This window comes from Microbacterium sp. 69-10 (assembly GCF_001897945.1).
Classification (GTDB): Bacteria; Actinomycetota; Actinomycetes; order Actinomycetales; family Microbacteriaceae; genus Microbacterium.
Genome location: NZ_MKRT01000019.1, coordinates 87,770 through 134,949, shown reverse-complemented (window position 1 = coordinate 134,949; position 47,180 = coordinate 87,770). Strand labels below are relative to the sequence as shown.

58 protein-coding genes and 1 pseudogene are annotated in these 47,180 nt (G+C 69.3%); 35 read left to right on the top strand and 24 right to left on the bottom strand.

What is annotated here, in order from left to right:
- Positions 1–81: 81 nt before the first annotated feature.
- Positions 82–345, top strand: coding sequence for a type II toxin-antitoxin system VapB family antitoxin (locus tag BGN97_RS08160; protein ID WP_292699914.1), 264 nt, complete (start codon positions 82–84; stop codon positions 343–345).
- Positions 342–740 carry a type II toxin-antitoxin system VapC family toxin gene (locus BGN97_RS08155; RefSeq protein ID WP_292699913.1) on the top strand — a complete coding sequence of 133 codons (399 nt, stop codon included), beginning with the start codon at positions 342–344 and terminating at the stop codon, positions 738–740. Before BGN97_RS08160 ends, BGN97_RS08155 begins: the two co-directional genes overlap by 4 nt.
- Positions 741–786: 46 nt before the next feature.
- On the opposite strand, the gene BGN97_RS08150 is transcribed toward BGN97_RS08155, so the two are convergent.
- Positions 787–1,650, bottom strand: coding sequence for a phosphoribosylaminoimidazolesuccinocarboxamide synthase (locus BGN97_RS08150; RefSeq protein ID WP_292699911.1), 864 nt, complete (start codon positions 1,648–1,650; stop codon positions 787–789).
- Positions 1,651–1,671: 21 nt separating this feature from the next.
- Here BGN97_RS08150 and BGN97_RS08145 point away from each other — a divergent pair, with 21 nt between their 5' ends.
- From BGN97_RS08145 to BGN97_RS08135, 3 genes are all read left to right on the top strand, one after another.
- Positions 1,672–2,274 (top strand): GNAT family N-acetyltransferase, encoded by a 603-nt coding sequence (locus BGN97_RS08145; protein WP_292699908.1) that lies wholly within the window; start codon positions 1,672–1,674, stop codon positions 2,272–2,274.
- 63 nt (positions 2,275–2,337) lie between these two features.
- Entirely contained in the window at positions 2,338–2,955 is a 618-nt protein-coding gene (locus BGN97_RS08140; RefSeq protein WP_292699906.1) for a PadR family transcriptional regulator, read from the top strand.
- Positions 2,956–3,022: 67 nt separating this feature from the next.
- Positions 3,023–4,561, top strand: a complete 1,539-nt coding sequence (locus tag BGN97_RS08135; RefSeq protein WP_292699904.1) for a DHA2 family efflux MFS transporter permease subunit — start codon at positions 3,023–3,025, stop codon at positions 4,559–4,561.
- A gap of 62 nt (positions 4,562–4,623) precedes the next feature.
- Here the strand turns inward: BGN97_RS08135 and BGN97_RS08130 are convergent, their stop codons facing one another.
- A complete protein-coding gene (locus BGN97_RS08130) occupies positions 4,624–5,109 on the bottom strand; it encodes a hypothetical protein (RefSeq protein WP_292699902.1) in 486 nt (161 codons plus the stop codon).
- A 113-nt stretch (positions 5,110–5,222) separates the two neighbouring features.
- On the opposite strand from BGN97_RS08130, the gene BGN97_RS08125 reads away from it, so the two are divergent.
- From BGN97_RS08125 to BGN97_RS08105, 5 genes are all read left to right on the top strand, one after another.
- The gene (locus BGN97_RS08125) at positions 5,223–5,417 is read left to right on the top strand and encodes a helix-turn-helix transcriptional regulator (RefSeq protein WP_292699901.1); all 195 of its coding nucleotides are present in this window, start codon (positions 5,223–5,225) and stop codon (positions 5,415–5,417) included.
- On the top strand, positions 5,404–5,844 hold the full coding sequence (locus BGN97_RS08120; protein ID WP_292699899.1) for a hypothetical protein: 441 nt from the start codon (positions 5,404–5,406) through the stop codon (positions 5,842–5,844). Before BGN97_RS08125 ends, BGN97_RS08120 begins: the two co-directional genes overlap by 14 nt.
- Before the next feature lie 43 nt (positions 5,845–5,887).
- A complete protein-coding gene (locus BGN97_RS08115) occupies positions 5,888–6,430 on the top strand; it encodes a GNAT family N-acetyltransferase (RefSeq protein ID WP_292699897.1) in 543 nt (180 codons plus the stop codon).
- Positions 6,431–6,549: 119 nt separating this feature from the next.
- Positions 6,550–6,786, top strand: a complete 237-nt coding sequence (locus BGN97_RS08110) for a DUF4160 domain-containing protein (protein ID WP_292699895.1) — start codon at positions 6,550–6,552, stop codon at positions 6,784–6,786.
- Positions 6,767–7,003: a DUF2442 domain-containing protein gene (locus BGN97_RS08105; RefSeq protein ID WP_292699893.1), complete on the top strand. Its 237-nt coding sequence runs from the start codon at positions 6,767–6,769 to the stop codon at positions 7,001–7,003. Before BGN97_RS08110 ends, BGN97_RS08105 begins: the two co-directional genes overlap by 20 nt.
- Positions 7,004–7,118: 115 nt before the next feature.
- Here the strand turns inward: BGN97_RS08105 and purD are convergent, their stop codons facing one another.
- Together purD and BGN97_RS08095 are read right to left on the bottom strand one after the other, a co-directional pair.
- Positions 7,119–8,396, bottom strand: coding sequence for a phosphoribosylamine--glycine ligase (gene purD, locus BGN97_RS08100; RefSeq protein ID WP_292699891.1), 1,278 nt, complete (start codon positions 8,394–8,396; stop codon positions 7,119–7,121).
- Positions 8,397–8,627: 231 nt separating this feature from the next.
- Entirely contained in the window at positions 8,628–9,317 is a 690-nt protein-coding gene (locus BGN97_RS08095; protein WP_292699889.1) for a CoA pyrophosphatase, read from the bottom strand.
- A 140-nt stretch (positions 9,318–9,457) separates the two neighbouring features.
- On the opposite strand from BGN97_RS08095, the gene BGN97_RS08090 reads away from it, so the two are divergent.
- Together BGN97_RS08090 and BGN97_RS08085 are read left to right on the top strand one after the other, a co-directional pair.
- Positions 9,458–9,814, top strand: coding sequence for a sterol carrier family protein (locus BGN97_RS08090; protein WP_292699888.1), 357 nt, complete (start codon positions 9,458–9,460; stop codon positions 9,812–9,814).
- An 81-nt stretch (positions 9,815–9,895) separates the two neighbouring features.
- Positions 9,896–10,213: a potassium transporter Trk gene (locus BGN97_RS08085; RefSeq protein WP_292699886.1), complete on the top strand. Its 318-nt coding sequence runs from the start codon at positions 9,896–9,898 to the stop codon at positions 10,211–10,213.
- Positions 10,214–10,235: 22 nt separating this feature from the next.
- Here BGN97_RS08085 and BGN97_RS08080 read toward each other — a convergent pair whose 3' ends face one another.
- The 3 genes from BGN97_RS08080 to BGN97_RS08070 form a co-directional block, all read right to left on the bottom strand.
- Positions 10,236–10,934: a YceI family protein gene (locus BGN97_RS08080; protein WP_292699884.1), complete on the bottom strand. Its 699-nt coding sequence runs from the start codon at positions 10,932–10,934 to the stop codon at positions 10,236–10,238.
- A 113-nt stretch (positions 10,935–11,047) separates the two neighbouring features.
- Entirely contained in the window at positions 11,048–11,647 is a 600-nt protein-coding gene (locus BGN97_RS08075; RefSeq protein WP_292699882.1) for a zinc-binding alcohol dehydrogenase, read from the bottom strand.
- 129 nt (positions 11,648–11,776) lie between these two features.
- On the bottom strand, positions 11,777–12,136 hold the full coding sequence (locus tag BGN97_RS08070) for a hypothetical protein (RefSeq protein WP_292699880.1): 360 nt from the start codon (positions 12,134–12,136) through the stop codon (positions 11,777–11,779).
- Positions 12,137–12,379: 243 nt separating this feature from the next.
- On the opposite strand from BGN97_RS08070, the gene purM reads away from it, so the two are divergent.
- The 3 genes from purM to BGN97_RS08055 are packed head-to-tail and all read left to right on the top strand — an operon-like array spanning position 12,380 to position 16,290.
- Positions 12,380–13,498 (top strand): phosphoribosylformylglycinamidine cyclo-ligase, encoded by a 1,119-nt coding sequence (gene purM / locus BGN97_RS08065; RefSeq protein ID WP_285629818.1) that lies wholly within the window; start codon positions 12,380–12,382, stop codon positions 13,496–13,498.
- 6 nt (positions 13,499–13,504) lie between these two features.
- Complete coding sequence (gene purF / locus BGN97_RS08060) at positions 13,505–14,971, top strand: amidophosphoribosyltransferase (RefSeq protein WP_292699877.1); 1,467 nt, start codon at positions 13,505–13,507, stop codon at positions 14,969–14,971.
- Positions 14,968–16,290: an MFS transporter gene (locus BGN97_RS08055; protein WP_292699875.1), complete on the top strand. Its 1,323-nt coding sequence runs from the start codon at positions 14,968–14,970 to the stop codon at positions 16,288–16,290. Before purF ends, BGN97_RS08055 begins: the two co-directional genes overlap by 4 nt.
- A gap of 61 nt (positions 16,291–16,351) precedes the next feature.
- On the opposite strand, the gene BGN97_RS08050 is transcribed toward BGN97_RS08055, so the two are convergent.
- Both BGN97_RS08050 and BGN97_RS08045 read right to left on the bottom strand, forming a co-directional pair.
- A complete protein-coding gene (locus BGN97_RS08050) occupies positions 16,352–16,840 on the bottom strand; it encodes a hypothetical protein (RefSeq protein WP_292699873.1) in 489 nt (162 codons plus the stop codon).
- Between the two features lie 137 nt (positions 16,841–16,977).
- Positions 16,978–17,427: a sigma-70 family RNA polymerase sigma factor gene (locus tag BGN97_RS08045; protein ID WP_292699871.1), complete on the bottom strand. Its 450-nt coding sequence runs from the start codon at positions 17,425–17,427 to the stop codon at positions 16,978–16,980.
- Positions 17,428–17,589: 162 nt separating this feature from the next.
- Between BGN97_RS08045 and BGN97_RS08040 the strand changes: the two genes are divergently transcribed.
- The 7 genes from BGN97_RS08040 (at position 17,590) to BGN97_RS08010 (ending at position 22,900) form a co-directional block, all read left to right on the top strand.
- Complete coding sequence (locus BGN97_RS08040; RefSeq protein WP_292699869.1) at positions 17,590–17,892, top strand: hypothetical protein; 303 nt, start codon at positions 17,590–17,592, stop codon at positions 17,890–17,892.
- A 4-nt stretch (positions 17,893–17,896) separates the two neighbouring features.
- Complete coding sequence (locus BGN97_RS08035) at positions 17,897–18,796, top strand: hypothetical protein (protein ID WP_292699867.1); 900 nt, start codon at positions 17,897–17,899, stop codon at positions 18,794–18,796.
- Positions 18,797–18,818: 22 nt separating this feature from the next.
- Positions 18,819–19,979: a peptidoglycan-binding domain-containing protein gene (locus tag BGN97_RS08030; protein ID WP_292699864.1), complete on the top strand. Its 1,161-nt coding sequence runs from the start codon at positions 18,819–18,821 to the stop codon at positions 19,977–19,979.
- Positions 19,976–21,880 carry an ATP-binding cassette domain-containing protein gene (locus tag BGN97_RS08025; protein WP_292699862.1) on the top strand — a complete coding sequence of 635 codons (1,905 nt, stop codon included), beginning with the start codon at positions 19,976–19,978 and terminating at the stop codon, positions 21,878–21,880. Before BGN97_RS08030 ends, BGN97_RS08025 begins: the two co-directional genes overlap by 4 nt.
- Before the next feature lie 10 nt (positions 21,881–21,890).
- On the top strand, positions 21,891–22,016 hold the full coding sequence (locus BGN97_RS08020; RefSeq protein WP_292699860.1) for a hypothetical protein: 126 nt from the start codon (positions 21,891–21,893) through the stop codon (positions 22,014–22,016).
- A gap of 69 nt (positions 22,017–22,085) precedes the next feature.
- Positions 22,086–22,553, top strand: coding sequence for an XRE family transcriptional regulator (locus tag BGN97_RS08015; RefSeq protein ID WP_292699857.1), 468 nt, complete (start codon positions 22,086–22,088; stop codon positions 22,551–22,553).
- Entirely contained in the window at positions 22,550–22,900 is a 351-nt protein-coding gene (locus BGN97_RS08010) for an antitoxin (protein ID WP_292699855.1), read from the top strand. The genes BGN97_RS08015 and BGN97_RS08010 overlap by 4 nt, the downstream gene beginning before the upstream one ends.
- 1 nt (position 22,901) lies before the next feature.
- Here the strand turns inward: BGN97_RS08010 and BGN97_RS08005 are convergent, their stop codons facing one another.
- Both BGN97_RS08005 and BGN97_RS08000 read right to left on the bottom strand, forming a co-directional pair.
- Complete coding sequence (locus BGN97_RS08005; protein WP_292699852.1) at positions 22,902–23,726, bottom strand: MOSC domain-containing protein; 825 nt, start codon at positions 23,724–23,726, stop codon at positions 22,902–22,904.
- Positions 23,727–23,821: 95 nt separating this feature from the next.
- Positions 23,822–24,010 carry a DUF3073 domain-containing protein gene (locus BGN97_RS08000; protein WP_285629825.1) on the bottom strand — a complete coding sequence of 63 codons (189 nt, stop codon included), beginning with the start codon at positions 24,008–24,010 and terminating at the stop codon, positions 23,822–23,824.
- Positions 24,011–24,162: 152 nt separating this feature from the next.
- Here BGN97_RS08000 and BGN97_RS07995 point away from each other — a divergent pair, with 152 nt between their 5' ends.
- Positions 24,163–24,705, top strand: coding sequence for a universal stress protein (locus BGN97_RS07995; protein ID WP_292699847.1), 543 nt, complete (start codon positions 24,163–24,165; stop codon positions 24,703–24,705).
- Between the two features lie 6 nt (positions 24,706–24,711).
- On the opposite strand, the gene BGN97_RS07990 is transcribed toward BGN97_RS07995, so the two are convergent.
- The 4 genes and pseudogenes from BGN97_RS07990 to BGN97_RS07975 form a co-directional block, all read right to left on the bottom strand.
- Positions 24,712–25,191, bottom strand: coding sequence for an FCD domain-containing protein (locus tag BGN97_RS07990; RefSeq protein ID WP_292699938.1), 480 nt, complete (start codon positions 25,189–25,191; stop codon positions 24,712–24,714).
- Positions 25,168–25,290 (bottom strand): annotated as a pseudogene (locus tag BGN97_RS07985) (GntR family transcriptional regulator); the annotation flags it as partial. The gene BGN97_RS07990 and the pseudogene BGN97_RS07985, both read right to left, overlap by 24 nt.
- A 425-nt stretch (positions 25,291–25,715) precedes the next feature.
- Complete coding sequence (locus BGN97_RS07980; protein ID WP_292699844.1) at positions 25,716–26,345, bottom strand: PadR family transcriptional regulator; 630 nt, start codon at positions 26,343–26,345, stop codon at positions 25,716–25,718.
- Complete coding sequence (locus tag BGN97_RS07975) at positions 26,345–27,184, bottom strand: DUF4097 family beta strand repeat-containing protein (RefSeq protein ID WP_292699841.1); 840 nt, start codon at positions 27,182–27,184, stop codon at positions 26,345–26,347. Before BGN97_RS07975 ends, BGN97_RS07980 begins: the two co-directional genes overlap by 1 nt.
- 175 nt (positions 27,185–27,359) lie before the next feature.
- On the opposite strand from BGN97_RS07975, the gene BGN97_RS07970 reads away from it, so the two are divergent.
- The gene (locus tag BGN97_RS07970; protein ID WP_292699838.1) at positions 27,360–28,148 is read left to right on the top strand and encodes a MerR family transcriptional regulator; all 789 of its coding nucleotides are present in this window, start codon (positions 27,360–27,362) and stop codon (positions 28,146–28,148) included.
- A gap of 123 nt (positions 28,149–28,271) precedes the next feature.
- Here the strand turns inward: BGN97_RS07970 and BGN97_RS07965 are convergent, their stop codons facing one another.
- Positions 28,272–28,478 (bottom strand): hypothetical protein, encoded by a 207-nt coding sequence (locus tag BGN97_RS07965; RefSeq protein ID WP_292699835.1) that lies wholly within the window; start codon positions 28,476–28,478, stop codon positions 28,272–28,274.
- A gap of 240 nt (positions 28,479–28,718) precedes the next feature.
- On the opposite strand from BGN97_RS07965, the gene BGN97_RS07960 reads away from it, so the two are divergent.
- Positions 28,719–30,101 (top strand): FAD-dependent oxidoreductase, encoded by a 1,383-nt coding sequence (locus BGN97_RS07960; protein ID WP_292699832.1) that lies wholly within the window; start codon positions 28,719–28,721, stop codon positions 30,099–30,101.
- On the opposite strand, the gene BGN97_RS07955 is transcribed toward BGN97_RS07960, so the two are convergent.
- Positions 30,025–30,741, bottom strand: a complete 717-nt coding sequence (locus BGN97_RS07955; RefSeq protein WP_292699829.1) for a Pr6Pr family membrane protein — start codon at positions 30,739–30,741, stop codon at positions 30,025–30,027. The genes BGN97_RS07960 and BGN97_RS07955 overlap by 77 nt on opposite strands.
- Positions 30,742–30,856: 115 nt before the next feature.
- Between BGN97_RS07955 and BGN97_RS07950 the strand changes: the two genes are divergently transcribed.
- From BGN97_RS07950 to BGN97_RS07935, 4 genes are all read left to right on the top strand, one after another.
- Positions 30,857–31,237, top strand: coding sequence for a CrcB family protein (locus tag BGN97_RS07950; protein WP_292699826.1), 381 nt, complete (start codon positions 30,857–30,859; stop codon positions 31,235–31,237).
- Positions 31,234–31,593: a CrcB family protein gene (locus BGN97_RS07945; protein WP_292699824.1), complete on the top strand. Its 360-nt coding sequence runs from the start codon at positions 31,234–31,236 to the stop codon at positions 31,591–31,593. The genes BGN97_RS07950 and BGN97_RS07945 overlap by 4 nt, the downstream gene beginning before the upstream one ends.
- Before the next feature lie 81 nt (positions 31,594–31,674).
- The gene (locus BGN97_RS07940) at positions 31,675–32,256 is read left to right on the top strand and encodes a TetR family transcriptional regulator (protein ID WP_292699822.1); all 582 of its coding nucleotides are present in this window, start codon (positions 31,675–31,677) and stop codon (positions 32,254–32,256) included.
- Between the two features lie 10 nt (positions 32,257–32,266).
- The gene (locus tag BGN97_RS07935) at positions 32,267–35,881 is read left to right on the top strand and encodes an efflux RND transporter permease subunit (protein WP_292699819.1); all 3,615 of its coding nucleotides are present in this window, start codon (positions 32,267–32,269) and stop codon (positions 35,879–35,881) included.
- 178 nt (positions 35,882–36,059) lie between these two features.
- Here the strand turns inward: BGN97_RS07935 and BGN97_RS07930 are convergent, their stop codons facing one another.
- Positions 36,060–36,980 (bottom strand): aldose 1-epimerase family protein, encoded by a 921-nt coding sequence (locus BGN97_RS07930; protein ID WP_292699816.1) that lies wholly within the window; start codon positions 36,978–36,980, stop codon positions 36,060–36,062.
- A gap of 35 nt (positions 36,981–37,015) precedes the next feature.
- Between BGN97_RS07930 and BGN97_RS07925 the strand changes: the two genes are divergently transcribed.
- The 4 genes from BGN97_RS07925 (at position 37,016) to BGN97_RS07910 (ending at position 40,932) form a co-directional block, all read left to right on the top strand.
- Positions 37,016–37,330, top strand: a complete 315-nt coding sequence (locus tag BGN97_RS07925) for a hypothetical protein (protein ID WP_292699814.1) — start codon at positions 37,016–37,018, stop codon at positions 37,328–37,330.
- Between the two features lie 244 nt (positions 37,331–37,574).
- Positions 37,575–39,935: a DEAD/DEAH box helicase gene (locus tag BGN97_RS07920; protein WP_292699812.1), complete on the top strand. Its 2,361-nt coding sequence runs from the start codon at positions 37,575–37,577 to the stop codon at positions 39,933–39,935.
- Positions 39,936–40,060: 125 nt separating this feature from the next.
- Entirely contained in the window at positions 40,061–40,723 is a 663-nt protein-coding gene (locus BGN97_RS07915) for a hypothetical protein (RefSeq protein WP_292699809.1), read from the top strand.
- A 23-nt stretch (positions 40,724–40,746) separates the two neighbouring features.
- Positions 40,747–40,932: a hypothetical protein gene (locus tag BGN97_RS07910; protein WP_292699807.1), complete on the top strand. Its 186-nt coding sequence runs from the start codon at positions 40,747–40,749 to the stop codon at positions 40,930–40,932.
- Between the two features lie 6 nt (positions 40,933–40,938).
- On the opposite strand, the gene BGN97_RS07905 is transcribed toward BGN97_RS07910, so the two are convergent.
- Both BGN97_RS07905 and BGN97_RS07900 read right to left on the bottom strand, forming a co-directional pair.
- Complete coding sequence (locus tag BGN97_RS07905) at positions 40,939–41,994, bottom strand: Rv2578c family radical SAM protein (protein ID WP_292699804.1); 1,056 nt, start codon at positions 41,992–41,994, stop codon at positions 40,939–40,941.
- Positions 41,995–42,049: 55 nt separating this feature from the next.
- Positions 42,050–42,343 carry a hypothetical protein gene (locus tag BGN97_RS07900; protein ID WP_292699802.1) on the bottom strand — a complete coding sequence of 98 codons (294 nt, stop codon included), beginning with the start codon at positions 42,341–42,343 and terminating at the stop codon, positions 42,050–42,052.
- Positions 42,344–42,434: 91 nt separating this feature from the next.
- On the opposite strand from BGN97_RS07900, the gene BGN97_RS07895 reads away from it, so the two are divergent.
- Both BGN97_RS07895 and BGN97_RS07890 read left to right on the top strand, forming a co-directional pair.
- On the top strand, positions 42,435–43,364 hold the full coding sequence (locus BGN97_RS07895) for a M15 family metallopeptidase (protein ID WP_292699799.1): 930 nt from the start codon (positions 42,435–42,437) through the stop codon (positions 43,362–43,364).
- A 152-nt stretch (positions 43,365–43,516) separates the two neighbouring features.
- Positions 43,517–44,680, top strand: coding sequence for an acyl-CoA dehydrogenase family protein (locus BGN97_RS07890; RefSeq protein ID WP_292699796.1), 1,164 nt, complete (start codon positions 43,517–43,519; stop codon positions 44,678–44,680).
- 100 nt (positions 44,681–44,780) lie between these two features.
- On the opposite strand, the gene BGN97_RS07885 is transcribed toward BGN97_RS07890, so the two are convergent.
- From BGN97_RS07885 to BGN97_RS07870, 4 genes are read right to left on the bottom strand one after another with little or no spacing between them, the layout of a single operon-like run.
- Complete coding sequence (locus tag BGN97_RS07885) at positions 44,781–45,038, bottom strand: toxin (RefSeq protein WP_292699793.1); 258 nt, start codon at positions 45,036–45,038, stop codon at positions 44,781–44,783.
- Positions 45,028–45,297, bottom strand: a complete 270-nt coding sequence (locus tag BGN97_RS07880) for a ribbon-helix-helix domain-containing protein (protein WP_292699790.1) — start codon at positions 45,295–45,297, stop codon at positions 45,028–45,030. The genes BGN97_RS07885 and BGN97_RS07880 overlap by 11 nt, the downstream gene beginning before the upstream one ends.
- 42 nt (positions 45,298–45,339) lie before the next feature.
- On the bottom strand, positions 45,340–46,215 hold the full coding sequence (locus BGN97_RS07875) for a siderophore-interacting protein (RefSeq protein WP_292699787.1): 876 nt from the start codon (positions 46,213–46,215) through the stop codon (positions 45,340–45,342).
- A 10-nt stretch (positions 46,216–46,225) separates the two neighbouring features.
- Positions 46,226–46,996, bottom strand: coding sequence for an energy-coupling factor transporter transmembrane component T (locus tag BGN97_RS07870; protein ID WP_292699937.1), 771 nt, complete (start codon positions 46,994–46,996; stop codon positions 46,226–46,228).
- Between the last annotated feature and the right edge of the window lie 184 nt (positions 46,997–47,180).

The following is a 47,180-nucleotide window of genomic DNA, read 5'->3' as shown; positions in this document are numbered from 1 at the left end:
ATCGCGGGGTCGTTCTCGGCCGGGGATCGGATGTCGGATGCCCAGGGTAGAACGGATGCATGGAGGGTAGAATTCATGAGCATGAGCCTGAACATCAAGAACGAGAGAGTGCACGAGCTCGTTCGTCAGCTCGCGGAGCAGACCGGTCAGTCCATGACGAGTGCGATCGAGGATGCCGTGCGCCGGCGGCTCGACGAGGTGACCGGGGCCCGTGAGGCGGAGATCGCACGGCGTCGCGCGGCGATCGATGCGGCGGTCGAGAGTGCCCGGTTGATTCCGCGGACAGGCAAGTCCACGGAGGAGATCATGGACGAGATGTACGACGAGATGGGCTTGCCGCGATGATCGTCGACTCGTCCGTGCTCGTCGCCATGCTGCTTGATGAGCCTGAAGGCGGTGCACTGGCGGCAAGACTGGATGCGGATCCGATTGTCATCTCCGCGGCGACCCTGACGGAGGCATCGATCGTGCTCTGGGGCCGAGCAGGTGATCTGATGGTCCAGAAGCTTGACGAGCTACTGGAGGGGATCGGCGCGACCGTTGCCTCCGTCGATGAACAGCAGGCGAGGATCGCCAGGGACGCCTACCGCCGCTACGGCCGCGGCTCCGGCCACCCCGCCCGCCTGAACTACGGCGACTGCTTCAGCTACGCGCTTGCGATCGCCCGCGACGAGCCGCTGCTGTTCAAGGGCGACGACTTCGTGCACACCGACGTGCGCATCGCCACGGACGAAGCCTGAGTCCGTCGCAGGATGCTGGGCGCCTGAGCCTGTCGAAGGGGCGGGGTCAGGCGGTCAGCCGCTCGATGAGCTCGCGGTACCGGGCGGCGGTGCGTCCGACGATCTCCTCGGGCAGCGCGGGCGGCTCGCCCTGCTTGTCCCAGTTCGCGGCCAGCCAGTCGCGCACGATCTGCTTGTCGAAGCTGGCCATCCGCTCGTCCGGGGTCGCGCCGTTCTGCCACGATGAGGCGTCCCAGTAGCGGGAGGAGTCGCTGGTGAGCACCTCGTCGGCGAGGCGCAGGGTGCCGTCGGCATCCGTTCCGAACTCGAACTTGGTGTCGGCGAGGATCAGGCCCTTCTCCTCGGCGATCGCGGCGGCGCGCGTGTACAGCGCGATGGAGGTGTCGCGCAGCTCGGCTGCGCGCTCCGCACCCACGAGCTCGACGACCCTCTCGAAGGTGATGTTCTCGTCGTGCTCGCCCATCGGCGCCTTATAGGCGGGGGTGAACAGCGGCTCGGGCAGCCGGTCGCCGTTCTTCAGGCCGGCGGGCAGCGGGATGCCGCAGACGGTGCCGCTGTGCACGTACTCGGCCCATCCGGAGCCGGTGATGTACCCGCGCACGACGCACTCGATCGGCAGCATCTCGAGCGCCATCGCCAGCATGGCGCGGCCGGCCACGGCATCCGGGATCTCGCCCTCGGCGATGTGGTTCGGCACGTCCGCCAGCTGCTGGAACCACCAGGTGCTCAGCGACGTGAGCAGCTCGCCCTTCTTCGGGATGCCGGGGGAGAGCACGAAGTCGAAGGCGCTCACCCGGTCGGATGCCACGACCAGCAGCCGCGTGTCGGCCGGATCCTCAGAGGCGTACAGGTCGCGGACCTTGCCGGAGTAGATGTGCCGCCAGCCGGGGATGCTCAGTGCTTCGCTCACCCGTCCATTGTGGCATCCGCGATGTCGGAGACCGCGCGTACTGTCGAGACGCGCACCGACCGACTGACCCTGCGACCGCCGACGGATGCCGATGTCGACGCGATCCATCGGATCTACTCCGATCCGCGGGTCTGGCAGCACTATCCGAGCCTGCGTCACGCCGAGCGCTCGACGAGCGAGAGCATGGTCGAGCGATGGCGGGCGGGGTGGGATGCCGTGGGGCTGGCCTCCTGGATCGTGCGCCTGCACGACACCGACGAGGTCATCGGCAGCGGCGGGTGCTCGCTGATCGGCGCGAATGGCGCGACGGCAGGCTCAGCAATCCAGGCCGACGCCACGGTCTGGAACCTCGGCTACCGCATGTCCGCCGACCATCACGGCCGCGGCTACGTGACGGAGCTGTCGCGCGCAGCGCTGGACGCGGCACGCGCCCTGCGGCCGGAGACGCCGGTCATCGCGTACCTCGTCGAGCACAACCGCGCATCGGCGGCTGTCGCCGAGAAGGTCGGACTGGCGCTCGTGCACCGCGCGCCGGACGCCGGAAACCCGGACCCCGGAGTCCTTCGGTTGGTCTACGCGGATCGCGCGCTGACGGAGGCGCAGCTCGCGACCGCTCTGCACTGATCCGTCCTCGGATCGGGCGACGAGAAGTGATATAGTCCACATGGACTAGTCGGGGTGGGATAAATGTCGGATGCCGTGAAGCTGACGCCGCTGGGCGCGATCGTGCTCGCGCTGCTGAACGAGGGCGACATGCATCCGTACGAGATGATGCGACTCCTGCGCAAGCGGCGGGACGATCGCATGGTGCGCGTCAGCAACGGCACCTTCTATCACACGGTCTCCCGGCTCGAACGGGACGGGCTCATCGCCGAGGCGGGCGTCGATCGCGACGGCAACCGTCCGGAACGCACCACCTACACGCTCCAGCCCGCAGCGCTCCCCGTGCTCACCGACTGGGTGCGCAGGGGGCTCGGGAACGCCGACCGCGCCGCGGAGTTCCGCGTCGCGCTCGCCGAGGCCCACAACCTGCCGCGGACCGAGGTCGTCGAGCTCCTCAGTGCGCGGCATGAGGCGCTCCGCGAGGAGCACGATGAACTGCGCCAGAAGCTCGAGCTGGCCCGCACCCGTGGCGTCTCCGAGCAGTTCCTCATCGAGGTGGACCGGCACGTGGCGATGCTGAGCGGCGAGCTCAGCTGGAGCGCCGGTCTGCTCGAGCGCCTCGCCGACCCCGGGTTCGCCTGGGTGGGCGACCGCCTCGCGCGGGCGCCCGGCGTCGCGGCATCCGATCCCGACCCGGCATGACCCCCGGCATCCGAAACTCGCAGACATTCACCGCGGGCAGCACCGCACAGCGAAAGGCATCACGCCCATGACAGATCCCACGCCGTCTCCGGCATCCGCGACCAGCGGGCCGTCGACAGGCACCTACGCGCACGGCCACAAGCCGCGCAGCCCCTGGCCCGCCCTCTGGGCGCTGGTCATCGGCTTCTTCATGATCCTCGTCGACACGACGATCGTCTCGGTCGCGAACCCGGCCATCAAGGCCGCGCTCGACCCCGACACCAACAACCTCGACAACGTCGTGTGGGTCACCAGCGCCTACCTGCTGGCCTACGCGGTTCCACTGCTGATCACCGGACGCCTCGGCGACCGGTTCGGGCCGAAGAACATCTATCTGATCGGTCTGGTGCTCTTCACGCTCTCGTCGCTCGCGTGCGGGCTGTCGACCTCGCTCGGAATGCTGGTGGCGTTCCGTGCCGTGCAGGGACTCGGCGCCGCGTTCATGACGCCGCAGACCATGGCCGTGATCACCCGCACCTTCCCGCCGGAGCGCCGCGGCGCCGCGATGGGGCTGTGGGGCGCGACCGCGGGCGTCGCCACGCTGGTCGGGCCGCTGCTGGGCGGCCTGCTGGTGGACGCGTTCGGCTGGGAGTGGATCTTCTACATCAACGTGCCCGTCGGCATCATCGGCTTCGTGCTGGCCTGGGTGTTCGTGCCCAAGCTGCAGACGCATCCGCACCGCTTCGACTACATCGGCGTCGTGCTCAGCGCGGCGGCCCTGTTCCTGATCGTCTTCGGGCTGCAGGAGGGGCAGAAGTACGACTGGGGCGTCATCGCCGGGCCCATCACCGTGTGGGGGATGATCGCCGCCGGCGTCCTGCTGCTCATCGTGTTCGTGCTGCAGCAGTGGAAGACGAAGAGCGAGGCGCTCGTGCCGCTCGGGCTGTTCCGGGACCGCAACTTCTCGGCGTCCAACCTCGGCATCGCCGCGGTCGGATTCACCGTGACGAGCATGTCGCTGCCGTTCATGTTCTTCCTGCAGCTGGCGCGCGGCCTGACCCCGACCGAGGCCGCGCTGCTGATGATCCCGATGGCGGTCATCTCGGGTGCGCTCGCGCCGCTCGCCGGCTCGCTGCTCGACAAGGTCGACCCGCGCTTCATCCTGATCCCCGGCCTGCTGTGCGTGGCCGGCGGGGTGCTGTGGAACTCCTCGCTGATGAACATGGACACCCCGACCTGGATGTTCCTGCTGCCCTCCGCCCTGCTGGGCATCGGCAACGCGGGCATGTGGGGGCCGCTGGCCACCGAAGCGACCCGCAACCTGCCGCCGCGTCAGGCGGGCGCCGGTGCAGGCATCTACAACACCACCCGCACGATCGGGTCCGTGGTCGGTTCCTCGGCCATCGCCGCGTTCATGCAGGCGCGGCTCGAGGCGAACCTTCCCGGACTCGACCAGGCTCCTGCCGGGCTCGGCGGCGGTGGCAAGATGCCCGAGGCAGTGGCCGACGGCTTCGCAGCCGGCATGTCGCAGTCGATGCTGCTGCCGGTCAGCGTGATGGTCATCGCGCTCATCGCGGCCCTCTTCATTGGCCGCTACAAGGGGAAGAGCGCCGACGAACTGCGCTGATCCCGCACGAAACGAGGGCCGCCCTGCTTCATGCCAGGGCGGCCCTCGTCGTGCAGGGGGGCTCACCGGAACAGGGCCAGACCGCCCAGGCCGATCAGGGTGAAGATGATCGCCCACAGGATGATTGAGATGACCTGCCAGAAGATGACGGCGTTGCGGCTGGCTCCGAACGACACCATCATGCCCGAGGTGATCTGGCTGGGCAGAACGGCCTGGCCCAGCAGGCTGACGCCGGGGACGCCGAAGCGGTCGAACATGCGCTTGACTCTGGCGCGGCGAGGAGACGGCTCTGCGGGTTCGGCGCCGCCGCTGCGGCGGGCCAGCACCTTCGCCCTGGTGGCGGATGCCGCGAACACGAACGCGAGCATGGAGGCGACGTTGCCGATGACCGCGGCGAGGAGCGTGATCGGCAGCGGAACGCCGGCGACGATGCCGATCAGCGTGCCGAAATAGGACTCGATGAAGGGGATCGCCGCGGCCAGCATCACCCCGGCCCACTGCAGCCAGACGGGCAGCGACTGGGTGAATTCGGCGAGTGCTTCCTGCATGATGACGTCCTCCGGATGTGTAAAGCGTATTTGACATGACAAGCATGCTTTACATCTCTGTCTCGTGTCAAGCGAGCTTTACATCACGGGTGCGTGGCCCTACGGTGGAGGACGTGCGCAGCAGGGTCAAGGAGCTCAGGACGGAGCAGGGGATCTCCCAGCAGGCCCTCGCGACCGCGGTGGGCGTCTCGCGCCAGACGATCAACGCGATCGAGACCGGCCGCTACGACCCCTCGCTCACGCTCGCCGTGCACCTGGCGCGGCATTTCGGATCGACCGTGGAGGAGGTCTTCGATGTCGATGGATGACGCCGGCGAGAGCGCCGAGAGCGCGCGCCGCCCGAACTGGCCCATGTCGCCCGTCAACACGGTGCTGGTCGCAGTGATGACGGTCGGATCGCTCGTCTGCTTCGTGCTCGGGCAGTCGATCGCCGGAACGGCGCTGCTGCTCGGCGGCATCGGAGGCGGACTCGGTGCGATCTTCGCCCGGCGCGGCAGCTCGGGCGATCTCGAGCGCGTGAACGCCCTGGAGTACGCGGACGAGAGGGACCGCGCCGCGGCCGTGAAGGGGCTCGCCGCCGTCGGCGCGGTCGCAATGGTGCTCGGCGCCGGCCAGCTGATCCTGCACGTGATCATCCGCGCCGACCCGATCTCGCGCTGGTCGAGCATCGTGCTGTTCCTCGCGCTGACCGCCTGCTGGTTCGTGGCGAACTGGTACTACGTGCGGAAGGGCTGAGCGCCGGTCCTCCGAGGGCGCGATGCTGTGATGGGATGGACGGATGACGATCGCACTCGCCTCCCCGTCCCTGGACCTCTTCGACTCCTGGGCAGCGACCATCGCCGAGTTCGACGGCCCGCACATCGACGGTGCGGGTCTCGAGCCGGGCTTCGTCGCAGACCGCGCGGGCTGCGACGCTTTCGTCGCCAAGTCGCGTCTGTACGGGGACCTGGATGCCGAACTGCCGGCCGGCAAGGTGCACTGCGACTACTTCTGGATCACCGACGACGGCGAGGTGGTCGGTTTCATCGCGTTCCGTCGTGAGCTCAACGACTGGCTGAGCAGCTACGGCGGTCACATCGGCTACGCGGTGCGCCCGTCCCGGCGTCGCGAGGGCATCGCCCGCGCCGCGCTGAACCTCGTCCTCGACCGTGCCCGTGCCCAGGGCTACGACCGCGTGATGCTCACCTGCGACGACGACAACATCGGCTCCGCCCGCACGATCGAGGGTGCAGGGGGCGTGCTCACCGGCACGGTCGAGGACCCTGACGACATGGCCTCCGGGCCCATCACCCTATTGCGTCAGTACTGGATCGAGCTCTGACGCGCGACTGAAGAGCATTCGTCCTGCACACTCCGCTGGTCTGACGGGTTCTCCCCAGTGGTGGGAATCCGGTCGAGCACCCGCACCGCGCAACAGTTGACTCATGCGCGGGGGTGCGCATGCCGACAGTGTTCCGAGATCGTGGAGTCCGATACTTCTTCTACAGCGATGAAGGAGACGAGCCGCCGCATGTGCACGTCGAGCGAGCTGGATTCACCGCCAAATTCTGGCTGCGGCCCGTAGAATGCGCCGTGAACAGAGGATTCTCCGAACGCGATATCGGTCGCATCGCAAGAAGAGTCACAGCACATCTGACGCTGATCGAGGAGGCGTGGCATGAACATTTCGACGCATGAAGCCATCGCTGTCGACGTGCATGTCGATCAGGACCAGCTCCATGTGCGGCTTCAGGATGGGCGCACCATCAGCACCCCGCTTGACTGGTTTCCCCTCCTGGCAGCAGCGTCGGCCGAGCAGCGGGCAGCCTGGCGGATCATCGGCGCAGGCGAGGGCATCCACTGGCCCATGATCGATGAAGACATCTCGGTCGAGGGGCTTCTCGCCGGCCGCTGACTCCCTTGCAACCCCGGTACGGATGCAGGGACGTTCGCGCACCCGGCTGGAGACACGCGGACGATCGTGCCTGCAGGCGGGGAATCTCCCGGCATCCGTACCGGGGTGGCGGATGCTACTGCGCGACGCGCGCGGCGATGTCGTGGCGGTAGTGGGCGCCGTCGAGGCGGATGCGCCCGATCGCCTCGTACGCGCGCGCCCTGGCATCCGCGAAGTCGGTGCCGGTGGCGACGACGTTCAGCACACGACCACCGGTGGCGATGAGCGAGCCGCCGGGTGCGTCCGGCGCGCCCGTGGCGGCGTGCACGATCGACACGCCGTCGACGGATGCTGCCTCGGCGAGGCCCTCGATCATGCGGCCCGTCTGGGGCGCCTCGGGGTAGCCCTCGCTGGCGAGCACGACGGTGATGGCGACATCGTCGGAGAACTCGGGTCGCGGCTCGTCCTCGAGGGTGCCGGACGCCGACGCCAGCAGCAGCCGTGACAGGGGAGTGCGCAGCCGGGGCAGCACGACCTGGGTCTCGGGGTCGCCGAAGCGCGCGTTGAACTCGATCACGCGCACACCGGCGGGCGTGAGGATGAGGCCCGCGTAGAGCAGGCCGATGAACGGCGTGCCCTCGGAGTCGAGCTGACGGATCATGGGCAGTGCGACGGTCTCCGTGACCTCGTCGACGAACGCGTCGACGCTGCCGAACTGCTCTGCCAGCCACGGCAGCGGCGTGTACGCGCCCATGCCGCCGGTGTTCGGGCCGCCGTCGCCGTCCAGTGCGCGCTTGAAGTCCTGCGCGGGTGCCAGGGGGCGCACGGTGTCGCCGTCACTGAGGAAGAACAGCGAGACCTCGGGCCCGGTGAGGAACTCCTCGACCAGCACGGGGCCGGAGGGCAGATAGTGCTCGGCGTGCGCGAGTGCCTCGGCGCGGTCGGTCGTGACGATCACGCCCTTGCCCGCCGCGAGCCCGTCGGCCTTGACGACGTGAGGTTCGCCGAGCTCGTCGAACGCGGCCCCGACCTCGGCGACGGATGCCGCGCGCACCGCGCGTCCGGTCGGCACGCCCGCGGCATCCATGATCCGCTTCGCGAACGCCTTCGAACCCTCCAGCTGCGCGGCGGCCTTCCCAGGGCCGAACACCGGGATGCCGCGCTCCCGCACCACATCCGCGACGCCCGCGACCAGCGGGGCCTCCGGGCCGACGACCACCAGGTCGACGCCGCGCTCGTTCGCGAACGCGGCGACGGCGGCGCCGTCGAACATGTCGAGGTCGACGATCGTGGCATCCTGCGCGATTCCGGCATTGCCGGGCGCCGCGAAGATCTCGTGCTCGGTCTCCTCCGAGCGCAGGGAGAGGATGATCGCGTGCTCTCGCGCACCGGAACCGAGGACCAGGATCTTCATGCCCGCAAGCCTACCGGCGCGGTGTCGCCGGGTTACCGTCGATGCCTGCGCTCGCGCGCCGGCGGCTCCGGGTCGCGATTCGTCCCGGATCGACATCCTCCCGTCGCTCCAGGTCGCGACTCGTCCTGGAAAGATCGCGGGAAAGCGGGACGTACTGCGACCTGGACGGAGGCGGATGCCTGAAAGCGGGACGAACTGCGACCTGCGCGGCGGGCTCAGCGCGCGGAGGGTTCAGACGGTGACGGGCCGCTCGACGGCGGGGTCCCAGGGGAGCGCCCAGCCGGTCGCGTCGAACAGCGCGTTCAGGATGCCGGCGGTGAAGCCCCACACGATCGTGCCGTCGATGTCGAAGGCCGGACCCTTGTAGGTCATCCCGTCGCGGGTCAGCGTCGACGTGTACCGGTTCGCCGGATCGAGCAGCTGCGCCACCGGCACGCGGAACACCTCGACGGTCTCGGCGTGATCCACGGCCGCCACCCGCGACGGCTCGCGCCACCAGCCGAGCACGGGCGTCACGATGAAGTTGCTGACAGCGAGCGGGATCTCGGGCAGCGCGGCGAGCACCTCGACCCCATCCGGGTCGAGACCCGTCTCCTCGCGCGCCTCGCGCAGCGCGGTCGCCACGGCGTCCGCGTCCTCGGCGTCACGGCCGCCGCCCGGGAACGACACCTGACCGGGATGCGAGGACAGCGTCGCGGCCCGCCGCTGCAGCAGCACGTCGAGGTCGGCCGCGACGGTCAGGTCGTCGGCTCGGGCGGGGATGCTGTCCAGCCGCCCGAACAGGATGAGCACGGATGCCGGATGCGGCTCGCTCACGGTCATCGGGAAGCGCGGCGTCCATTCGGCCGCACGGTCCGCCGCCGTGAGCAGTTCCGCGCGCGCACCGCGCAGAGTCTCGGTGTTCTCGGCTGTCTCGCTCATCCCTATCGACCCTATGCCCGCGGTGCCGAGGAGGCGCCGGACACTACTCCGGAAAAACGCGTGCCGAACCTCCGGACCACGGGGTTCCGGCTCACGGACGCGCCGGATCTCCGGAGTTGTGGAGCGCGTAGCCTGGAGGCATGCCCGCCCGCAGGATCGAGATCGCCGACGGCCGCGCCGCGCTCGCCGCGGTCGAGGCCGGCGACACCGCGCGCCCGGTGACCGCGACGGCTGTGCGCTACCTCCTCCAGCTGCTCGACGAGAAGGCGCCGGGCAACAGCGTCGAGGTGCGCGTCCCGCCGTTCGGCGCCGTGCAGGTCGTGCAGGGCCCGCGGCACACCCGCGGAACCCCGCCGAACGTCGTGGAGATGGACGCCGCGACCTGGGTCGCCGTCGCCACGGGCGCGCAGACCTGGACGGATGCCGTGGCCGCAGGCCGCGTCTCGGCATCCGGCGTCCGTGCCGATCTCTCCGACCTGCTCCCGCTGCGCACCTGACGCGCTCGCGCGAGCCGAGCCGCGCTGCCGATGAACGGCGCCCGGAGGCCACGCATATGCGGAGCGTGGGACAATGGAGGCATGTCGCAGAGCGCAGAGCACGAGACGACCGAGGCCCGCATCCGCCCGGTCCCGCGCTTCGGCGTGTTCCTGGGCCTGGGCGCCGTTCTCGGCGTGATCGTCGCCGGCATCCTCACCGCCGTCGGCAGCTACGAGAAGTCCGAAGTGCTCGACATCGTCTACCCGCCAGGGCAGGTGTTCGGCTTCGCGCTGCTGTGGACCGTCCCGATCGGCATCGCCTTGGGCGGGCTCGTCGCGCTGATCCTGGAGCGGATGGCGCGCAAGCACGAGCGCATCGTGCGGGTCGAGCACGAGCGCATCACCGACCCCGAGAGCTGAGCCCGGCAGCAGGAGAAGCCGGTCAGCTCCGCACGAGCTGCAGCGAGAACTCCACCACGCCGGAGTCCTCGACCTTCACGAACCCGAGGTTCGGCGCCTCCACGCCGAAGTCGGAGAACGTGATGGGGATGCTGCCCGCCACCTGTCCGGTGGCCCCGTGCAGCACGGCATCCAGCTCCACCGTCACCGAGCGGGTCACTCCCGCGAGTGTCAGCTCGCCCTTCGCGCTCACCTTCTGAGCGACGCCCGGCTGGGGGATGCCGTCGGCGACCACGGGCTCGGTCAGCTCGAACGTCGCGGTGGGGAACTTCCCCACGCGCATCGCGGTGCTGCGGAAGTAGCTGTCACGGTTCCCGGAGTCGGTCGCGATCGACGCGACGTCGACCTCGATGCGCGCCGCTGTCAGCGAGGAGTCGGACACGGTCAGCGATCCGGTCACCTTCTCCGTGCGCCCCGTGACGGTGACGTCGGTGCCGTTCAGCACTTCGTCCACGCGGTAGCCGGCGAAGGAGCCCTCACCGACGGTCCACTCCCCCTGAAGGTCTTGCGGGTCGATGGTGGCGCCCGCTTCAGTGGGCGATGCGGGGGCGAGCGTGGGCGCCGATTCGGCGGGGGCGACGAGGTAGTCGCGGTAGATCAGCGGGCCGGCGAATGCGGCGGCGCCGATCGCGACGACCGCGATGCCGGCGGTGATCAGAGTGATGCGGGTGCGCTTCTTCATGGCAGTGTCCTGTCGTGGAGGAGTGTTCGCGACGATGAAACCGCCTCCACCGGGGAGATATGCCGGTATCCGGCGACTGCATAGGCTTCCGCCAGCCGAACCATAGGCGCCGCTCAGGCGAGTTCCGCGATCACGGGCCGCATGGCCGCGTCGAAGGCGACGACGTCGCGTCGCAGGCCGTCGGTCACGGCGACGCTCAGGGCGCCGATCCACCAGATCCCCCGCTGGCTGAACGGCAGCACCTGCACGTTCAGCTCGAAGGAATGCGCGCGCCGGCCGATCTCGCGCTCGAACTCGGCGATCGCGCTGGCGTACGCGCGGTAGGCGCCGCCCGAGGAGCTGACCGAGTCGACGTAGCGGTTGTGCGCGTCCTGTGCGTAGCGGAGAGCCGCCGCGGCGTGCGGCACGATCGCGTCGCGCAGATCCTCCGCACCGGTCGTGGGCAGCGCCACGAGGGTGTCGAAGCCGTCGACCAGCTCAAGGGGCACCTCGGAGCGGTGCGCGCGCGGTTCGACGGTCATGTCCCAGTACTCGCGCCACTGCGCCTCGAGCGCATCGTCGACATCGGTCGCGTCGGGCCGGCGCACCTCGAGTCCGCGCAGCGCGGGAAGATCCTCCGGCGCGCGGATGCCGAGCAGCTGGCGCAGCGCGAGGGCGACCAGCACCGAGGTGCCGGCGTCCTCGCGGATCAGCCACTGCGGCTTATTGCTCATGGCCCCATCGTATGGGGCCGGGCGCCGCCGCGCGCCGACTCTTCGAGGGTCTCCGCCTGTCGGGATCGTGCAGGGGCCGCATCCGTCAGACGGATGCGGCCCCTGCACGGCTCGGAGGGCGCGGGGCGCTCAGCGCCTGCGCTCGAGGATGCGGCGGCGCAGCCGCTCGCGACGACGGGATGGGGGACGCGTGGCGTCCACCAGGGCCTGACGGGCGGCGGCGAGGGTGGGGTAGCTGCCGATGCGGCGGCTGTGGCTGTCGTGCACTACGTGCACGTTCTGCTCGACGGTCACGAAGCCCGCGTACTCGCCGCGGTTGGTCGCGACGAAGACATCCTCGTCGGCCTGTCGCCAGGAGAGGTCGGTGATCTGCTCGGTCTGTGGCTCCTGAGCGCCCTTCGTCTCGTCGCTGCGCTCCTCGCTCAGGAGCCGCGGAGCGAGACGAAGGGCGGGCGCGTCGGAGCGCGCGGAAGTGTGGATACTGCTCATGATTCTTGATTCGTGTACGGGCGCCACGCTGCCGCCTCCGCAATGGCCGGGGAGGGGATCGCATCGGTGCGGTCCAGCCTTGAGGGTGCCCTGGCCGGGGCGTGCGCTGCGCCGGGTGAGAGTCGGCGAAAACTTGCGCAACCACATACTCTAGCACGTCCGGCGGGTCGGCATCCGTCGCGACGGCATCCGGCTGGCGCATCGGCGACCTTCGTGACGCGCCCGGCCCGGTAGGCTGTACGGGTGGCAGCCTCCCCCACCAATCCCTATGCTCAGGCCGGCGTCGACACTGCCGCCGGTGATCTCGCGGTCGAACTCATGAAGGCCTCCGTGCGCGCGACGCACGGGCCCGAGGTTCTCGGCGGAGTCGGCGGATTCGCCGGCATGTTCGACGCCAGCGCCCTGCTCGGCTACACGCGTCCGCTGCTGGCATCCAGCACCGACGGCGTGGGCACGAAGGTCGCCATCGCACAGGCGATCGACAAGCACGACACGATCGGGCAGGACCTGGTCGGCATGGTCGTGGACGACATCGTCGTGGTGGGCGCGAAGCCGCTGTTCATGACCGACTACATCGCGTGCGGCAAGGTCGTCCCCGAGCGCATCGCCGACATCGTGCGCGGCATCGCCGAGGCGTGCTCCGCCACGGGCACCGCGCTCGTGGGCGGCGAGACCGCCGAGCACCCCGGTCTGCTCGGCCCGCGCGACTACGACGTCGCGGGCGCGGCCACCGGTGTCGTCGAGGCGGATGCCGTGCTCGGCGCCGACCGCGTGCAGGACGGCGACGCGGTGATCGCGCTGGCATCCAGTGGCCTGCACTCCAACGGCTACTCGCTCGTGCGGCACATCGTCGCGAACGCGGGGATCGGCTACGGCGACAACGCCGCCGACCTCGGCACGACCTGGGGCGAGGCGCTGCTCGAGCCGACCCGCCTGTACACGACGCCGCTGCTGAAGCTCATCGAGGAGCTGCCCGCCGGCGCCATCCACTCGCTGAGCCACGTGACCGGCGGCGGCATCGCCGCCAACCTCGCCCGCGTGCTGCCCCAGGGCAGCTGGTCCGAGGTCGATCGGTCGACCTGGTCGCCGAGCCCGGTGTTCCGCGTGCTGGCCGACATCGCCGGCACCCCGATCACCGACACCGAGGGCACGTGGAACCTCGGCATCGGCTTCCTGGCCGTCGTCGCGGCGGAGCAGAAGGATGCTGCCATCGCCGCGATCGAGGCGCAGGGCATCCCCGCCTGGCAGGTCGCGACGGTGCACACCGGCGCGCGGCCGGCAGGCGAGTTCGAAGAGGGCGCCAAGGGCGTCGATGGTGGAGCTGTGCGCCTGGTCGGCGCCTACGCGAACGGAACGAAGTAACACCCCATGTGCGGCATCGTCGGAATGGTCGCAGGCGGCCCCGTCAATCAGGACATCTACGACGCGCTGCTGCTGCTGCAGCATCGCGGGCAGGATGCCACCGGCATCGCCACGGCCGAGCCGAACGGCGTCATGCACATGGCGAAGGCCGAGGGCATGGTGCGCGAGGCGTTCCGCACCCGCGACATGCGCTCGCTGCTCGGGAACATCGGCCTGGGTCACGTGCGCTACGCCACGAAGGGCACCGCCTCCAGCGAGGAGGAGATGCAGCCCTTCTACGTGAACGCCCCCTACGGCATCGTGCTGATCCACAACGGCAACCTCACGAACACGCGTGAGCTGACCGCCGACATGGCGCAGCGCGACCGCCGTCACCTGAACTCCTCGAGCGACACCGAGCTGCTGCTGAACGTGCTCGCGCACGAGCTGCAGACCACCACCTCCGCCGTCGACCTCGATCCGGAGCGCATCTTCGAGGCGGTCGCCCGCACGCACCAGCGCATCGAGGGCGCCTACGCCGTGATCTCGATCATCGCCGGGTACGGCCTGCTCGCCTTCCGCGATCCGTTCGGCATCCGTCCCCTGATCCTGGGCCGCCGGGCCGGCCGGGAAGGCGCGACCGAGGACGAGTGGGTCGTCGCCAGCGAGTCGCTCGTGCTCGAGAACGCCGACTACGAGGTGGTGCGCGAGGTCGAACCGGGCGAGGCCGTGTTCATCACCAACGAGGGCGAGCTGTTCACCCGGCAGTGCGCCGAGAACCCGCAGCTGACCCCGTGCGCGTTCGAGTACGTGTACCTCGCCCGCCCCGACTCGATCATGAACGGCGTCTCGGTGTACGAGTCGCGGCTGCGCATGGGCGAGAAGTTGGCCGACACCATCGCCAAGCACGTGCCGCTCGACGAGATCGACGTGGTCATGCCGATCCCGGACTCCTCGCGCCCCTCGGCCATGGAGGTCGCCCGCAAGCTCGGCAAGGAGTACCGCGAGGGCTTCTACAAGAACCGCTACGTGGGCCGCACGTTCATCATGCCCGGCCAGGCGGTGCGGAAGAAGAGCGTGCGGCAGAAGCTGAACGCGATGTCGGCGGAGTTCCAGGGCAAGAACGTGCTGCTGATCGACGACTCGATCGTGCGCGGCACCACCAGCAACCAGATCATCCAGATGGCGCGCGACGCGGGCGCCAAGTCGGTCATCTTCGCCTCGGCGGCCCCGCCCGTGCGCCACCCGCACGTGTACGGCATCAACATGCCCTCCCGCGCCGAGCTGGTCGCGCACGGCCGGACGATCCCCGAGATCGCGGAGGAGCTCGGCTGCGATCGCATCGTGTACCAGGAGGTCGAGGACCTCAAGTCCGCGATCATCGAGGGCACCGACCTGACCGATCTCGACATGAGCTGCTTCGACGGACGCTACGTCACCGGAACCGTGACCCCCGAGTACCTGGAGTGGGTCGAGAAGTCGCAGTCGTCGTGACCACGTCGGGCGCACGGCCGCTCTGGCAGGGGCGCGCGCTCGCGGTGCTCGGCATCCTGCTGTGCGCCTTCTCGCTGCGTTCGGCGGTGGCATCCCTGTCCCCCGTGATCCATGAGATCTCCGCGGACTTCCCGCTGTCCTCGGCGGTGCTCGGGCTCATCGGCACTCTGCCGCCGGTGTGCTTCGCGGTGTTCGGCCTGATCACACCGCTCCTCGAGCGGCGGCTCGGCATCGAACGACTCACGGTGATCGCGCTGTGCGCCATGACCGCGGGGCTGATCCTGCGCGGTCTGGTCGGGGAGTCGGTCGGTCTGGTCCTCGCGACGGCGGTGATCTTCGCGGGTGTCGGGATGGGAAACATCCTCATGCCGCCGCTGGTGAAGAAGTACTTCCTCGACCGCATCGGCCTGATGATGACGCTGTACACGACGGCGATGGCGTGCTCGACGTTCGTGCCGCCGCTGGTCGCCGTGCCGGTCGCGGATGCGGTGGGCTGGCGCTTCTCGCTGGCCATGTGGGCCGTGTTCGCCGCCGCGGGAGTGATCCCCTGGCTCATCATGCTGATGAGGGGGCGTGACGCTTCGACGGGCTCAGCGACCCAGGGAGGAACAGGGTCAGCGGCTCAGGCGGAGTGGGTCCCTGAGCCTGTCGAAGGGCCCGACTTCGCCGCGACCGGACCCATCGCGACCTCGCCCAGCAGTCGTCGCCTGTTCGCGCGGCTCGCGCGCATCCCGCTGGTGTGGGCGCTCGCGCTCACCTTCGGGACCTCGTCGATCATGGCGTACGTGGCCTTCGCCTGGCTCCCGGTGATCATGGTCGAGGTCGCGCACGTCAGCGCGTCGACGGCGGGGCTGCTGCTGTCGCTGTTCGCGTTCGTGGGCCTGCCCTCGTCACTGCTCATCCCCGTGCTCGTGGTGCGGTTCCACGCCACCAGGCCGCTGTTCCTCGTCGGCGCGATCGGCGGCATGATCGGCATCCTCGGTCTGCTGCTCGCGCCGCTGCCGGGACTGCTGTGGCTGTGGACGGTGCTGTTCGGGCTGGTCGGGCTGCTGTTCCCGCTGGCGCTGGTGCTGATCAGCATCCGCTCCCGCACGCCGGAGAGCGCCGTGCTGCTCTCGAGCTTCGTGCAGAGCGTCGGCTACGTGCTCGCCGCGATCTTCCCTGTCCTCGTCGGCGTGCTGCACGACGCGACCGGCGGCTGGACGATCCCGCTGCTGGTCGTCGGCGCCATGCTCGTCGCGAGCATCCCGGCCGGCATGATCGCCGGGCGCCGCCGCACGGTCGAGGACGAATGGGAGCGCAAGCACGGCGCCTGGTGACGCACGGACTGCAATGCAAATCCCCCAGCGGCCGGTGGAATCACATGCGCTCCCCGACTGCTCACGGGTCCTTGAGGTCGAGAGTTGTACAGGTGACCTCGTCGGTCACAGGGAACACTCCTAGGCGACCATCTCGGAGTATGCAGGTGAAGAGGTCGGGGATGGGGACGCGCGTCTCCTCTGATGACCCTTCCGATGTGAATCCACCGATCTGCCAAGCGGCTCCGCATTGCGCTTCTGCGAAGCGCACTCGGTCTGCCATCGTCTTGGCAGGTGCGACGGAACCGTCGGGCAAGGCGGTTCCGACCTCGATCGTCTCCGACTGGACCGATGCCGTTGCGTAGCAGAGCGATACGGACTTCTCTGCGTACGTGGCTTGGACGATCGCGATGGCGCCACCGGTCAGAGCGAGGCTTGCTACGGCGCCGATACCCGCGAACATCCACTGTCTCCGGCGGCGCTGACGCACCGACTTCGTCGCTATGCGTGTCTGGATCCGGGCGAATTGCGCGTCGAAGTAGTCCTGATCTGGATGCTGTTCGTCAGGCATCGGCGTCACCGATCTCCCATGATCTGCGAGAGCTCAGCCCGCAGAAGCCGGCGCGCCCGTGCAAGTCGGTTCCGGATGACACCCGTGCTGCGCGAGGTGGCCAACGCGGCTTCCTTGTACAGCATCCCCTGCTGCAGTCAGAGTTGGATGATTCTTCGATCAAGGGGTTCGAGCTTCTGGAGCGCAGCGACCAAGGCGCTTGATTCCTCCGCTTCGATCATGGCTTCAAAAGCGATATCGGGAGTCGCTTGATCGGCTTGAGTGAGCGGTGCTGGATGTGGTCGGTCGGATCTGCGATTCGCATTGGACACGAGGTTGCGGGCTGTGGTGAGAATCCATGGCAACGCGGATGGGCCGGGCATCTGCGACGCATCGAGTTTCGCCCACGTTGTCACGAATACCTCCTGGAAGACGTCGTCGATGTCATTCGCGTCGTGGAGTCCGGTGCGAATGAATTCGTGGACAGCGGCAGAATGCCGGTCGAACAACGTTTTCAGTGCATCTGAACCTGTGGCCCGGATCGACAGTGCGAGTTCCCGGTCTGTTGGCTCCAGCGCATCGCCACGCTCTCCGTCTCTGCCACCCACGGTGCCCATTATCGTCGATGATCAGGAGAAATCGACGTCTTATCGCGTATGCCCAATGTGTCTCAACCTCACCAATGTCCTTGCGGGTTTTCCAAGCTGCTGGCCAGGATCAGTCGTGTACTGAAGCCGAGGGGGCATCATGGGACGCAAGGTCAGACGAGGGTGGCCATCTGGGTGATGGTGGGGGCGACAATGCTCACCTCCGCCATCGCGGTGGCGTCTCCCGCATCGGCGCGTGTGTACATCCCGGACTATGCGCTGTGGGACTACGTCGGAACGAGCTATGACGCGAACAACTCTGCCACGTCAATCTACAACCACGGCGTCTCGGAGACTGCCTACATGTACGCGGGAGACCACCACTCCGGGCTGCTCTTCAGCATTCCTAAGGGGAACTACAACTGGTGGCTCCCCGCTGGGCAGAACGACAACATCGAGTCGGGCTACTACGCGTCGTACAACTGACCAGATGATCACCTCGAATCGACGTCTTCGGGACCGTTCCAGCAGCCTCGCCGCCGGAACGGTCCTCGTCACGCTCGTGCTCACTGGGTGCGGCACCACGCAGGAGAAGAAGATCACTCTGCCGCCCCAGAACATTGGCGCGTGGTCATTGCCGCTCGATGAGTTCACCTACACAGCATCACCTCTGCGTGATTATGCCGAGGCGCTGCTGGAGAAGCCGTGCTACGAGCAGCACGGCGTCGAGTGGCCCGTGCCCTGGCGTCCGGTCGACGTCGGGCTGGGAGCGTCCTACAGTGCAGGCCTGCAGCGGATCTTCAACGCCGATCTCGCCGCGAAGTTCGGATACCACGCAGCTCCCAACGACTATGAGGGCATCGCCGAATGGAAGTCCTTCGTGCGGAAGACCTCGGCCATCGCGGAGAAGACGCCGGGTTTCGACCAGATCATGGATGCGTGCCAGAGTGCGTCTCGGGAGGCGCTTCCGCTCCCCGCCGACGACGACATGGACTATGCGCTGTCGGCGGCGTCGGTGATCAACACCGAAGCACTCGCCTCGGCCCCAGTGATCTCGGCGGGACAGGCATGGGCGTCATGCATGGCTGGCCGCGGCTACGCGGGCCTGTCGCCCGAGCCGCAGGAGGCGCCCGGCGACGCTCTTCAGGAACAGTGGAAGGTGGGCTATCCCGGCACGATGCCTGGGCGGGATGAGATCGCCATGGCGACCGCGGACGCCGCCTGTCTCGAAGAAGGCGGATGGTCAGAGAAGCTCTACCGCGAGGTCTGGCGCCGGCAGGCGGATTTCGTCGAGAAGAACGCGGATCGCCTGGTCCGCATCCGCCAGGAGTTCGCAGACGACCGGGAGCGGCTGCTTGGCGCCGTGGCGCAGAACGCACCTGGTGAATGAGGCGCGGTTCAGGAGGCGAAGCGTGCGGCGCGCGCTCGTCTGCAGTGCCGTCGTGCTCGGTGCTGCGGTCCTCATCGGCGGCGGTTGGTTCGCGGCGACAATCTTCGTCTCGCCGGGCCAGGTCGAGGCCGCGGCGAACCCGCCTGAGCAAGCCCCGCTGATCGCCGAGGTCGAGCGGGGCGACCTGACGTCGTCCGACGTCTTTCCTGCGTCGGTCGAGTTCGCCGACAGGCAGGTACTCACCCTCTCTCCGGCAGCAGGGGATGCTCGTGCCGTCGTGACCAGCTCGCTCGTCGGCCCGGGCGAGGTGGTGAAGTCCGGTCAGATGGTCGCCACGGTGAACGGCTCGCCGGTGTTCCTGATCGAGAGCCCGTTCCCCTTCTATCGCGATGTCGGCGTCGGCGACTCCGGTCCCGACGTCGAAGCACTTCAGAATCAGCTTGTCGGCCTTGGGCTGCTCGACGGCGCCGACGGCGAGTTCGGATCGCGCACTGCGAGCGCCCTACGCCGGCTCTACGCAGGCCAGGGCGCCACGCCACCGTTGCGTGCGGCTCCCTCCGACACGGAGCCCGCGGCCGCCGAAGCGGCGGACGATGCGACGTCAGACCCTGCCGAGAAGCAGGTGTATCTGCCACTGACATCCATCCTGACGGCGCCTCATCTGCCGGCGACGGTCCGCTCCGTACCGGCGGTCGGTGAGATCGTCTCCGAGGCGACGGCCCTTACGTTGGACTCGGCCGCCGTCGTCGTGCGGATGCAGATTGGCGAGGCCACCGACGTCGCCGTCGGCGATTCCGTGCGAGTCGCGGTCGACGGGCTCGACGAGCTTGACGGAACAGTGCAGGACGTGACCGTGCCAGACGCCGGCGGAGAGTCAGAGCAGGCAGACTCGCCATCCTCCGCTCTTGCGACTGTGACCCCGACGGGGATGACGCCGCCTTCCGAGGCGGTCGGAAAGGCGGCCACGGTCATCGCCAACGAGCGAGTGCTTGCGAGCAATGCACTGCTCGTTCCGCTCTCGGCGGTCAAGATGACCGCGGGCGGCGAAGGCCAAGTCCTACTGCACCAGGACGGGCAATTTCAGCGTGTTGATGTCCGAGTGATCGCAACCGTCGACGGCTCTGCGGCGATCGAGCCGCTGGAGGGCCGGATCGACGCCGGGCAGGAGGTGCGCCTCGGATGACAGGTCCGCTCTTGTCCATCAGGCGAGGTAGCCGGGTCTACGGCCCGAGCAGAGTCGGGTCCGCCAGGGTCACCGCGCTCGACGAGATCGACATCGACATCCGTCGGGGCGAGTTCGTCGCGATCGTCGGCCCGTCGGGCGGCGGCAAGTCAACGTTGCTCTCCGTTCTCGGTCTGCTGGACGAGCTGACCAGCGGCGAGTACCGGATCGATGGTGCACTCACATCCGGGCTCTCGGACAGGCGTCGCACGCGACTGCGCTCGCGGACGATGGCCTTTGTCTTCCAGGCCTTCCATCTGCTGGAGCGCCGGCAGGTCATTGACAGTGCGGAGCTCGCGCTTCTCTATCAGGGGGTGGCCAGAACCGAGCGTCGCCGACGGGCCGCCGACGCGCTCGCCGCGGTGGGGCTAGCAGCGAAGGGGGAGGCTGAGTCGGCCGACCTGTCCGGCGGACAACGCCAGCGCGTGGCCATCGCGAGGGCGATGGCCACCGCGAACCCTGTCATCCTCGCAGATGAGCCGACCGGTAACCTCGACACGACCGCCGGCGAAGCGGTGCTCGACCAGCTGGACGCACTCCACAGGCGGGGGGCGACGGTCGTCGTCGTCACACACTCCGAATCGCTGGCCCGGCGAGCCGATCGGGTCATCAGGATCGAAGACGGCAGGATCGTCGACAACCCCAGCCCGGCCGACGCCGGCGGCAATAGAGGGGCCGCCGTACACGAAGCGGCGGGCATCGGATCGGTGAGGCTCGACGGGCGCGGATTGCGCATTGGGGACCTGCTGGCGGACGCGTTGCGGTCGGTGCTATCGCGGCGGCTGCAGACGCTCGCACTGCTGGCGACGGTCGCGATCGCCGTGGGAATGATGGTCGTCACCCTTGGCGTCGCATCCTCCGCGCGTGCTCAGGTTTCCGGCTCATTCGATGCTCGCGCCAATCGGGAGGTGAGCGTGACGACGCAGTCCAACGAGATGTCGCTCGCCGACGCCGTAAGGCGAGCGTCGGATCTCGCTGGGGCCGACGATGTGGCAGCGCTCAGCGATCACGGTGACGTATCGGTCACGTCCCCGGGCGAGGCGTTGTCGGTGAGCCTTCACGGCGTTGCCGGAGACCTCGCATCGGCGACGCGAAGCACGATCCGGTGGCTGGGCGGCGGGGTCCGTGAGCTGCGCGATAACCAGGTCCTGCTGGGTGCATCCTTGGCGGCTCAGCTCCGATTGCCTCCCATCGAGCTCTCGCCGGAGGTCTTGATCGACGGCAGACCGTGCGTCGTCGTCGGGACGATCGAGGTCTCGGACCGCTATCCGCTTCTCGCCGGAGAGGTGGTAGCGAGCGAAACCACAGCGAACCACTTCGGGCCGCCGAACCAGACCGACGTCGCGATCGTGACAGCTGCGGGCGCGGCCGCGCAGGTGGGCGAGTACGCTCCGTTGGCTCTGGATCCGCGGCACCCCGACGACTACCTGGTGCATGTCCCGGTCGATCCGCAGTCGTTGCGTCAGGATGTCGAGGCGGGCGTGCAGACGGCCCTGACGGCCTTCACGGTACTCATGGCCCTGGTGGCAGCATTCGCCGTGAGCAGCACCCTCACGATGTCGGTCGTCTCCCGGCGCAGTGAGCTGGGGCTGCGACGTGCCATCGGTGGCCGTGCACGCGACGTGGGGATGCTCGTCGCAGCGGAAGCATCATTCGTCGGCATCGTGGGAGGCGCCGTGGGACTGGTGCTCGGTGTTCTCTGCATTCTCGGCTTCACGATCGCGCAACGTTGGCTACCAGTCTTCGACGTCTGGCTGATTCCGCTCAGCTTGGTGGCCGGCCTGGTGCTGGCGGCAGTGAGTTCGCTGGTTCCGGCGGTGAGAGCGGCGCGGGTGGCGCCCGCCGTCGCGCTCCGAAGCTGATGGGTTGCCGGTGCGCAGAGTGCGATCGAATGACTGGACCGTTCCGCTGCTGGTCCTCGGCGTGGCGCTCGTGGCGAGCATCCCGGCCCGGCTGGTCGCCGGTCGCCGGTCGCCGGCGCACGGCGGCGCGTGGTGAACGAAGGTCGCTGACCAGCCGCGGCGAAGGTCGAGACCTCGATGATACCAACGTTGGTATCATCGAGTCATGAAGGTCGATGTCGTAGCCGCACCGGCACTCGTGCGCGCGGCGCGTGAGGATGCCGGTCTGACTCAACGCGCGCTCGCCGAGGCTGTGGGACTGCGCCAGTCCAACATCGCCGCGATCGAGGCTGGCAATCGATCCGTGTCCGCAGACATGCTCGAGCGGATCCTCGTGGCCGCCGACTACCGTCCGGCGCTGTCTCTGCGCGATCACGCCACCGCGTTGAAGAAGCTCGGTGCTGAGCTCGGCATCACCAACATTCGCGTCTTCGGATCTGTGGCGCGCGGACAGGACCACCACGCCTCGGATGTCGATCTGCTGGTCGACCTGGAACCCAGCTCCGTGCCGTTCCGGCTCGGAGCATTCAAGGGCGAGTCGGAGCAACTCCTCGGTTTCGGTGTCGACGTCGTCGTCGATCGAGGGGACAGGCCAGGGCTGGACCGCATCCGGGAGACGGCGGTGCCGCTGTGACCGCAGCGCCCTCGGCGCGGGAGGTGCTCGCCGACGAGCTCGATCGCATCTCCGAACGGTTGACACGAACGGAGGCGGACGGCAGGGAAGCCTTCTTCGAGGGCTCAGACTCCTACGACCGTGCCGTCGTCGCGGTCATCCGGCTGGCAGCGCGGTTCGAGGATGAACGACGATTCGGCGCGCTGCTGGGCGAAGTGACGGAGCGCGAGCGGATGGGCATCCGCCAGACGCGGAACATCGCCGCGCACCACGGTTATGCGTCGATGGACGAGGAGACCTTCTGGGAGACGACGACCGTCGACATGCCCGCATTCGTCGCGAAGCTCCGCGATATGAACGGGCTGTAGATCAGCCGATCGTCACCTCGTCGCCGACGCGGATCACGCCGCCGGCGCCGGCGGTGTCGTCGACCGAGCCGGACACGCCGTTCAGGAGCAGCAGACGGCCGAGCGTCGGCTCGGGCAGCCCGACTCCGCGGGTCAGCGTCGTCAGCACCTTGGCATCGCGGATGCCGGTGTCGGGGTTCGCGTGCGTCGCCAGGCATCGCACGATCGGTCCCTCCGCCGTGAAACGCAGATCTCCGATGCGCACCTCGCCGGCCCACGCCAGCTCATCCCAGGCTTCCGCCCCCTCGACGACGACGTTCGAGCGGAACCGGCGGTCATCCACGGTCTGACCCAGCGCGGTGCTCAGCGCGTCGATGCTCGCCTCGCTGTGCACGGAGACGAAACCGCGTGCCCGGTCCTGGAACCGAGAGCGCTCGCCGTCACCAACGAGCGCCAGCGGCAGGCGGCCCTCGCGCTGCAGCAGCTTCCACTCCGGGGAGTCGAGCACGAACGCGGTCACGATCTCGGTGAGCTCGGCGCGCCCGTCGGCATCCAGCGCCACGTCGACCAGCAGCGACTCGTCGTGCGTGATCCGCACGCGCTGCGTCTCGTGGTCGAAAGCCACGCGCAGGGTGGCCAGCGAGGGGAACGACTCCAGGGCCAGGCCCTTCGACTTCGGCCAGTAGTCCAGGCCGTCGCGCTGCTCCGGTTCCGCGGCATCCGCGAAGCGGAAGGCCAGCACCCGGTCGCCGGCGACGCGGCCGTCGGGCTGGATGATCAGTTCATCGCACTGCTCGGGCGTGAACCCCTTGATCGGATGACGGTACAGGGCGGCGACGCGGGGCATCCGGCCATTGTGTCATCGGACGATGGGTACGACGAAACCCTGGTCGACTCGGCAGCTGCCGGTCGCCAGGGTGTCTGGTCGTGCGAAGGAGGGGATCAGGCCCGCTCGAGCTCGTCCTCGTCCTCGTCCTCGTACTGGTCGGCCCACTTGTCGACGTACTGGTCCTCCTCGGAGGAGGGGTGGCCGAGCTCGTTCTCCAGTGCGGAGAAGTTCACGTTCGGACTGTACGACTTGAGTTCGCGAGCGATCTTGGTGTGCTTCGCCTTCTGACGGCCACGGCCCATGCGCGAGACCCCCTTTTACGAGTTCAGCAGCGGGCTGTGCGACGCCCGATGGTATTCACGGCACCGGCTCGAGGCCGGTAAGAGTAGCATTCAGGATAGCACGCACGCCAGAGCCTGAGGCCGTCCTGCGGCCGGTGAGGGGAACGATCATCATGACAGATTCCACGCCCACAGCATCCGACGAAGCCGCTCAGAACGCCGCGCTGCAGAAGGCCGTCATCGTCGGCATCCAGCCCGGCCAGCCGCCGCACGTGCTCGCGGAGGCGCTCCGCTACGCCAAGCTGCTCCAGGCTCCGCTCGTGGTCGTCCACGTCGACGTCACGCGCTTCGTCACCTACGAGGATCCGGACGGCTACGTGCACTCCGCGCCCATCGACCTCAACCTCGATGCGGGTGCCGCCGAGTTCGAGGATGTGCAGAAGATGGCTGCCGAAGCCCTCGACAAGGAGGACATCGCCTGGACCACGCGGCAGCTCATCGGCGATCCTGCTCTGGCGATCAAGCAGCTGGCGAACAAGCTCGACGCGCAGCTGATCGTGATCGGCACGCGCAAGCGCGGCATCGGGGAGTCCATCCGGGAGTTCTTCACGGGCTCGGTCGCGGCTCGCCTGGCGCACCGCCAGCACCGCTCGGTGCTCGTCGTGCCGCAGACCGAGTCCGTCCCCGACGACCAGAAGGATGTCTGGGACGAGTAGCCCCCGTCAGTCGAGCGCGTCGCCCTCCGCAGCGCGCTCCAGGTTGCCGCGTGCGCTGGCGGCGGCGGCATCCGCGTCTCCGCGCCTGATCGCGTCCAGCAGCTCCTCGTGCCCGCGCGGGTCGCGCCGGGCCGAGCCGTCGCGCTGCGCGTCGCGACGCACGTACTCGCACAGCTGCGGAAGCAGCGCGGTGTAGACCTCGAACAGGATCGGATTCCCGGATGCCGCGGCGACCGCCTCGTGAACCGCGACGTCGGCGTCCAGCCATTCCTCGCCGTCTGTGCGGGAGCGGAGTTCGAGCGCCTCGGCGATGCGCGCGATGGCTTCGGGGGTCGCGCGCTCGGCGGCCAGTCGCGCGAGCGCGGGCTCGAGCGCTGCGCGTGCCTCGGCGAAGTGCGAGACGTCCGAGCCCGCGCGGGCGAGCGCGCCGGGCAGCTCGCTGCGAGCGCGCACGAAGGTGCCGTCGCCGCGGCGGATCTCGAGCATGCCGCTGTACTGCAGGGCGCGCAGCGCCTCGCGCAGGGTGCCGCGGGCGACGCCGAGGGCCGCCATCAGCTCGGGCTCGGCGGGGATGCGCTCGCCGACGGGCCAGCGGCCCGGTCGTCAATGTGCTGCTGCCCCAGCTCGGGGTCGGCCTCGCGATCACGCGCGCTCAACGCCGCGCGGAGGCGGATGCCGTGGCATCCGCGGCTCTCGCTGTGACCGACCAGCCCGCCCGACCGGCCTTTCCAGTCGGCCCGGAACGACGTGACCTGCGGACGCCTCCAGGTCGCATTCCGTCCCGCTGTGGCATCCGATCCGGCCTTCGGGTCGCAGTTCGTCCCGTCCTCCCGTCCGGATGGCGGGACGAATCGCGACCTGGGCGGATGCCGTCGGCGGTGTCGGGGGCGAACTGCGGCCCGGAGCGCGCACGGCCCCCGGGAAACGCGCCCCGGAAGCGACGGATGCCGCCCGGAATCGATCCGGGCGGCATCCATTGCGACCTGCGCGCCTGCTTCAGAGACGAAGGCCTAGGGGCGCGCTGCCGCCAGGGCCCGGGTGATCTCGTGCGCCGCGTCGTCGAGAGCGCGCTCGAGGCCGGTCACGACGGATGCCTCCAGCAGCCCGCCGCGGGCCACGTGCGTGCGCAGGTCGGTGCGCACCTGCGCACGGAACGCGTTGATGGCGGCATCCGCCCGCTGCAGGTTCTCGCGGCTCGTGACGCGCTCGTCGCCGAGTCCTTCCGCGCGGGGCTGCTTCTTGGCGGCGCGACGCTCCTCCTGAGCTGCGGTGGCGAGGTCGGCGCGCAGGCTGCGCATCGCCTCCTTCACGCTCTGCCGCACCTCGCTGGCGATCAGGCGCACCGAGTCGGAGAGTCCCTCCTCGATGCCCTCCAGGTCGGCCGAGCGCGATTCGAGCTCGGAACGGCCGGCATCCGTGATGGCGTAGATGGTGGTGCGGCCCTCGACGGTCTTGGTGACCAGGCCCTCCTCCTCCAGTTTCGCCAGCCGGGGGTAGATCGTGCCGGCGCTGGGCGTGTAGGTGCCGCCGGTGCGGTCGGTCAGCGCCTGGATGATGCCGTAGCCGTGCTGCGGCGCCTCGTTCAGCAGCGACAGCAGGTACAGCCGCAGGTCGCCGTGCGAGAAGACTGCCGGTGCCATCACTCCTCCCATTCCGGGTCGTCGGCGACGGTCGGACGCGCCTGGCGCAGCACCGTGATGCCGCCCGAGACCGTGTTCGCGCGCACGTCGACGAAGCTGCCGGCGAGCTCGCCCATCTGTCCGGTGTAGTTGCTCGGCCCGCCGCTGGAGCGCTGGATGCCGTCGACCATGAGCTTGCCGCTCATGCTGCGCAGGGCGTAGTTCGCCGGCAGGGTCTCGTCCAGGCGCACGGTCACTCCGCCCGAGACGGTGTTGACGTTCAGGGTGTTCACGTCGCCGATCGCATCGATGAGCACGGAGCCGGACACGGTGTCGACGACGGCCTTGCGCAGCGAACCGGTCACGGCGACGTCGCCCGAGACGCTGTTCGCGACCACGGAGCCGGTCAGGCCCCGCAGCTGCACATCGCCGGAGACGGAGTTCGCCGAGAGGTCGCCGGTCACGTCGTCGGCGATGATGTCGCCGGAGACCGTGTTGAGCTTGACGTCGTTGCGGATGCCGGACACCAGTGCGCCTGCGCTGACCACGCCGAGCGTGAGTGCGATCGCGCGCGGCACGGCGACGCTGATCTCGGCCTTGGGGCCGCCGGCGCCGAAGTTGCGGAACACCTCGAGGAAGTTGTCCCATCCGATCTGCGGGTGGTCGATCTCGATCTGGGTGCCATCGGACTCGACGCGCAGGTCCTTGATGGTGACGCCGTGCACCTCGATGCGGATGCCGGGTTCGTCGTGTGCGATCACGTCGACCTGTCCGCCGACGAGTCCGACCTTGAGCCGGGACGCGGAGGCGATGTCGATGACGCGTTCCTCGCCGGGGGCGATGAGCCACTTCTCGGTCATTGTCGTTCTCTTCCTGGTTGAGGCGATATCGAGATATATCGCGTATTGGAAGAGTAACACGATATATCTCGAGTTAGTCAAGGGGTTCAGTGAAGACTCAGGAACGGCGTGTTTGACCTTGACGCAACGTCAACTTCTACCGTTGTCCTATCGACGAACGAGAGGAGCGGATGCCATGGACTGGTCCATCCAGGAGATAGCCCGCCTGGCGGGGACGACGAGCAGAACGCTGCGTCACTACGACGACATCGGACTGCTCGCCCCCTCGCGCATCGCCGCCAACGGTTACCGGCACTACGACGAGGCCGCGCTCGTGCGCCTGCAGCGCATCCTGCTGCTGCGCGAGCTCGGGCTCGGGCTGCCGCAGATCGCCGAGGTGATCGACGCTTCGACAGGCTCGGCGGCCCAGGCGGCCGAGGCATCCGCTCTGCAGACCCACCTCGAGCTGCTCCGGCAGGAGCAGCAGCGGATCGGGCGGCAGATCGCGTCCGTCGAATCGACCATCACCGCATTGACAGAAGGGAAGAACCTCATGGCCGAGAACATGTTCGACGGCTTCGACCACACGCAGTACAAGGAGGAGGTCGAGGAGCGCTGGGGCCGCAAGGCGTACGCCGACGGCGACCGCTGGTGGCGCGGCCTCTCCGACGATGACCGTGCCGCCTGGAAGCAGCGCGTCGCTGACCTGGGCCGCGACTGGATCGCCGCCGCGGAGAGCGGCATCGACCCGGCGTCCGCCGAGGCGCAGGACATCGCCCGCCGCCACGTCGAGTGGCTCACGGGCATCCCGGGCACGCCGGCCGCCGCCCCGGGCGGCGATGTGAAGGGCTACGTGATCGGACTCGGCGAGATGTACGTCGCCGACCCGCGCTTCGGCGCGAACTACGCGACGAGCGACGGCGGCTCCGCCGGCGCCGAGTTCGTCCGCGACGCTCTGCGCGTCTACGCGGAGGCGAACCTCTGAGCCGACCCACGTCGTCGCAGCTCGCCGCACATTCGGGAGGAGTTCTCGCGCTCGGGAGGAGATTCCCGGGCCGGGACTCCTCCTGAAGGTGCGTTCTCCTCCCGAGCGGATCGGGCGAGCGCGTCAGTTCTGGTCGTCGATGCCGATGTGCGCGATCGTCGCGTGCTGGTTGTGGGACACGTACACGCGCAGCAGCGCGGTGGGGTTCTGCTGCAGGGCGCGCAGCGCGTCGTTCGCGCTGTCGGCCTCGCGGGCGAACGCGCCGACGATGAGGTCTGCGTAGGGCTGGGTGCGGGGATCGGCGTTCCAGCGTCCGATCCCTGCGGGCAAAACGGTATACCAAAATACCGGGAGCCCCACTCAGGAAGGGCGGGAGTGCGCCGGCCGCTCAAGGTGCGGAGTGCGCGCACTCCGCACGACGTCGTCGCGCGCGCCGTCCCATCCCATGATGAGGACGTGCGACGAGCGGGCGGGGGAGATCACGGAGCCGGACACCGCTCCAGCGTACGGCCGCCGCCGCGGGTCGCCGCATGGCATCCCGTCGCCGGGCGCGGGTAGTCTGGCCTGACGATGAGCATCACTCGCCGCACGCTGCTGCTCGGCGCCGGGACCGGTGCCGTCGCGGTGCTCCTTGCCGCGTGCACGCCCGAGCCCACCAAGCCGACGCCGACCCGGTCCACGCCCGCTCCCCGGCCCACCGCCCCCTCCCAGGTGCCCGCTCCTTCGGCGTTCGTCCGCAGCTCCTGGTCGAAGGACCCGTACTCGTACGGCGCGATGAGCTACGTGCCCTCCGGCACCGACCCGCAGCAGCGCGCGACGCTCGCCGAGCCCATCGGTGACCGGCTGTTCTTCGCCGGCGAGGCCCTGGACACCGACAACCCCGGCACCGTCCTCGGCGCGGTGGACTCCGGCCGCGCGGCCGCGCTCGCGCTGATCGTCGCGGCGGGGCCCAAGGAGCGCGTCGCCGTGATCGGCGCGGGCGCCGCGGGCGTGGTGGCGGCGCGGATGCTGGCGGATGCCAACCACGAGGTCACCGTGTTCGAGGCCCGAGACCGCTCGGGTGGCCGCATCCTCAGCCAGAAGGCGAAGGACTGGCCGGTGCCCGCGCAGCTGGGCGGCTGGCTCATCTCCGACGAGCAGCTGACCGCGCTGCACGATCGGATCACCACGCTCGGCGAGCAGCAGCTCACCTTCGAGACGGCGACCGGCTGGTCGAAGGACGGGGCCACCGACACCGTCTCCGGCGACCCGATCGCGCAGGCCGCCGAGAAGGCGGGCGACCTGCCCGCCGACATCCCCCTCGCCGAGGCCCTCACGCAGAACGGCGCCGACCTCGACGACCCTGCGCTCGCGGCATCCCTTGCCTGGCTCTCCGCCACCACGGGCGCCGACCCCGAGAAGGCGTCGAGCTGGTACCCGCCGGCGTTCGCGCCGGACACGCTCACCGGCATGGCGGAGGACCTCGGATCCTTCTTCGAGAAGCATCTCGAGGATCAGCAGGTCACGCTGGCCTCGCCCGTCGTGCGCGTCGCCTACGACGACAGCGGAGTGAGCCTGCGGCTGGGCACGGGCGAGGCGCTGTCGTTCGACCGCGTCATCGTCACGGCGCCTCTGGGGGTGCTGCAGCGACAGGGCATCGAGTTCGCCCCCGCGCTGCCGAAGCCGCATCGCGGAGCGATCGCGTCCCTGGCATCCGGTTTCGTGGAGACGGTGTGGATGCGGTTCGAGGAGCCGTTCTGGGATGCCGAGCAGACGATCTGGCACGTGGTCGGCGGCGACGGCCTGATCCGCACCTGGATCAACCTGATGCCGGCCACCGGCGAGCCGGTGCTCGTGGGGCTCGTCGGCGGAGCGGATGCCGCGCGCTTCGCGGCGCTCAGCGACCGCGACGCCCAGGTCGCCGCCAGAGCGGCACTCGTCTTCTTCGCGCCCACTCCGGCGGACGCGAGCTGATCACGCCCCACGGGGGCAGCCGTACGCGCACGTGGCTGAGCAGCACGAGCGCGGCCGCCACGAGAGCGAAGATCGCCAGCGCGGCGAGGCACGACACGGACATCTCCGGAAGACCCGACACCTGCCGCGGGTCGAGGAAGTAGTACGGGTACCAGCCGATGATCCGGCCGCGCACGATCGTGAACACGCCCCAGACCACCGGGTAGGCCAGCACGAACGGCACCACCCGCCACGAGGCGGCGTGCCGGCTGGGGCCGATCAGCCACGCGATCACCGCGCATGCCGGCAGCAGGTAGTGCAGCACCACATCCGACCAGGGAACCGTGATCGGGATGCCACGCACGCCCGCCTGCCACACGATGATCGAGAACGCCAGGCCGGCCGTCACCGTCCAGCTCAGCACCAGCGCCCTGGCCGACGTGAGCCATACCGGATCCTCCGCGCGTCGCAGCGCGATGACGCCCGCGAGGATCGTCACCGCGGCGAACGCCACGTTCGACTGGATCGTCAGGTACGCGAAGAAGTTGTCGCTGGCGAGGGTCTGCGAGCCCATGCCCCACAGCATCCGATGCGTGAGGGACACGATGCACACGGCTGCGGCGAGCAGACGCAGCCATCCGAAGATCCGTCTCGTCAGCACGCGGGCGTCGTCCTCCTGGCGGCTTCCGCTCCCTCGGGCGGAGCGGCTCAGTCGTCCCCCGAGTCTACGTAACGCGGTCGTCGGGCGGGTCCTGCGCCGTGGCTAGAGTTGGACGGTGACCTCCCCGATGTCCATCGCCACCGTCCTCCGGCGCGCGGCGCTGGTGGCGCTCGGCGGGATGCTGGGCACCGCCGCGCGCATGGGTCTCGGGATGCTCATCCCGGATGCCGCGCTCAGCGTGCTGGCCGCGAACATCGTCGGCGCCCTGGCCCTGGGCATCCTGACGGCCCAGTTGCCGGCCGGCGATCTGCGGGTTCTTCTGGGCACAGGCGTGCTCGGCGGCTTCACGACCTACAGCTCGTTCATGGTCGACAGCGTGCAGCTGCGGGATGCATCTCCGCTGCTCGCTGTCGGGTACATCGTCGTCAGCCTGGTCGGGGGCATCGCGGCCGCCGCCCTCGGGCTGGTGCTGGGGCGGAAGCGGGCGGCATCATGAGCCCGCTGGTGTTCCTGCTCGCCGCCGCATGCGGCGGACTCGGGGCCGCGACACGGTACCTCGTCGATCTCGGCATCGGACAGCTGACCGGCACGCGCTTCCCGTGGGGCGTGATGGTGATCAACATCACCGGCTCGCTCGCGCTCGGCCTGGTGATCGGGATGCTGCCCGGCGCGGCTTTCGTGCTCGGCACCGGCTTCCTCGGCGGGTACACCACGTTCAGCACCGCGATGATCGACACGGTCGCGCTGTGGCGCGACGGGGAACGCCGGGCATCCGCCCTCTACGCCGGGGGAATGCTGCTGGCCGGCCTCGCCGCCGCGGCCCTCGGGCTCTCGCTCGGTCACGCCCTCTGACCGACCCTGATGTCGCGCTCCGGCCCGCTCTCAGCCGGCTCCAAGGACCGATAATGTACAGATGTACATGAGGGGGTCGGGATGTCGGATGCTGTCACGCGCCGCAGGCGCGATCCGGAGACCCGCCGCCGCGAGATCGTCGCGGCGGCGGCCGAGCTGATCGTCGAGGTCGGCGTCGGCGCCCTCACCCACCGCATGATCGCCGCGCGCGCGGGCGTGCCGCTCGGCGCGACCACGCAGTACTTCGCCACGCTCGACGAGCTGCGGTCGGAGGCGCTGCGCCACCTCGTGGCGGATGTGGACTCCAGGATGGAGGGCATCCGATCCGTCCTCACCGAGCGCGGCGCCACTCCCGCTGTCATCGCCGAGCTCATCGTGCAGGGCCTCGCCGACGCCCGGGCCATGGAGGCCGACCGCGCCGTGGTCACCGCCGCGGTCAACGACCCTCAGCTGCGCGAGCTCGCCCGGCGCTGGTCGGCGCAGATGGCGGGGTTCCTCACCGGCGACCACGGACTCGAGCGCGCGACCGCGGCTGCCATCTTCATCGACGGGGTGCTCTGGCACTCCCGCATCAACGACGAGCCGCTCAGCGGCGCCTTCATCGAATCCGCTCTCGCCGCCATCCTCGGCGAGAGCATCCGTCCTTCGTCCGTGAGCGACTGAAACGAGCATCGTGTCGAATCTCTCCGTCCTCAGCCTGCGCAACCGCGCGCTCATCGCCCTGATCACGATCGTCTCCGCCGTGTTCGGCGGACTGGCGCTGACCAACCTCAAGCAGGAGCTCATCCCCTCGCTCGAGCTGCCGGCGCTGATGGTCATGACCACCTACCCTGGCGCTTCGCCCGAGGTCGTCGAGAACGACGTCTCCACGCCGATCGAGGATGCCATCCAGGGCGTGCCGGGGCTCGAGTCGACGACCGCGACGAGCACCACCAACGCCTCGATCGTGCAGGCGACCTTCACCTACGGCACCAACCTGGCGACCGCCGAGCAGAAGATGCAGCAGGCGATCAACCGCATCGGCCAGCAGCTGCCGAAGGACGTCGCTCCGCAGGTGCTCAGCGTCTCGATCGACGACTTCCCGGTGATCCAGATCGCCGTCACCGGCTTCAGCGACGCCGAGGCCGCGCAGAACGACCTGCAGACCACCGTCATCCCGGACCTCGAGGACGTCAAGGGCGTCAACGCCGCGCAGATCGTCGGCGGCGTCGGGCAGCGCATCACGATCACGCCCGACGCGGCCAAGCTGGCCGAGGCGCGTCAGAGCACGCAGGCGATCAGCCAGGCGCTGCAGCAGAACGGCGTGCTGCTGCCCGGCGGCGACATCACCCAGGGTGACGAGACGCTCACCGTGCAGACCGGGTCGAAGATCACGAGCGCGAGCGAGCTGGCATCCCTGCCGCTGGTCGGCACGACACTGACCATCGGCGACGTCGCGACCGTGGAGCAGACCACCGACCCGGTCACCTCGATCTCGCGCGTGGACGGCAAGGACGCCCTGTCGATCGCCGTCACCAAGCTTCCGTCCGCCAACACGGTCGACGTGTCCAAGGGCGTGCTGAGCAAGCTCGACGACCTGAAGAAGACCTTCCCCGACACGACCTTCACCGTCGTGTTCGATCAGGCGCCGTTCATCGAGCAGTCCATCGAGACGCTCGCCACCGAGGGCTTGCTGGGCCTGGCGTTCGCAGTGATCGTCATCCTGATCTTCCTGCTGTCGATCCGCTCCACACTGGTCACCGCGATCTCGATCCCGACCAGCGTGCTGATCACCTTCATCGGACTGCAGGCGTTCGGCTACTCGCTCAACGTACTGACGCTCGGCGCGCTCACCATCGCGATCGGGCGCGTGGTCGACGACTCCATCGTGGTGATCGAGAACATCAAGCGTCACTACGTGCAGGGCGCCGACAAGGGCGATGCGATCCGGCTCGCGGTGCGCGAGGTGGCTGCGGCCATCACGGCGTCCACGATCACGACCGTCGCGGTGTTCCTGCCGATCGTGTTCGTCGGCGACATGGTCGGCGAGCTGTTCCGGCCCTTCGCGATGACCGTGACGATCGCGATGGTCGCCTCTCTGCTGGTCGCGCTGACGATCGTGCCGGTGCTGGCGTACTGGTTCCTCAAGCCCGGCAAGCCGCTGCTGGACGCCGCGGGGGCGCAGATCGATCCGGAGCATCCGGATGCTCCGCCCAGCCGTCTGCAGCGCGCCTACCGGCCGATCCTGGGCTGGACGCTGAAGCACTCGGCGACCACCGTCATCATCGCCGTGCTGGTGCTCGCCGGCACCCTGGCGGCCGCCCCGCTGATGAAGATCAACTTCCTCAGCGACTCCGGGCAGAACACCATGACCGTCACCCAGGACATCGGCGGCACCGCAAGCCTCGAGGCGAAGTCGGATGCCGCGAAGAAGGTCGAGAAGGCGCTGGAGGACGTCGACGGCATCACGCACGTGCAGGCGTCGATCGGGTCCAGCGGCTCGGCGCTGCGCGACGCCTTCTCCGGCGGTGCGGGCATCACCTACTCCATCCAGACCAGCGATTCGGCCGATCAGGAGAAGCTGCGCGCCACCGTGCAGAAGAGGATCGACGAGCTGAAGGACGCCGGTGACGTCAAGGTCGGGGCGTCGTCGGGCGGCTTCGGCTCCAGCGACATCACCATCAGCGTCACGGCTCCCACGGCCGATGTGCTGCAGGAGGCGACGGACGCCCTGACGAAGGACCTCAAGGGCCGCGACGGCGTCGGCGAGGTCACCGACAACCTCGCGGCGTCGCTGCCGTACATCGCGGTGGTCGTCGACCGGGCGAAGGCCGCCGAGCACGGCCTCTCCGAGGTCGCGGTGGGCTCGATCGTGTCGAACACGATGCGCCCGGAGCAGCTCGGGACGGTGGAAGTCGACGGCACCGGCCTGACCGTGTACCTCGTCGCTCCCGAACCTCCGACGTCGGAGGACGCCCTGAAGGAGCTGGCGATCCCGACCCCGACCGGCATCGTGAAGCTGTCGGACATCGCCCAGGTCGAGCAGAGCAACGGGCCCACCGCGATCACCACCGAGAAGGGGCGTCGCACCGCCACGATCACGGTGCCTCCGGCCTCCGACGACCTGGCCGTCGCCACGCGCTCGGTGACCGCCTCGCTCGATCACGTGAAGCTGCCCGAGGGCGCCCGCGCCGAGATCGGCGGCGTCGCGCAGCAGCAGGCCGACTCGTTCTCGCAGCTGGGCCTGGCGATGCTCGCCGCGATCCTGATCGTCTACGTGGTGATGGTCGCGACCTTCAAGTCGCTGCGCCAGCCGCTGCTGCTGCTCGTGTCGGTGCCGTTCGCGGCGACCGGCGCCATCCTGCTGCAGATCGCCACGGGCGTGCCGCTGGGCGTCGCCTCGCTGATCGGCGTGCTGATGCTGATCGGCATCGTGGTCACGAACGCGATCGTGCTCGTCGACCTCGTCAACCAGTACCGCGAGAAGGGCCTCACGACCGCGGATGCCGTGATGGCCGGCGGCGAGAAGCGTCTGCGGCCGATCCTGATGACGGCGCTCGCCACGATCTTCGCTCTCACGCCGATGGCTCTCGGTATCACCGGCCACGGCGGGTTCATCTCCCAGCCGCTCGCGATCGTGGTGATCGGCGGCCTGGTGTCGTCGACCGTGCTGACGCTGATCGTGCTGCCGACGCTCTACAACCTGGTCGAGGGCGCGAAGGAGCGGCGTGCTGCACGGCGCGCTACACGCGGCGGCGGGGCGTCCGGACCGGACGGAGCCGGTCCCGGCGGCTCGGGTCCTGCCGGCCCTGCCGGCCCTGAGGGCCCGCGCAGGCCCATCGCGCCCGAGATCATGTACCGCAGCGACGTCGAGGCGCATCTCGCGGGCGAGGCGCACGGCGGTGGTGCCGGTTCCGTGGCCGCCGGGTCCGGCGCCGGTGCGCGGTCGTTCGCGGCCGGTGCGGGTGCTCGCGCGGGGGCGGGACTCGCGGCATCCGATTCGACGCCGGATGCCCCGCCCGCGGGCGGGATGGCCGATGGTGAGCCCGCCGCCGCAGTGGACTCCGGCACGATCGCACGCCTGCAGTTCACGGATTCCCCCGCGGTGCAGCCCTACGAGCCCGTCCGCTCCGCGGCCGACCCCATGCTCGCGGCGGCTGCCGCGGCATCCGCTGCTGCTGCCGCCGCCTCTGCGGCCGCAGCGGCGGCATCCGTCGTCGCGCAGGCCGCAGCCGACCCCGCTGCGCACCACCCGACCCGACGCGAGCTGCGCTCGCAGGCGCTGCCCTCCGCGAACCCGGTCGACTGACCGCGGTCCGACTTCGCCGCCGGCCCTTTGCATCCCGGATGGAAAGTGCCGGGTCCGGATGCCTGTTACCCGGCGGTTTCCAACTCGGCAGCGGCCGCGCGGATGGAAAGCGCCGGGTATCGGGCCTCGCCACCGATGTTTTCCATCTCGGTCGGGCAGGGAGCTGACGCGGGTGGTCTCAGCCGGAGAAGCGGATGCCCCACTCCAGCGTCCAGGACTCGTCCTGCCCCAGGTGGCGCAGTCCGCGCCCGGTGTTGAAGGCGTCGGCGGGCGCCGTCATCGGCTCCACGGCGACGACCAGGGAGTGGTCCGGGTATCCGGTGGAGGTGTACGCCTGCACGTAGCCGAAGCCTGGCCCCTGCTGCAGCGTGACAGCGCGGCCGTCGGGAGCGGTCAGCGTCGTGCGCGCGAAGCCGTCGGCATCCCGGTGCAGGTTCGCGAACCCGGTGTCCAGCTGCACGTCGCCGAGCCGCTGCCCCTCGCGCAGATCGGTGCCGGAGGCGACCGGGGATTCGCCGACCGGCAGCATCCGCTCATCTGTCTCGAAATAGGTCTCCGCGGGGATCCGCAGCATCAGCGTGCGCGGGTCGGCGCCGCCGATCGTCAGGTACGGATGAGTGCCGAGCGCGACCGGCGCCGGGGCGACCGAACGGTTCGTCAGCGTGTGCGTGACGTCGATGCCGGCATCCGTCAGTGCGTATCGCACAGTGGTGTCGACCAGGTAGGGGTAGCCGGTCTGCGGGACGATCGCGGCGCCCAGCGTCACCGCATCCTCCGAACGGGTCACGATCTCGTAGGCGGTGAAGCGCAGCAGTCCATGGCTGGCGTTGTGGAACTTCGGCTCGGTGACCGAAAGGGCCCGGGTGGTCCCGCCGTCCTGCCAGACGCCGTCGCGGATGCGGTTCGGCCAGGGCGCGAGTACGACACCCGAGCATCCCGGCGTCGGCTGGTCCTCGGGGTAGGGCGGGACCACGTCGACACCGCCGACGGTCAGGTGCCGCAGCGAGGCGCCCACCTGGGCGATCTGAGCAGTGACATCGCCACGGCGGAGTCGGATCTGGACGCCAGTGGGCGAATGCGTAACGCTGTCGACGGACATGGGGCAATCGTACGACCGCGGGAGAGGATGGTCGTGTGGAAGAGGATGGGACGACGATGACGGATGCGGTGGAGCTGTGCTGCCTGCTGTGGGCGCGCGAGGGTGAGCGGGCGGGCCTGTCGGAGTACGAGGATCACGTGCTGGCGCTGATCGGCGAGCATCGCGGAGAGGTGGTGCGGCGAGCGGTGTCGACGGAGCCCGGGGACGGGCCCGATGAGATCCAACTGTTCCGATTCGCGGACGATGCTGCGCTGCAGGCATACCTCGGTGACCCGCGACGCCTCGCGCTGGCGGAAGAACGCGACCGCGTCATCGCGCGCACCGACCTGTTCCCGGTGGCCATCCGCTAGCCCGGCCGGGCGGTTTCCCAGGCGGTTCCGGTAGACTCGTGGGGTCGGCTTCGGGCACCCGCCTCGTGCGGAGCGTTTTGCGAGGGTGAACCTGCTCTCATTGTGAGCCCAGGGGCCGATGGTTCATCAACCATCACATGAATGGCCCCGGCCGACGGATGCCCGGGTATGTCCGCCGTGCGCTGATCTCTGTGCGCACGGGAGCGGACGCTGTTCTCGTGTCAGAGACAGTCAGGAAGATCCCATGCCGAAGAACGGCAAGCCCAAGGGCGGACGCCCGTCCCGCAACTTCGAGCCGCGCTACGCGAAGAAGACGGCGTTCCACGACCGTCACGCCGGTGGCCGTCCGACCCGTGACGACGACCGGCGGTCGGATGCCGGTGAGCGCCGCTCCTTCTCGTCCGACGCGCGCGCAGACCGCCGCCCGGGAAGCATCAGCCCCAAGCACCGCGGCTACCGCGAGGCCGAGGCCGGTGCGGCGGCGCCCAAGCGCCGCTGGTCGGATGCCGAGCGCGCGGGCCGCGACGAGGCCCGCTCCATCCGCAACCGTGCCGAGTCCGATCGCCGTGAGGCGCCGCACCACCGCAACGACCGCGACGACCGCGGAGCCCGCGGCTTCGATCGTGGCGCGCGTCGCTTCGACGACCGTCCCCGTCGCGATGACCGCTCCGGTGGCGTCCGCCGTGACGAGCGTCCCTCGCGCGATGACCGCGGTGGTGGCCGTGGGTTCGAGCGTCGTGACGAGCGCCCGCGCTTCGAGCGTGACGACCGGGGTTCGCGTGACTTCGAGCGTCGTGACGATCGTGGCGGTCGCGGTTTCGAGCGTCGCGATGACCGTGGTGGCGCGCGTGGCGGCTTCGACCGCAACGACCGCCCGCGATTCGACCGTGACGACCGGGGTTCGCGCGGCTTCGACCGCCGCGATGACCGCGGTGGCGCACGGGGCGGTTTCGACCGCAACGACGACCGTGGCGCGCGCGGCGGTTTCGACCGCAACGACGACCGTGGCGCACGCGGCGGCTTTGATCGCAACGACCGCGGTGGCGCACGGGGCGGTTTCGATCGGAACGACCGCGGTGGCGCACGCGGTTTCGACCGTCGCGATGACCGTGGCGCACGCGGTTTCGACCGTCCCGAGCGTCCGCGCTTCGACCGCGATGACAGGTCCCGTCAGGACCGCGACGAGCGCCCGCGTTTCGAGCGCAGCGACCGCCGTGACGACCGCCCGCGCTTCGACCGCAACGACCGTGACGCCCGTCCGATCCGCCAGAACCGCGACGACCGTCCGAGCCGCAGCGACTGGAACCGCACCGCGACGGTCAAGGCGCACGAGGAGCACGTCGACGTCGTGCACGAGCGGCTCGAGGCCGAGGCCGTGCAGGCCACCGAGGTCGCCGATGTGACCTTCGCCGACCTGGGTATGGGCTCGAACATCGTCGAGGTCCTGAAGAACATGGGCGCCGAGAAGCCGTTCCCGATCCAGGCGGCCACGATCCCGGCCATCCTCGAGGGACGCGACGTGCTCGGTCGCGGCCGCACCGGCTCGGGCAAGACGATCGCCTTCGGCGCGCCGCTGGTGGAGAGCATCCTGCTGTCGCAGAAGGGCAAGCGGCGCGAGATAGGCCGCAAGCCGCGCGCCATCATCCTGGCGCCGACGCGCGAGCTGGCCCTGCAGATCGACCGCACGGTGCAGCCGATCGCCCGCAGCGTCGGTCTGTTCACCACGCAGATCTACGGTGGCGTGCCTCAAGCGCGCCAGGTGGGCGCGCTCAACAAGGGCGTCGACATCATCATCGGCACCCCCGGCCGCATCGAAGACCTCATCGAGCAGCGCAAGCTCGACCTCTCCGAGATCCGCATCGCGGTGCTCGACGAGGCCGACCACATGGCGGAGCTCGGCTTCGCCGAGCCCGTGCAGCGCATCCTGCGCAAGACGGGCACCGCCCTCGAGGACGGCGCGACCAGCCAGAAGCTGCTGTTCTCGGCGACGCTCGACCGCGAGGTCGCCGCGATCGTCGACGAGTTCCTGGTCGACCCTGCCGTCTACGAGGTCGCCGGCGAGGACCAGAACTCGGGCACCATCGAGCACCGCGTGCTGGTGATCGAGCACCGCGACAAGGCCGAGGTGCTCACCTCGCTCGTCGACCGCGACGGGCAGACGCTGGTCTTCGCACGCACCCGCGCGTACGCCGAGATGCTCAGCGAGCAGTTCGAGGATGCCGGGATCGCGTCCGTCGCCCTTCACGGTGACCTGAACCAGGCCAAGCGCACGCGCAACCTGCAGAAGCTCACCGCGGGCAAGGTTCAGGTGCTCGTCGCCACGGACGTCGCCGCGCGCGGCATCCACGTCGACGACATCGACCTGGTCGTGCAGGCCGACGCGCCCGACGAGTACAAGACGTACCTGCACCGCTCGGGCCGCACGGGCCGTGCCGGCCGCTCCGGACGCGTCGTCACGCTGATCACCCGGCACCGTCGTCGCCGCATGGAGGACCTGCTGGACCGCGCTGAGATCGACGCGCCGTTCGAGCAGGTCGCACCGGGTGACGACCTGATCGACGAGATCACCGGTCGGGTGCCGAGCGCCGCAGAGCTGACCGCCTGACGCGCGTCGCAACTCCGGAGAAACGCCCCCGTGGAGCCCGACAACGGCTCTGCGGGGGCGTTTCCGCGTCGGATCTCCGGAGTTGTGGCGGCGGACGCGATGAGCCTGCGCCCTAGTCTGGACGGATGCCGCTGATCCGTCCCGCATCCCTCCCCCTGATCCGCGCGGCCGAGGGCGGCTCGGACGAGGTCGGGCAGGCGGATGCTGCGGCACGCGCACTTCGCGAGGACTACGAGCGGTGGAGCCGGCTGGGATGGGGCGCGCTCACGTATCTCGGAGCGGTGCTCGGAACGCTGTTCGGGCTCGCGATGCTCGACGCGGCGAGCGACGTGTCGGGGGGAGCCGGACGGGTCGTGGTTCTCGCGATCGGAGGCGCGGCTCTGACCATCGCGGTCGTCTGCCTTCTCGTGCTGCACCGGCTCTGGCGGACGGGGCGTCGCCTCACGATCGCGGCCGCCTGGTGGCTGCGGCTGCCCTTCCGCACCGGGCAGCGCTCCCGTCGAGCGCCGTTCTGGTTCGCGCCGCGGACGGTGCAGTACGAGCCCCGCATTCTGACGAGGACGACGGCGGGTGCGCTGCTCTTGCTCGTGGCGATCTTCGGGCTGTCCTCGGTGTTCTTCACCGATGCGGCGCGGATGCCGCTGCTGACGGCGGCGATGGTGTCGATCGGCGTGATCGCCGCGCTGTGCGTGTGCGGGATCCTCGGCGGCATCATGCGCATCACATCGGGTCTTGCGGAGGGCGATCCGTTGTGGACCGCCGTGCGCGACCGCGTCCGGGGCGAGTGATCAGCATCCCATAGGCTGGGCGCATGGAATGGGGCTCTTGGGCAACGGCGGGCGGCACGGTCTGGTTCTGCATCGCGCTGGCGACGAGCGGGCTCGCGGGCGTGCAGGGCCGGACGAAGCTCGGCTGGTTCGTGCTGGGGATGATCTTCGGCCCGCTCGCACTGCTGCTCCTGGTCTTCCTGACCGAGCCGCTGGTCAAGCGGGACTGACCGCGCTCAGAACAGCATCTCCGCCTTCGGCGCCGGGGGAGCGGATGCCGGGGCCGGACGCATCCGCTCACGCATGATCCCCCGCATCCGATCGTGATCCTCCTCCGACTGCGTGTGCAGGCCGTGGGCGCGGATCAGCGGACGCATCCGCTTGGCCAGCCACTGGCGGTAGCCCTTCGGGGCCTCGGCCGCCGCACCCGGGTACAGGCCCCGGTAGGAGGCGACCAGGTCGGGGCGCTCGCGCTGCAGCCATTCGAAGAACCAGGGCTTGACGCCGGCGCGCAGGTGCAGCGCACCGTATACGGCGTGGTCGGCGCCGGCATCCGCGATCCGCGACAGCGCCTCGTCGATCGCTCCGACCGAGTCCGTGATGTGCGGCAGGACGGGCATCAGGAAGACCCCGACCCGGAACCCGGCATCCGTCAGGGCGCGCACGGTGTCGAGCCGGGCCTGCGTGGTCGGTGTGCCGGGTTCGATCGAGTGCTGCAGCGCGTCGTCGTACATCGCGATGGACATCTGGATGTCGATCGGCACGCGCTTCGCGGAGTCCATCAGCAGGGGGATGTCGCGGCGGACCAGCGTGCCCTTGGTGAGGATCGACATCGGCGTGCCTGAGTCCGCCAGCGCCTGGATGATCCCCGGCATCAGCCGATATCGCCCCTCAGCCCGCTGGTAGGGATCGGTGTTGGTGCCCAGCGCGACGGTCTCGTGCTGCCAGGACCCCCGACGCAGCTCGCGCTGGAGCACGTCGACGATGTTCGTCTTCACGACGATCTGCGAATCGAAGTCGTGCCCCGCGTCCAGGTCGAGATACTGGTGCGTCCCACGAGCGAAGCAATAAGAGCAGGCATGGCTGCATCCGCGGTAGGGGTTGATCGTCCAGTTGAACGGCATCCGCGACGGTCCGGGAACCGCGTTCAGTGCCGACTTGGCCAGCACCTCGTGGAACGTCATGCCCGCGAACTCCGGCGTGGTCACCGACTGCACGATCCCGTTGCGGTTCTCCAGTCCGGGCAGCGCCGCGGGATCCGCATCGTCGATCGTCTGACCTTGCCACCGCATCTCCCCATTAGAACAAAAAGACGATGCTAGGGCAAGTGATATTCGAACAGATCTATTATTCGCGCCGGCGTGCCAGCATCGCCTCGGTCTGCTGCTGCAGCATCGCCCGCACCCCGACGATCACCAGTCCCGCGACCAGGAAAGCGAGACCGATCTGGAACAGGGTGGTTCCCAGCCAGGTCTGGAAGATCGCGAAGTCCTTGGGCTCCGGTCGCGCCATGAGCTCGGACTGCACCAGGGTGAGGAATCCGCCCACCAGCATCAGGAGCAGGGCGGACACGAGCAGGATCGCCGCTCCGCCTGGGGTGCGGATGTACGGGGGCTCGGGGCTCTGCGATGTCTGTGCCATGGCTGGATCCTATGCGCTGGGCGCAGGCGGGCTCCGGGGTGGCGTGCGCCGGGCTCGTGAAACCGTCAGGGCCATGCGTCACAATGGAGCGATGAGCGCCACGCATTCCCGGCATGCGTCGCGTGCGCCGCTCGCCGTGCGGGTCGCCCTGCCCATCGGCGTGCTGTTCACCGCGATCGCCTCGCTGGCGACGCTGGCCGGCGGCGGTGGATCGGATTCTCCCGCGGCGGCGGAACTGCCGGCGCCCGCCGCAGTCATGGCGCTCCCCGACGTGAAGCTGGCCGAGGCCCACGCCGCGAACCCGTGCGCGGATACTGCTGTGACGTCCGCGCTCGCCGCGCACGATGACGCCGCCGCAGTGCGCGCCTTCGGCGGCGGCGAGCAGTTCCGTGCCGCGGTCACCGCGGGCAACGCCCCCTGCATCTCGCTCTCCGATCCCGCTCACGACTGGGTCGTCGTCAACAAGCTCCGCCCGCTGGCCCCGGTGGACTTCGCGCCCGCATCCGTGCGGGCGTCGAGTCTGCGCGCCACCTCCGGATCGGTGAGCATGCGCCCCGAGGTCGCGGAGGCCCTCGACCGCATGAGCGGCGCTCTGACGGCCGGAGGCGGCGGCACCATCGGCGTCAACAACGCCTATCGCTCCTACGGTCTGCAGCAGGTCACCTACTCCCGCTTCGTGCGCTCGGAGGGTGTCGCGGGGGCGGATGCCGGGTCCGCGCGCCCCGGTCACAGCGAGCACCAGAGCGGCCTTGCCGTCGACGTCGTCGCCTGCTCAGGCGGATGCGGGTCGCTCGGTGCGTTCGGCTCGACCGCGCAGAGCGACTGGATCGTGCAGCACGCCTGGGAGTACGGGTTCATCGTCCGCTACGAGAAGGGCGCCACGCCGACCACCGGCTACATGCCCGAGCCGTGGCATCTGCGCTTCATCGGCGTGGAGCTGGCGAAGGCGTATCACGATGGCGGCTTCCACACGCTGGAGGAGTTCTTCGGCCTCCCCGCGGCCCCCGATTACGCGCACTGACGGCATCCGGAATCGTCCACTGACGGCATCCCACAAACCCGGTACGCAGTGCCACGGATTGTGAGACGCATTCCCACAATCCGCTGTGTCCGGACCTCCTCGCGTCGTAGACTCGCCGGTGCGAAGACGCGCACGACTTTCAGGAGGACGTCATGGAACGCGACATCTACGAAGAGGATCACGAGGCCTTCCGCGACCTGGTCAAGGACTTCGTCAAGCGGTACGCCACGAACGAGAACATCGAGAAGTGGGAGGCCGCCGGCGAGATCGACCGCGCCACCATGCTCGCCGCCGGTGAGGCGGGGCTGATCGGCCTTTCGGTGCCTGAGGAGTTCGGCGGCGCCGGCATGCTGCAGGACTACCGCTTCCGCACGATCGTCATGGAGGAGGTCATCGCCGCCGGTGCTGGCTCGCTGGCCGGTGCCTTCGGCATCCAGGACGACCTGGCCGTGCCGTACTTGGTGCACATGGGCACCCAGGAGCAGAAGGAGAAGTGGCTGCCCCGCATGGCCACCGGTGAGGTGCTCGGCGCGCTCGCCATGACCGACCCGGGTGCCGGCTCCGACCTGCGCGGCATCAAGACCAATGCCAAGAAGGTCGACGGCGGCTACATCCTCAACGGCGCCAAGACGTTCATCTCCTCCGGCACGACCGCCGACATCGTGGTCACCTTCGTCAAGACCGGCGAGGGCAACCGTCCTGACGCGTTCAGCCTGCTGATCGTGGAGAAGGGCATGGAGGGCTTCGACCAGGGCAAGAAGCTCAGCAAGATGGGCTTCCACGGCTGGGACACGGCGGAGCTCAGCTTCACCGACGTCTTCGTCCCCGACGAGAACCTGATCAGCGGCAAGGAGGGCCAGGGCTTCATCCAGCTGATGATGAACCTGCCGCTCGAGCGCCTCTCGATCGGTGTCGCAGCCGCCGCGGCCGCCGAAGCCGCGACCAACTGGACCATCGCGTACACCAAGGACCGCGAGGCCTTCGGCGAGCGGATCGCCGACTTCCAGAACACCCGCTTCCGCCTGGCCGACATGGTCACCACCACCGAGGTGATGTGGGCGTACGTCGACCGCGCGCTGCTGGCCTACAAGGACAGCAAGCTCAGCGCCGAGGACGCCGCCAAGGTGAAGTTCTGGGCCACGGAGCGCGAGTGGGAGGTGCTCGACATGGGCGTGCAGCTGCACGGCGGCTACGGCTACATCATGGAGTACCCGATCGCGAAGGCGTTCACCGACGCCCGCGTGCACCGCATCTACGGCGGCACCAACGAGATCATGCGCGACCTCGTCGGCCGTCAGATCGCCGGCAAGCGCTGACGCACCGTCACCGAAGGGCCGTCCGGATGCTGCATCCGGGCGGCCCTTCGCTGTACCCACTTCCGGGGAGTATCGTCGCGACGACCTGACAGGCGCGCAATCAGATCTCGTCGAGGTACTGCGGGCGCGCCTTCATCGCGTGGATGACGAGTTCATAGCCGTCGTCGTAGATCAGGCTGATGATCTCGAGAAGTCGGCCTGCGGGATCGCTGCCGATCATCAGCCAGCGTCGTGGGTCGTCTTCATCGTCGAGCGGCCGGGAGTGGAGCACGTGTTGCGCCGCGTAGATCACGTCTTCATCGGCGAGTCGGTCGCGTCGGTAGTGCTTCCTTGCCGAGGTGTGCAGATCAGGCGACATGAGCCCATTCGCGCACGGCGGCGCGAATGGCGTCCGATCGATTCGTTATTCCTTCACTTTCGGCACGAGCGTTCAGTGCGGCGAGAGTGGCGGCATCGAGGCGAACAGGGATGACCGAGCCCGGGCCATCGCCCACAGGGGGTCGGCCACGACGAGGTTTGGGGAGCTTCTCAAGGTCGTATCCGGCCTCAGCTTCATCCGCCCAGGCTTGGATCTGCTCGTCGGTGACAGGCTTGCCGTGCAGGAGGTGCTCACTCATGGAATTAGTGTATACGAAAACCGGCGATTAGCGTATACGAAATCAGGCCACCGGCCGGGCGGCCGCCTCGCGGGAGGCGCGGGATGCGGGTGACGAGGTACCGCGCTTCCAGTAGCCGGTGAAGCTCACGTGGTTCTTGTCCACGCCGCGCTCGGCGACGAGGTACCGCCGGGCACCGGAGGCCAGGGACTGCTCGCCCGCGATGTATGCGTGGAACGGCATGGACGGCAGCGTCAGCGCACGCAGTGCGGACAGCGCGCGTACCCCGGGCGCCTCGGCATCCGTGCGCACGACCGTCCGCACCTCGATGCCCGCCGGATGCGGGAACTCGAGCGCGTCCTCCGCGGTCGCGACCTCGAGGATCACGGTCCCGACGGCCGTCGCCGGCAGTGAGGAGCAGACGCCCGCGATCGCGGGCAGGGCGGTCTCGTCGCCCACCAGGACGACGCGATCCTCCCCGCGTGCGGGGTTGAACGTCAGTCCCTCGTCGATCACGAGGACGTGCTCGCCGGCGTGGCAGGTCTCCGCCCAGCGCGATGCGGGTCCCGCGGTGCCGTCGGCCGCCGACCCGTGCAGCACGAAGTCAACGTCGATCTCGGCGCCGGCATCGGCGGTCGCGGGGCGATAGGAGCGCACGGTGTAGTTGCGCATCACCGGACGCACGCCGTCGGGGATGCGCAGGAACTTCAGGTACCCGAGCAGGCCGTTGGCCTTCGCGGGCACGCGCTCCAGTCCCTCCTCGCCGCCCAGCGGAAGGAACAGCCGGAACCACTGGTCGTAGCCCATCGGCGTGAAGCGCTCGATCTCGCCGCCGCCGAGCGTCACCCGCATCCAGCCGCTGGTGAGTCGCTGCGTCCGCAGCACGGTCAGGTGGATGAGCTCCGCGGACGCGGGCTTGACGATCTTGCCGACGGACATGATTTCCCTTTCAGAGCTGCCAGGGGAAGCTGGCGGTGAAGACGACGGCGGATGCCAGGACCACGGCGCCCGCGAAGACCGTGTCGCGCGTGCGCCATGGGACGAGGTGCCGCTCGGTGCGCGTGGGGTGGGCGCCGAAGGCGCGGGCATCCATCGACAGTGCGACGCGCTCGGCATGACGGATGCCGGATGCCAGCAGCGGCACGACGTACCCCCAGCCGCGCACCAGGCGGGCGACCGGTCCTCGACCGCCGAACCGTCCGCCCCAGCCGTGCCCTCGCACGCGGTGGGCGGCGCGGATCACCGACAGCTCGTACCCGAAGCGCGGCACGAACCGGTACGCGGCCAGCGCCGTGTACCCGATCCGGTACGGCACCCTCAGCTGCTGCACCGCGGCGCGCACCAGGTCGGGGCCGCTCGTGGTGAGACCGCCGATCAGGGCGAGCGCGAGGATCGCGCCCAGGCGCAGCGCCGTCGCGAGCCCGATGATCAGCGCGCCCTCGTGCAGCGTCCATGCGCCGATCGTGAGCACGACGCCGGTGCCCGCGACCTGGCTCGGGGCGACCCATACGCCGAAGCCGACGGTGAGCACGGCGATGCCGATCGGCATCCCGAGCAGCAGCAGCGCGGTCGCGCGCCGGGTGAGCCGCGCTCCGCTCAGCACGAGGACGTAAGACAGCACCAGGAAGACCGCCGGCGTGAGCAGATCGCGGGTCGCCACGAGCAGGGCCATCGCCGGCAGCACGGCGGCGATCTTCGCCAGCGGGTTGAGATGGTGCAGCCAGAACCGGGCGGATGCGGGTGCCGCGGCGTACGGGTCGGTCGGCGTCGGCTCGGTCGCGGGGGAGTGCGGCGCACTCGAAGGTCCGCGAAGCCGGACGCCCGTGTCCCCGTCGTGGCGGGTCGGATGCCCCGGGACCGGCGTCTTCTGGAACCGGGCACCGGACGGTGTCTCAGACGCTGCG

Excerpts from the sequence above, each read along its gene's own strand:
- BGN97_RS08110 (WP_292699895.1), top strand. The coding sequence starts at position 6,550 with ATGCCGACAGTGTTCCGAGATCGTGGAGTCCGATACTTCTTCTACAGC.
- BGN97_RS07910 (WP_292699807.1), top strand. The coding sequence starts at position 40,747 with ATGGAATGGGGCTCTTGGGCAACGGCGGGCGGCACGGTCTGGTTCTGC.
- BGN97_RS08025 (WP_292699862.1), top strand. The coding sequence starts at position 19,976 with ATGACAGGTCCGCTCTTGTCCATCAGGCGAGGTAGCCGGGTCTACGGC.
- BGN97_RS07930 (WP_292699816.1), bottom strand. The coding sequence starts at position 36,980 with ATGTCCGTCGACAGCGTTACGCATTCGCCCACTGGCGTCCAGATCCGA.
- BGN97_RS08075 (WP_292699882.1), bottom strand. The coding sequence starts at position 11,647 with ATGAGCAATAAGCCGCAGTGGCTGATCCGCGAGGACGCCGGCACCTCG.
- BGN97_RS08050 (WP_292699873.1), bottom strand. The coding sequence starts at position 16,840 with ATGCCTGACGAACAGCATCCAGATCAGGACTACTTCGACGCGCAATTC.
- BGN97_RS08130 (WP_292699902.1), bottom strand. The coding sequence starts at position 5,109 with ATGCAGGAAGCACTCGCCGAATTCACCCAGTCGCTGCCCGTCTGGCTG.
- BGN97_RS08155 (WP_292699913.1), top strand. The coding sequence starts at position 342 with ATGATCGTCGACTCGTCCGTGCTCGTCGCCATGCTGCTTGATGAGCCT.
- BGN97_RS08120 (WP_292699899.1), top strand. The coding sequence starts at position 5,404 with ATGTCGATGGATGACGCCGGCGAGAGCGCCGAGAGCGCGCGCCGCCCG.
- BGN97_RS08145 (WP_292699908.1), top strand. The coding sequence starts at position 1,672 with ATGTCGGAGACCGCGCGTACTGTCGAGACGCGCACCGACCGACTGACC.
- BGN97_RS07880 (WP_292699790.1), bottom strand. The coding sequence starts at position 45,297 with ATGAGTGAGCACCTCCTGCACGGCAAGCCTGTCACCGACGAGCAGATC.
- BGN97_RS08035 (WP_292699867.1), top strand. The coding sequence starts at position 17,897 with ATGATCACCTCGAATCGACGTCTTCGGGACCGTTCCAGCAGCCTCGCC.
- BGN97_RS08095 (WP_292699889.1), bottom strand. The coding sequence starts at position 9,317 with ATGAGCGAGACAGCCGAGAACACCGAGACTCTGCGCGGTGCGCGCGCG.
- BGN97_RS07970 (WP_292699838.1), top strand. The coding sequence starts at position 27,360 with ATGGACTGGTCCATCCAGGAGATAGCCCGCCTGGCGGGGACGACGAGC.
- BGN97_RS08085 (WP_292699886.1), top strand. The coding sequence starts at position 9,896 with ATGTCGCAGAGCGCAGAGCACGAGACGACCGAGGCCCGCATCCGCCCG.
- BGN97_RS07975 (WP_292699841.1), bottom strand. The coding sequence starts at position 27,184 with ATGACCGAGAAGTGGCTCATCGCCCCCGGCGAGGAACGCGTCATCGAC.
- BGN97_RS07945 (WP_292699824.1), top strand. The coding sequence starts at position 31,234 with ATGAGCCCGCTGGTGTTCCTGCTCGCCGCCGCATGCGGCGGACTCGGG.
- BGN97_RS08105 (WP_292699893.1), top strand. The coding sequence starts at position 6,767 with ATGAACATTTCGACGCATGAAGCCATCGCTGTCGACGTGCATGTCGAT.
- BGN97_RS07900 (WP_292699802.1), bottom strand. The coding sequence starts at position 42,343 with ATGGCACAGACATCGCAGAGCCCCGAGCCCCCGTACATCCGCACCCCA.
- BGN97_RS07920 (WP_292699812.1), top strand. The coding sequence starts at position 37,575 with ATGCCGAAGAACGGCAAGCCCAAGGGCGGACGCCCGTCCCGCAACTTC.
- BGN97_RS08160 (WP_292699914.1), top strand. The coding sequence starts at position 82 with ATGAGCCTGAACATCAAGAACGAGAGAGTGCACGAGCTCGTTCGTCAG.
- BGN97_RS07885 (WP_292699793.1), bottom strand. The coding sequence starts at position 45,038 with ATGTCGCCTGATCTGCACACCTCGGCAAGGAAGCACTACCGACGCGAC.
- BGN97_RS07875 (WP_292699787.1), bottom strand. The coding sequence starts at position 46,215 with ATGTCCGTCGGCAAGATCGTCAAGCCCGCGTCCGCGGAGCTCATCCAC.
- BGN97_RS08140 (WP_292699906.1), top strand. The coding sequence starts at position 2,338 with ATGTCGGATGCCGTGAAGCTGACGCCGCTGGGCGCGATCGTGCTCGCG.
- BGN97_RS08115 (WP_292699897.1), top strand. The coding sequence starts at position 5,888 with ATGACGATCGCACTCGCCTCCCCGTCCCTGGACCTCTTCGACTCCTGG.
- BGN97_RS08135 (WP_292699904.1), top strand. The coding sequence starts at position 3,023 with ATGACAGATCCCACGCCGTCTCCGGCATCCGCGACCAGCGGGCCGTCG.
- BGN97_RS07940 (WP_292699822.1), top strand. The coding sequence starts at position 31,675 with ATGTCGGATGCTGTCACGCGCCGCAGGCGCGATCCGGAGACCCGCCGC.
- purD (WP_292699891.1), bottom strand. The coding sequence starts at position 8,396 with ATGAAGATCCTGGTCCTCGGTTCCGGTGCGCGAGAGCACGCGATCATC.
- purF (WP_292699877.1), top strand. The coding sequence starts at position 13,505 with ATGTGCGGCATCGTCGGAATGGTCGCAGGCGGCCCCGTCAATCAGGAC.
- BGN97_RS07995 (WP_292699847.1), top strand. The coding sequence starts at position 24,163 with ATGACAGATTCCACGCCCACAGCATCCGACGAAGCCGCTCAGAACGCC.
- BGN97_RS07980 (WP_292699844.1), bottom strand. The coding sequence starts at position 26,345 with ATGGCACCGGCAGTCTTCTCGCACGGCGACCTGCGGCTGTACCTGCTG.
- BGN97_RS08090 (WP_292699888.1), top strand. The coding sequence starts at position 9,458 with ATGCCCGCCCGCAGGATCGAGATCGCCGACGGCCGCGCCGCGCTCGCC.
- BGN97_RS07905 (WP_292699804.1), bottom strand. The coding sequence starts at position 41,994 with ATGCGGTGGCAAGGTCAGACGATCGACGATGCGGATCCCGCGGCGCTG.
- BGN97_RS07895 (WP_292699799.1), top strand. The coding sequence starts at position 42,435 with ATGAGCGCCACGCATTCCCGGCATGCGTCGCGTGCGCCGCTCGCCGTG.
- BGN97_RS07890 (WP_292699796.1), top strand. The coding sequence starts at position 43,517 with ATGGAACGCGACATCTACGAAGAGGATCACGAGGCCTTCCGCGACCTG.
- BGN97_RS08000 (WP_285629825.1), bottom strand. The coding sequence starts at position 24,010 with ATGGGCCGTGGCCGTCAGAAGGCGAAGCACACCAAGATCGCTCGCGAA.
- BGN97_RS08005 (WP_292699852.1), bottom strand. The coding sequence starts at position 23,726 with ATGCCCCGCGTCGCCGCCCTGTACCGTCATCCGATCAAGGGGTTCACG.
- BGN97_RS07960 (WP_292699832.1), top strand. The coding sequence starts at position 28,719 with ATGAGCATCACTCGCCGCACGCTGCTGCTCGGCGCCGGGACCGGTGCC.
- BGN97_RS07990 (WP_292699938.1), bottom strand. The coding sequence starts at position 25,191 with ATGCTCGAGATCCGCCGCGGCGACGGCACCTTCGTGCGCGCTCGCAGC.
- BGN97_RS08015 (WP_292699857.1), top strand. The coding sequence starts at position 22,086 with ATGAAGGTCGATGTCGTAGCCGCACCGGCACTCGTGCGCGCGGCGCGT.
- BGN97_RS08070 (WP_292699880.1), bottom strand. The coding sequence starts at position 12,136 with ATGAGCAGTATCCACACTTCCGCGCGCTCCGACGCGCCCGCCCTTCGT.
- BGN97_RS07915 (WP_292699809.1), top strand. The coding sequence starts at position 40,061 with ATGCCGCTGATCCGTCCCGCATCCCTCCCCCTGATCCGCGCGGCCGAG.
- BGN97_RS08080 (WP_292699884.1), bottom strand. The coding sequence starts at position 10,934 with ATGAAGAAGCGCACCCGCATCACTCTGATCACCGCCGGCATCGCGGTC.